Source organism: Butyrivibrio sp. X503, from assembly GCF_003625475.1.
In the GTDB taxonomy this organism is placed as follows: domain Bacteria; phylum Bacillota; class Clostridia; order Lachnospirales; family Lachnospiraceae; genus Butyrivibrio.
The window spans coordinates 115,343-173,013 of the sequence record NZ_RAIQ01000006.1; the positions used below are offsets into that span (position 1 = coordinate 115,343).

49 protein-coding genes, 2 tRNA genes and 1 riboswitch (2 of these 52 running past the window's edge) are annotated in these 57,671 nt (G+C 43.4%); of the genes, 39 read left to right on the forward strand and 12 right to left on the reverse strand.

Annotated features, from left to right (window positions below; all coding sequences use genetic code 11):
- A protein-coding gene (locus D6853_RS11945; protein ID WP_120658237.1) for an alpha/beta hydrolase crosses the window boundary here: on the reverse strand, window positions 1-496 show its 5' portion. Its footprint begins 431 nt before the window's first position; the window shows 496 of its 927 coding nt (coding positions 1-496); it begins with the start codon at window positions 494-496; the stop codon falls past the left edge of the window.
- 170 nt (window positions 497-666) lie between these two features.
- On the opposite strand from D6853_RS11945, the gene arfA reads away from it, so the two are divergent.
- From arfA to D6853_RS11970, 5 genes are all read left to right on the forward strand, one after another.
- Window positions 667-2,184, forward strand: coding sequence for an arabinosylfuranosidase ArfA (gene arfA, locus D6853_RS11950; protein ID WP_120658238.1), 1,518 nt, complete (start codon window positions 667-669; stop codon window positions 2,182-2,184).
- Window positions 2,185-2,292: 108 nt separating this feature from the next.
- Window positions 2,293-3,747, forward strand: a complete 1,455-nt coding sequence (locus D6853_RS11955) for an MBOAT family O-acyltransferase (protein ID WP_243108348.1) — start codon at window positions 2,293-2,295, stop codon at window positions 3,745-3,747.
- 32 nt (window positions 3,748-3,779) lie between these two features.
- On the forward strand, window positions 3,780-4,874 hold the full coding sequence (locus D6853_RS11960; protein ID WP_120658240.1) for an SGNH/GDSL hydrolase family protein: 1,095 nt from the start codon (window positions 3,780-3,782) through the stop codon (window positions 4,872-4,874).
- 68 nt (window positions 4,875-4,942) lie between these two features.
- Window positions 4,943-6,034, forward strand: coding sequence for an undecaprenyldiphospho-muramoylpentapeptide beta-N-acetylglucosaminyltransferase (locus D6853_RS11965; protein WP_120658241.1), 1,092 nt, complete (start codon window positions 4,943-4,945; stop codon window positions 6,032-6,034).
- 114 nt (window positions 6,035-6,148) lie between these two features.
- A complete protein-coding gene (locus tag D6853_RS11970; protein WP_120658242.1) occupies window positions 6,149-8,080 on the forward strand; it encodes an EAL domain-containing protein in 1,932 nt (643 codons plus the stop codon).
- 54 nt (window positions 8,081-8,134) lie between these two features.
- On the opposite strand, the gene D6853_RS11975 is transcribed toward D6853_RS11970, so the two are convergent.
- Window positions 8,135-8,674 carry an NADH peroxidase gene (locus D6853_RS11975; protein WP_120658243.1) on the reverse strand — a complete coding sequence of 180 codons (540 nt, stop codon included), beginning with the start codon at window positions 8,672-8,674 and terminating at the stop codon, window positions 8,135-8,137.
- A gap of 204 nt (window positions 8,675-8,878) precedes the next feature.
- On the opposite strand from D6853_RS11975, the gene D6853_RS11980 reads away from it, so the two are divergent.
- Genes D6853_RS11980 through D6853_RS11990 form a run of 3 tightly spaced genes read left to right on the forward strand, consistent with a single transcriptional unit; the run spans window position 8,879 to window position 10,980 of the window.
- Entirely contained in the window at window positions 8,879-9,748 is an 870-nt protein-coding gene (locus tag D6853_RS11980) for a MurR/RpiR family transcriptional regulator (RefSeq protein ID WP_120658244.1), read from the forward strand.
- A 7-nt stretch (window positions 9,749-9,755) separates the two neighbouring features.
- Window positions 9,756-10,235, forward strand: coding sequence for an S-ribosylhomocysteine lyase (locus D6853_RS11985; protein ID WP_120658245.1), 480 nt, complete (start codon window positions 9,756-9,758; stop codon window positions 10,233-10,235).
- A gap of 49 nt (window positions 10,236-10,284) precedes the next feature.
- Entirely contained in the window at window positions 10,285-10,980 is a 696-nt protein-coding gene (locus D6853_RS11990; protein ID WP_199713032.1) for a 5'-methylthioadenosine/adenosylhomocysteine nucleosidase, read from the forward strand.
- Between the two features lie 97 nt (window positions 10,981-11,077).
- On the opposite strand, the gene ribH is transcribed toward D6853_RS11990, so the two are convergent.
- The 5 genes from ribH to D6853_RS12015 form a co-directional block, all read right to left on the reverse strand.
- Window positions 11,078-11,542, reverse strand: a complete 465-nt coding sequence (gene ribH, locus D6853_RS11995) for a 6,7-dimethyl-8-ribityllumazine synthase (RefSeq protein ID WP_120658247.1) — start codon at window positions 11,540-11,542, stop codon at window positions 11,078-11,080.
- 54 nt (window positions 11,543-11,596) lie between these two features.
- Window positions 11,597-12,793, reverse strand: a complete 1,197-nt coding sequence (locus D6853_RS12000; protein WP_120658248.1) for a bifunctional 3,4-dihydroxy-2-butanone-4-phosphate synthase/GTP cyclohydrolase II — start codon at window positions 12,791-12,793, stop codon at window positions 11,597-11,599.
- 15 nt (window positions 12,794-12,808) lie between these two features.
- Window positions 12,809-13,456, reverse strand: coding sequence for a riboflavin synthase (ribE, locus tag D6853_RS12005; RefSeq protein ID WP_120658249.1), 648 nt, complete (start codon window positions 13,454-13,456; stop codon window positions 12,809-12,811).
- Window positions 13,441-14,541 carry a bifunctional diaminohydroxyphosphoribosylaminopyrimidine deaminase/5-amino-6-(5-phosphoribosylamino)uracil reductase RibD gene (gene ribD, locus D6853_RS12010; RefSeq protein ID WP_120658250.1) on the reverse strand — a complete coding sequence of 367 codons (1,101 nt, stop codon included), beginning with the start codon at window positions 14,539-14,541 and terminating at the stop codon, window positions 13,441-13,443. The genes ribE and ribD overlap by 16 nt, the downstream gene beginning before the upstream one ends.
- 153 nt (window positions 14,542-14,694) lie before the next feature.
- Window positions 14,695-14,809: riboswitch (FMN riboswitch) on the reverse strand.
- Window positions 14,810-14,856: 47 nt separating this feature from the next.
- Window positions 14,857-16,437: a glucose-6-phosphate isomerase gene (locus tag D6853_RS12015; protein ID WP_120658251.1), complete on the reverse strand. Its 1,581-nt coding sequence runs from the start codon at window positions 16,435-16,437 to the stop codon at window positions 14,857-14,859.
- Between the two features lie 136 nt (window positions 16,438-16,573).
- Here D6853_RS12015 and D6853_RS12020 point away from each other — a divergent pair, with 136 nt between their 5' ends.
- The 3 genes from D6853_RS12020 to D6853_RS12030 are packed head-to-tail and all read left to right on the forward strand — an operon-like array spanning window position 16,574 to window position 20,271.
- Window positions 16,574-18,085 carry a sensor histidine kinase gene (locus D6853_RS12020; RefSeq protein WP_120658252.1) on the forward strand — a complete coding sequence of 504 codons (1,512 nt, stop codon included), beginning with the start codon at window positions 16,574-16,576 and terminating at the stop codon, window positions 18,083-18,085.
- 23 nt (window positions 18,086-18,108) lie between these two features.
- The gene (locus D6853_RS12025) at window positions 18,109-18,798 is read left to right on the forward strand and encodes a response regulator transcription factor (RefSeq protein ID WP_120658253.1); all 690 of its coding nucleotides are present in this window, start codon (window positions 18,109-18,111) and stop codon (window positions 18,796-18,798) included.
- Window positions 18,799-18,813: 15 nt separating this feature from the next.
- Window positions 18,814-20,271, forward strand: a complete 1,458-nt coding sequence (locus D6853_RS12030; protein WP_120658254.1) for an O-antigen ligase family protein — start codon at window positions 18,814-18,816, stop codon at window positions 20,269-20,271.
- Here the strand turns inward: D6853_RS12030 and D6853_RS12035 are convergent.
- Complete coding sequence (locus tag D6853_RS12035; RefSeq protein ID WP_120658255.1) at window positions 20,246-20,731, reverse strand: hypothetical protein; 486 nt, start codon at window positions 20,729-20,731, stop codon at window positions 20,246-20,248. The two genes, D6853_RS12030 and D6853_RS12035, sit on opposite strands and share 26 nt — an antisense overlap.
- A gap of 54 nt (window positions 20,732-20,785) precedes the next feature.
- Window positions 20,786-21,547 (reverse strand): RluA family pseudouridine synthase, encoded by a 762-nt coding sequence (locus D6853_RS12040; protein ID WP_147367759.1) that lies wholly within the window; start codon window positions 21,545-21,547, stop codon window positions 20,786-20,788.
- A gap of 173 nt (window positions 21,548-21,720) precedes the next feature.
- Between D6853_RS12040 and D6853_RS12045 the strand changes: the two genes are divergently transcribed.
- The 3 genes from D6853_RS12045 (at window position 21,721) to D6853_RS12055 (ending at window position 24,037) form a co-directional block, all read left to right on the forward strand.
- Window positions 21,721-22,914 (forward strand): DUF3810 domain-containing protein, encoded by a 1,194-nt coding sequence (locus tag D6853_RS12045; protein WP_158588747.1) that lies wholly within the window; start codon window positions 21,721-21,723, stop codon window positions 22,912-22,914.
- Window positions 22,911-23,603 (forward strand): hypothetical protein, encoded by a 693-nt coding sequence (locus D6853_RS12050; RefSeq protein ID WP_120658258.1) that lies wholly within the window; start codon window positions 22,911-22,913, stop codon window positions 23,601-23,603. Before D6853_RS12045 ends, D6853_RS12050 begins: the two co-directional genes overlap by 4 nt.
- Before the next feature lie 158 nt (window positions 23,604-23,761).
- A complete protein-coding gene (locus tag D6853_RS12055) occupies window positions 23,762-24,037 on the forward strand; it encodes a hypothetical protein (protein ID WP_120658259.1) in 276 nt (91 codons plus the stop codon).
- Between the two features lie 164 nt (window positions 24,038-24,201).
- Here D6853_RS12055 and D6853_RS12060 read toward each other — a convergent pair.
- Window positions 24,202-24,272: transfer RNA gene (locus D6853_RS12060), tRNA-Gly, on the reverse strand.
- Window positions 24,273-24,427: 155 nt separating this feature from the next.
- On the opposite strand from D6853_RS12060, the gene sufC reads away from it, so the two are divergent.
- From sufC to D6853_RS12090, 6 genes are all read left to right on the forward strand, one after another.
- The gene (gene sufC / locus D6853_RS12065; protein ID WP_120658260.1) at window positions 24,428-25,186 is read left to right on the forward strand and encodes a Fe-S cluster assembly ATPase SufC; all 759 of its coding nucleotides are present in this window, start codon (window positions 24,428-24,430) and stop codon (window positions 25,184-25,186) included.
- A gap of 13 nt (window positions 25,187-25,199) precedes the next feature.
- Window positions 25,200-26,609, forward strand: a complete 1,410-nt coding sequence (gene sufB, locus D6853_RS12070; protein WP_120658261.1) for a Fe-S cluster assembly protein SufB — start codon at window positions 25,200-25,202, stop codon at window positions 26,607-26,609.
- 13 nt (window positions 26,610-26,622) lie between these two features.
- Window positions 26,623-27,792, forward strand: coding sequence for a SufB/SufD family protein (locus tag D6853_RS12075; RefSeq protein WP_120658262.1), 1,170 nt, complete (start codon window positions 26,623-26,625; stop codon window positions 27,790-27,792).
- Between the two features lie 16 nt (window positions 27,793-27,808).
- On the forward strand, window positions 27,809-29,029 hold the full coding sequence (locus D6853_RS12080) for an aminotransferase class V-fold PLP-dependent enzyme (protein WP_120658263.1): 1,221 nt from the start codon (window positions 27,809-27,811) through the stop codon (window positions 29,027-29,029).
- Window positions 29,019-29,468 (forward strand): Fe-S cluster assembly sulfur transfer protein SufU, encoded by a 450-nt coding sequence (sufU, locus tag D6853_RS12085; protein WP_120658264.1) that lies wholly within the window; start codon window positions 29,019-29,021, stop codon window positions 29,466-29,468. Before D6853_RS12080 ends, sufU begins: the two co-directional genes overlap by 11 nt.
- 89 nt (window positions 29,469-29,557) lie before the next feature.
- Complete coding sequence (locus D6853_RS12090) at window positions 29,558-30,103, forward strand: M48 family metallopeptidase (protein WP_199713035.1); 546 nt, start codon at window positions 29,558-29,560, stop codon at window positions 30,101-30,103.
- 118 nt (window positions 30,104-30,221) lie between these two features.
- Here the strand turns inward: D6853_RS12090 and D6853_RS12095 are convergent.
- Window positions 30,222-30,294 (reverse strand) — tRNA-Lys (locus D6853_RS12095).
- A gap of 199 nt (window positions 30,295-30,493) precedes the next feature.
- Here D6853_RS12095 and D6853_RS12100 point away from each other — a divergent pair.
- From D6853_RS12100 to D6853_RS12145, 10 genes are all read left to right on the forward strand, one after another.
- Window positions 30,494-31,264, forward strand: coding sequence for a TatD family hydrolase (locus D6853_RS12100; protein WP_120658266.1), 771 nt, complete (start codon window positions 30,494-30,496; stop codon window positions 31,262-31,264).
- 44 nt (window positions 31,265-31,308) lie between these two features.
- Window positions 31,309-32,169: a 16S rRNA (adenine(1518)-N(6)/adenine(1519)-N(6))-dimethyltransferase RsmA gene (gene rsmA, locus D6853_RS12105; RefSeq protein ID WP_120658267.1), complete on the forward strand. Its 861-nt coding sequence runs from the start codon at window positions 31,309-31,311 to the stop codon at window positions 32,167-32,169.
- Between the two features lie 59 nt (window positions 32,170-32,228).
- A complete protein-coding gene (locus D6853_RS12110; protein ID WP_120658268.1) occupies window positions 32,229-35,270 on the forward strand; it encodes a tetratricopeptide repeat protein in 3,042 nt (1,013 codons plus the stop codon).
- Between the two features lie 31 nt (window positions 35,271-35,301).
- Window positions 35,302-37,299 carry a 1,4-alpha-glucan branching protein GlgB gene (glgB, locus tag D6853_RS12115; RefSeq protein WP_120658269.1) on the forward strand — a complete coding sequence of 666 codons (1,998 nt, stop codon included), beginning with the start codon at window positions 35,302-35,304 and terminating at the stop codon, window positions 37,297-37,299.
- A gap of 76 nt (window positions 37,300-37,375) precedes the next feature.
- A complete protein-coding gene (locus tag D6853_RS12120; RefSeq protein WP_120658270.1) occupies window positions 37,376-40,519 on the forward strand; it encodes a DUF6240 domain-containing protein in 3,144 nt (1,047 codons plus the stop codon).
- Window positions 40,520-40,547: 28 nt separating this feature from the next.
- Entirely contained in the window at window positions 40,548-41,723 is a 1,176-nt protein-coding gene (locus D6853_RS12125) for a flagellin N-terminal helical domain-containing protein (RefSeq protein WP_120658271.1), read from the forward strand.
- 45 nt (window positions 41,724-41,768) lie between these two features.
- Entirely contained in the window at window positions 41,769-42,245 is a 477-nt protein-coding gene (locus D6853_RS12130) for a flagellar protein FliS (RefSeq protein WP_120658272.1), read from the forward strand.
- Between the two features lie 110 nt (window positions 42,246-42,355).
- Window positions 42,356-43,846, forward strand: coding sequence for a sensor histidine kinase (locus tag D6853_RS12135; RefSeq protein WP_120658273.1), 1,491 nt, complete (start codon window positions 42,356-42,358; stop codon window positions 43,844-43,846).
- Window positions 43,833-44,891, forward strand: a complete 1,059-nt coding sequence (locus D6853_RS12140) for an ABC transporter substrate-binding protein (protein WP_120658274.1) — start codon at window positions 43,833-43,835, stop codon at window positions 44,889-44,891. The genes D6853_RS12135 and D6853_RS12140 overlap by 14 nt, the downstream gene beginning before the upstream one ends.
- Window positions 44,892-44,910: 19 nt before the next feature.
- Window positions 44,911-46,530 (forward strand): response regulator transcription factor, encoded by a 1,620-nt coding sequence (locus tag D6853_RS12145; protein WP_120658275.1) that lies wholly within the window; start codon window positions 44,911-44,913, stop codon window positions 46,528-46,530.
- On the opposite strand, the gene D6853_RS12150 is transcribed toward D6853_RS12145, so the two are convergent.
- The gene (locus D6853_RS12150; protein WP_120658276.1) at window positions 46,527-47,540 is read right to left on the reverse strand and encodes a GntR family transcriptional regulator; all 1,014 of its coding nucleotides are present in this window, start codon (window positions 47,538-47,540) and stop codon (window positions 46,527-46,529) included. The two genes, D6853_RS12145 and D6853_RS12150, sit on opposite strands and share 4 nt — an antisense overlap.
- Before the next feature lie 352 nt (window positions 47,541-47,892).
- On the opposite strand from D6853_RS12150, the gene D6853_RS12155 reads away from it, so the two are divergent.
- From D6853_RS12155 to D6853_RS12195, 9 genes are all read left to right on the forward strand, one after another.
- On the forward strand, window positions 47,893-49,029 hold the full coding sequence (locus D6853_RS12155) for an ABC transporter substrate-binding protein (protein ID WP_120658277.1): 1,137 nt from the start codon (window positions 47,893-47,895) through the stop codon (window positions 49,027-49,029).
- A 93-nt stretch (window positions 49,030-49,122) separates the two neighbouring features.
- On the forward strand, window positions 49,123-50,634 hold the full coding sequence (locus tag D6853_RS12160; protein WP_120658278.1) for a sugar ABC transporter ATP-binding protein: 1,512 nt from the start codon (window positions 49,123-49,125) through the stop codon (window positions 50,632-50,634).
- Window positions 50,634-51,692, forward strand: coding sequence for an ABC transporter permease (locus D6853_RS12165; protein WP_120658279.1), 1,059 nt, complete (start codon window positions 50,634-50,636; stop codon window positions 51,690-51,692). Before D6853_RS12160 ends, D6853_RS12165 begins: the two co-directional genes overlap by 1 nt.
- On the forward strand, window positions 51,689-52,720 hold the full coding sequence (locus tag D6853_RS12170) for an ABC transporter permease subunit (protein WP_120658280.1): 1,032 nt from the start codon (window positions 51,689-51,691) through the stop codon (window positions 52,718-52,720). Before D6853_RS12165 ends, D6853_RS12170 begins: the two co-directional genes overlap by 4 nt.
- A 299-nt stretch (window positions 52,721-53,019) precedes the next feature.
- Window positions 53,020-53,430 (forward strand): prepilin peptidase, encoded by a 411-nt coding sequence (locus D6853_RS15650; RefSeq protein WP_120658281.1) that lies wholly within the window; start codon window positions 53,020-53,022, stop codon window positions 53,428-53,430.
- A complete protein-coding gene (locus D6853_RS12180) occupies window positions 53,427-54,470 on the forward strand; it encodes a hypothetical protein (RefSeq protein WP_120658282.1) in 1,044 nt (347 codons plus the stop codon). Before D6853_RS15650 ends, D6853_RS12180 begins: the two co-directional genes overlap by 4 nt.
- Before the next feature lie 40 nt (window positions 54,471-54,510).
- A complete protein-coding gene (locus D6853_RS12185; protein ID WP_243108350.1) occupies window positions 54,511-55,698 on the forward strand; it encodes a CpaF family protein in 1,188 nt (395 codons plus the stop codon).
- Entirely contained in the window at window positions 55,637-56,401 is a 765-nt protein-coding gene (locus D6853_RS12190; protein ID WP_120658283.1) for a type II secretion system F family protein, read from the forward strand. Before D6853_RS12185 ends, D6853_RS12190 begins: the two co-directional genes overlap by 62 nt.
- Window positions 56,402-56,419: 18 nt before the next feature.
- Window positions 56,420-57,671: the 5' portion of a type II secretion system F family protein gene (locus tag D6853_RS12195; RefSeq protein ID WP_120658284.1), read on the forward strand. It continues 206 nt past the right edge of the window; 1,252 of the gene's 1,458 nt are visible here — the first part of the coding sequence; it begins with the start codon at window positions 56,420-56,422; the stop codon falls past the right edge of the window.

Here is a 57,671-nt window from a genome sequence, read left to right on the forward strand (position 1 = left end):
CCATGGACATTCCGTGTATGAGAATATGTGCATCGGGATCTCTTTTTACTATCCAATAGATCCACTCCAAAATATCAAATCTGTCATCGTAGCCGTAACCTACGTACTTACCTTCGCTCTTGCCAAAGCCTCTAAGATCAGGGAGAAGACAATTGATGCCGTTTTCAAGATAGTGCTTGGCGTAGATTCCGCAGTATTCAGAATTGTTCCAGATACCGTGGATAAGGATCACGTATTTGTGACTGTCGATATCCGAAGGAATATAAGAAGCATGAAGGCGAAGACCGTCAATACTGTCAATATACATATCCCTTTTATTGGTGTGATTTCTGATAAACAACCTTCCATCCGTTATGTCGGGAGAAAAGTCCGGATCGCTATCCTTGTGTTGGTGCGGAAAAGACGAAATTTTATAAATATAATTACTGAATGCATAGATGCCGCTGAATAGCGCAGATGCAATTCCAAGCTTCAAAAAAAAGTTCTTCTTTGCCATTGTGGTTCCTTCCTGTTTGCGTTTTTCTTAAGTAAGTTCAAGTGATTCAAAATAAAGATACATATATATTATCATCTTTTTTGAAAATAATCGCATTTTTCCATTTTCTTTTTCTAAAGAATAAGGTATATTGATTTATATAATATTGAATTATTTTAGAGGTATTTAAAATGAAAAAGCAAAAAACAGAAAACAAAGTACAGATCTGCATTGATCGTGACTTTACCATCAGTAAAGTCGACAAGCGTATCTACGGTTCCTTTATAGAACATTTGGGAAGGGCGGTTTACGAAGGCATCTATCAGCCCGGCAACAAGTTCGCGGACAAGGACGGATACAGAAAAGACGTAATCAAGCTCATTAAAGAGATCGGAGTGCCCATCGTAAGATATCCCGGCGGTAACTTCGTTTCTGCTTTTAATTGGGAGGACAGCGTAGGACCTAAGAAGAACAGACCCAGAAGAATAGAGCTTGCGTGGGGAGTTGTCGAGACCAACGAATTCGGACTTGATGAGTTCATGAACTGGTGTAAAAAGGTTAAGACTGAGCCCATGTATGCGATCAACCTCGGTACAAGAGGTCTTGAAGATGCCAAGAATGTAGTAGAATACTGCAATATCAAGAGCGGAACTCTTTACAGTGACATGAGAATCAAGAATGGTGTTAAGGATCCTTACAACATCAAGCTTTGGTGCCTTGGAAACGAGATGGACGGATCATGGCAGATGGGACACATGACTGCGGAAGAGTATGGACGCAAGGCGGGAAGAGCAGGCCATATCATGAAGCTTGTCGATCCAACTATCGAATGCGTAGCATGCGGATCTTCAGGACTTGGCATGGAGACCTTCGGAAATTGGGAGAGAACCGTACTTGAGAACAGCTACGACGTTACGGATTATCTTTCACTTCATACATATTACGGAAATCAGAAGGATGACACACCGAACTTCCTTGCAAGCAGCGTAGCTATGGATAAGTTCATCAGCCAGGTTGTAAGCATCTGCGACTATGTTAAGGCGATAAAGAGATCAGACAAGACAATCAATCTCTCTTTTGACGAGTGGAACGTTTGGTATCATTCAAACGAACAGGATAAAAAGCTTGAGAAATGGGTTGAGCATCCTCATCAGCTTGAGGATATCTACAACTTCGAGGACGCACTCCTTGTAGGTTCAATGCTTATCACACTCCTTAGACATGCCGACAGAGTAAAGATCGCATGCCTTGCACAGCTCGTTAACGTAATCGCGCCCATCATGACATCAGATACAGGTGCTTGGAAGCAGACAATCTTCTATCCTTACATGCAGGCAAGCGTATACGGAAGAGGCGAAGTCCTCAACACGGTAGTTAAGGTACCCACATACGAGTCAGAGCACGGCGACGCTCCTTTTGTAGACAGCGTTGTTGTAGCTGATGATGAGAACGAGACACTTACAATCTTTGCTGTTAACAAGAGTCTTGAAGATGACTTTGATCTTACATGCGACCTTCGTCAGTACGCAGGATACAAGGTTGTAGAGCACAGCGTTCTTACACACAAGGATCTTAAGGCGGTAAATACCGAAAAGAATCCCGATAACGTTAAGCCTGTGGACAACACCAAGGCAACAAAGATAACAAAGGGAATCCTTACAAGCAAACTTCCCGCAAGAAGCTGGAATGTTATTAGACTTGCCAAATAAAACTATGATATACTCTTCATGAATCAGATATCATGGAGATAGTAAATGGGCTTTAATTCCTTTAGATTTATATTGCTTTTCCTGCCAATCCTTTTGGCAGGATGGCATATGCTTAACAGAATTCACAAATATACAGTGGCAGACGGGTTTCTGACTCTTATGTCACTGTATTTCTATTACACTTTCGGCGCATCTTTCCTAGTTGTGCTGCTTATCAGTATCTGTGTAAACTATCTCCTAAGCTTCATAATAACAAAAGCAAAAGACAAAACGATAAAAGTCCTCAAGGTAATAGGCGTTTTGTTTAATTTAGGACTCCTCTTTTACTTTAAATACCTTGGATTCTTTGTCGAAAACATAAATTCCGTGACGGGAGCGAATCTTTCCGTAAAAGAGATTCTTATGCCGATAGGAATCAGCTTTTTTACCTTTGGACAGATCTCATTTATCGTAGACAGGGCAAACGGCGAAGCAGAACACTATCCGTTCCTTCAGTATGCCATGTATACCGTCTATTTCCCCAAGCTCATACAGGGACCTATAGCATTCCACAAGGAAATGATCGATCAGTTCAGGGATACCAAATTAAGAAGCTTCGATCCGGACAACTTCGCTAAGGGCTTAAAATCTTTTATCATAGGTCTTTCCAAGAAAGTAATCCTGGCGGATACGCTAGCTAGGGTTGCCAACTATGGATTTGAGCAGACATTTTATCTTGATACGCTGACCGTCATTGTGGTCATGCTGGCATATACCTTCCAGATCTACCTTGATTTCTCGGGATACTGTGATATGGCAAACGGCGTGAGCTTGCTTCTGGGCATAAAGCTTCCCGTCAATTTCAACTCCCCGTACAAGGCGTCTTCTGCAAAAGAGCTGTGGCAGCGCTGGCACATGACACTGTCAAGATTCTTCATAAAATACGTATATATCCCGCTTGGCGGCAGCAGAAAAGGAAAGCGCCGCACGGTGATCAATGTCCTTATAGTATTTGTTCTTAGCGGACTTTGGCACGGAGCGGGTTGGACATATATCTGCTGGGGACTCATGCAGGGACTTCTTGTAGTATGGGATGACCTTGGAATAGTCGGAGTAAGGGATGACAATCCGGATAAAAAGAAAAAGTATTTATTGCGGGAAAAACCTTTTATCACCGTGCCCGGAGCAGTCGGAAACGCAGCTACTTTCTTTATGTTTGTGGTTTCCCTTGTGTTCTTTAGATCCAAGAATCTGGGTTATGCGCTTGGAATGTTCAAAAGAGCTTTCTTCTGGACATACCCCGGTTTCCTTACAAGATGCGCCGGACAGCTTGAGATGGCCGAAAACTATGTGCTTCGGCAGATAGTAACAAGGCTTGGCATAGGAAGTGCCGGCATGGTTCTTATGATCACGATGATTGTATATATTGCGATAAGTGCGTTTGTGATGACTAGGAAAAACACGCAGGAGATAATAGCAGAAAACAGATACGACTTAAAGAGTGTCATATGCTATACCATTCTTGCAATCCTGTCGCTTATATCACTTTCAAATGTGAGCACCTTTATTTACTTTAAATTCTGAGCATAAGATAAAGAAATATAATAGAAAACAATATGAAAAAAGAAAATAATCCTTCAAATTTCATAAAACGACTGACCGTTGCAGTACTTGTGGTTGCTGTGCTGATAGCGTCTACAGTGTTCGTATTCGACCCTTTTTATCATTATCATAAACCATGGCTGGGCATGAAGGCTGTTCTTAACGACAAAGAATATCAGTGCGTGGGAAGTCTTCGAAACTTCGATTACGATGCGCTTATTGTGGGTTCTTCCGTTATGGAGAACAATAATAATGCCTGGTACGACGAAGCTTATAACGTAAAGAGCATCAAAGCCATCCGTTCATACGGCGCGACCGCAGATCTTTGCTATCTTTTGGATGAAGCCTTTGAGAAACACGACGTCAAATACGTCTTTTACAATATTGACCCGTCGTCCCTGTCCGCAGATGCCGAAACAACCTATAAATCAACGGGTTGTCCCATGTATCTGTACGACCGCAACCCGTTTAATGATGTGCAGTATCTTTTTAATAAGGACGTATTGTTTGAAAAGATTCCGTATCAGCTCGCAAATGCGATGTCGACAGACTATGACGAGGGCCTTTCCTACAACTGGGCCAAATGGAAAGAGTTTGGGCCCCATATGGCGCTTGGCCTTTACTACAGACCAAGAGAAGTCGTGGAAATGATGGAAGAAACCGCTTATAAAGAGAACCTGGAGAAAAACATAGCTCTTTTGACAAGTGAAGTTGCAGCTCATCCCGATACGCAGTTCATTTTCTTCTATCCCGTGTATTCAATGCTTTGGTGGGACGGAATCGTAAGAACAGGCGAAAGAGATGCCTATATTTACAACGAAAAAGAGATGACAAAGGCGCTGCTTCAATACGACAATGTGCGTGTTTTCTGTTTCCAGAACGACAGAGATATTGCCACGAACCTTGAATACTATATGGATTCGCTTCATTTTTCTCCCGAGATTAATAAGCTCATGCTTGATAAGATGGTGGCAGGCGAAGGAGAGATGACCTTGGATAATTACGAAGAAGTGATCGATGGGGTAAAAGACTTTTCCGAAACTATCGTAAACGAGCTTATAATCCCGTACGAAGAAAAAGACATGCTAACATATGAAATTACTGAATAAAATGGTATACTATAAGGCACAAAGACTGATTTTGTGCCTTAAATTTATGATGGAAGAAGGATCGGAAGTTGAGCGACAATGAGACCAAAAGAATCGTGCTTACAGGAGGCGGAAGCGCAGGACACGTAACACCTAATATAGCGCTTATACCCGCACTTAAAAAGGCAGGATATGATATTTATTACATCGGATCATATAACGGAATCGAGAAGAAACTTATCGAAGATTACAGCATTCCTTATTTCGGAATAGCAACAGGTAAGCTCAGAAGATACTTCGACCCCAAGAATTTCACAGATCCGTTCAGAGTTCTTAAGGGATTTGGAGAGGCCAAAAAGCTTCTCAGAACAATAAAACCCGATATAGTATTTTCAAAAGGCGGATTTGTAAGTGTCCCTGTTGTAAGAGCAGCGGGCGCACTTAAGATACCTTATATTGTGCACGAATCGGACATGACACCGGGACTTGCCAACAGACTTAGCATGACGGGAGCCAAGAGAATATGCTGTAATTTCCCCGAGACAATGAGACTTCTCCCCGCAGAGAAGGCGGTTCTCACAGGAACACCCATAAGAGAAGAGCTTGGAATGGGCTCACCCGAGGCAGGAAGAAAGCTTTGCGAGTTCACGGACGATAAGCCCGTTCTTATGGTAATCGGAGGAAGCCTTGGTGCGCAGTCGGTGAATGAGACCGTAAGATACGCACTTCCCAGACTTCTTCCCAATTTCAACGTGGTTCATATCTGCGGAAAAGAGAAGATGGATAACCTCAAGCTTACCGTTCCCGGATACAAGCAGTTCGAGTACGTAAAGAACGAGTTAAAAGACATCTTTGCTATGGCAGATATAGTGGTATCAAGAGCCGGAGCCAACTCAATCTGTGAGCTCCTTGCACTTAAAAAGCCCAATATCCTTATTCCTTTGTCCACCAAATCAAGCAGGGGAGATCAGATGCTCAATGCCAAGTCCTTTGAGCAGCAGGGATTTTCTCTTGTTATAGATAACGATGACCTTGATGAAGACATTCTTGTTGAGACAATAGAGGATCTCTATGAGAGAAGAGAGGACTTTATTGAGAATATGAGCAAGAGCAATCTTCACAGCGCCACAAACACCATAGTTGAGCTTATTAACACCGAAGTTGGTGCGTCAGATCAATAAAAATTATCCATAAAATTTTGTAAATATTTATAGGCATTTTATACGCTTTTATATTAAATGAGTTATCATATAATTAGAAAAGTTTTTTCTCCGTAAAAGCAGAGGGAAATATAAATGACTATGAATGTGGAAAGCTATCTGAGTTCATACAGCCCGGTAGGCGACATCCTGGTAATGGCGATACTTATGGTTATCACCGTTCTTATTCGTGTTGCATATATCAAGCAGAGCAGAGAGTTTACCATATTCAGATACATCATGATAAGCTTGGTAGCTGCGGCAATTTGTAATATACTTTTCCATCAGTTACTGACACATGTATCGGTCATTTCTCTTCCCATGGTCTATCTGCTTAGATTTCTGTACCATTTCCTTCTTTATACCAACCTGGGATTATACGTTGTATATATGAAAAATCCATTTCAGCTAGTCCAAAAGGGTGAGCAGAGGTATGAGTTGCTGGCATCCTTTGCGGTAATCGGAATTACTGCTACAGAAGTGATCCAGACAATGACTAAAACAGGGTTTTATGTTGATACAAACGGTAATCTTCAAACCGGACATAAAATGTTTGCCGCAGGATACCTCTTTATGGTATCGCTGCTATTGTATCTGCTCATCAGATACAGAAACAGAACCTACAGACCTATTGTCACTGCTTTTATCGGGGTTATAGCAGTCGCTGCTCTTGTTATGATCATTCAGGCAAATAATAGGCAGCAATCTTTTACCACAGCGACATTCTTATTCCCGATAGTAGCTGTTCTTTATCTGCTCCATGCAAATCCGTACGACCTTGAGTGGGGTTCTCTTCACATAGATTCCTTTGAAGAGAGGATTGATACCGCTTCCAGGAAAAAGATGGGAATCCTGGTATTCAGTCTTTTCATGCATGAATTTGAAAAGAATAACCGTAAGTACCCCAAAGAGATCAGAGAAAAACTAAGAGAAGTCACAATGGATTTCTTTAGAGGAGGCACGCTTTTCCAAATATCTCCGGGAAGAATGATATTTATCGTTGATAAAGAGAGCAATCCCGACCATGAAGCCAGGACTGTTAAGATGATGGAGCTGTTCCATGAGCAGCATAATATATATAAGAATGACTACAAGATAGTAATTACCGAGTCAAGCAACAGTATAAAAGAACCGGCTGATTACCTAAGACTTATTGAATATGTTGAAGGAAGAATGCCGGAACAAGAGATCAAGATGGTCCAGGCTGAGGATATAGAGAAATTCTACGAACATAAATACATCGTGGATCAGCTTGCGGATATAAGTGAAAAAGGCGATATGGATGATCCGAGAGTCCTTGTATATTGCCAGCCCGTCTACAATATAACTTCCGGATGCTATGACACTGCTGAAGCACTTATGAGACTTAAGCTCGCAGATCTCGGAATGGTATTTCCGGACAGATTCATACCGATAGCGGAAAATCACAATTATATAAACGCACTTACAATGATAATTCTTTCCAAGACCTGTAAACAGATAAGAAAACTGATCCGAGACGGCTTCTACATATCAAGGATTTCAGTTAACTTCTCGATACTTGATGTAAAAGACAAAGATTTCTGCAGGAAAGTAAGAAATGTGGTGAGCGGATGCGAGATACCGTTTGATAAGCTTGCTATTGAGATAACGGAAAGCCAGAACGAGAAAGACTTTATAGAGTTAAAAGATAAGATCTATGAACTTAAGATGAGCGGAATAACGTTCTATCTTGATGATTTCGGAACGGGATATTCCAATTTCGAAAGAATCTTAGAGATACCGTTTGACATCATAAAGTTTGACAGATCGCTCGTAGTGGCAAGTAGGAACGACTCCAAATCAGAGACCCTCGTATCCCACCTTGCGCATATGTTCAGCGACCTTGAATACGACGTCTTGTATGAGGGCGTAGAGGACAGCGAAGACGAAGAGCGCTGCAAAGAAATGCATGCAAGATACCTACAGGGTTATATGTACTCAAAGCCCATACCAATTGAGCAGCTTACTGATTTCTTAAAGCGAGTACCGGAATATGTAAACGTATAAAATAAAGGCTGAGTGATTTTTATAAATCGCTCAGCCTTATCTATTAACTATCTATCAGCCAAAATATCTCTTTAAGAGACCTTCAAAGCCTTTGCCGTGTCTAGCCTCATCTCTTCCAATCTCATGAACTGCATCATGGATCGCATCAAGATTAAGCTCTTTTGCTTTCTTAGCAAGATCTGCACGACCCTGTGTTGCGCCGTACTCGGCATCTGCACGAAGCTCAAGATTCTTCTTGGTTGAGTTTGTAAGAACTTCTCCGAGCATCTCTGCAAACTGAGCAGCGTGCTCAGCCTCTTCCCAAGCTGCCTTCTCGTAGAAAGCGCCGATCTCGGGGTAACCCTCTCTGATAGCTACGCGAGCCATTGCAAGATACATTCCGACTTCGGAACACTCGCCGTTGAACATTTCGCGAAGACCATTCTTTATCTCTTCAGGTGCTTCACTAGCTACACCAAGAACATGCTCGCATGCCCAAACTTTATCACCTTCCTGCTTGCTGAATTTAGAAGCGGGAGCCTTACATACTGGACAAGCTTCCGGAGGCTGATCGCCTTCATGAACATAGCCACAAACCTGACATATCCATTTCATAGAAATAATCTCCTTTCGTAATACGTGAAATAATAATTCTGCCTATTTGACTATAACATAAAGTGTGTACCAAAAGAGCGCTTTTATAAAAGTTTAATAGCGTATAATAAAAACTTTGAAAATTTATTTCATTCTCTATAGAAAAGTGCGATATACTATTGGTATATCGGTTATAGTGTTCAATAATACATAGCGGAGGCGCCTATGAATATTGTCAGTGAGAAAATCAAAAGTTGCTATAATTCTTTGCCTTCATCGGAAAAGGCAGTTGCCGATTTTGTTCTTGAAAGAAAAGGAGATCTTTTTCAATATCCCATAAAAGAACTTGCAAGATTATCAGGTACAACGCAGGCTTCGTGGACTCGCTTTGCGCAGGCCATAGGATATAACGGATTAAAAGACCTTAAGAATGCTTATTATGCAGAGATCAATACATCTCTTATTCAAGCGGAAAAAGGCAATCCCAGAGTTTCTTTTAAGGACGTCAATGAATATACGTCGCTTCAGTCTATTGCAGACAATATCTGTGCCACAAGCGTCCAGGCAATTCAGACCACATACAGACTGTTTGATGCCGGATCCTTCAATGAAGTTATCGATAAGCTTGTACTGGCTAAGCAGATACAGATCTTCGGAGTGGGAGCAGCCGGAATTGCTGCCTACGACCTTTATTGTAAGCTTCAAAGAATCCACTACAACGTGGTCTTTAACCAGGATCATCATATGAATATGATGACCATCTCGCAGGCACAGGAAAATGATGTTATACTGTTCTTTAGCGACAATGCCAAGAACAAAGAGATAATGGAGCTGTTTAACATAGCAAAAGGTACAGCGGCTACGACGGTTGCCATAACCAAGCTCGGAAACAATCAACTTACTACGGGATGCGATTTTGTGCTCTTTGCCACATCTCCCGAGATAGACAAAAAGAGCGGAATATCAAGCTCTCGTTTCGCGCAGCTGTTTCTTGTAGATACCATCTATACTTCTGTGGCAAATCGCGATTATGATAACATAAAAGAGTATCTCAGAGATTCATATGAGGTATTTAACGAACCAATCAAGGAGTAGAGACATAATGGAGAAAATCGCAAGCTTTACGGTTAACCACATCGACCTCGAGCCGGGAATATATGTATCCCGTAAGGACAAGGTCGGACAGGAAACAATAACAACATTTGATCTTCGTATGACGGCTCCCAACAGAGAACCCGTAATGAATACAGCAGAGGTTCATACCATGGAGCATCTCGGAGCAACATTCCTTAGAAACGACGAAGAGTACAAAGACAAGACTATTTATTTCGGACCAATGGGATGCAGAACAGGTTTTTATATTGTTCTTGCAGGAGATCTGGATTCCAAGACAATAGTTCCTCTTGTGACAAGAATGTATGAGTTTATGAGAGATTTTAAGGGAGAGGTTCCCGGAGCAAGCCCAAGAGACTGCGGAAATTATCTCGACATGAACCTTGGAATGGCTAATTTCCTTGCAAAAAGATATCTCGATAACACGCTTTACAACATTGATGAAAAGCATCTTGTATATCCCGAGTGATCACGATATCTTCTAAGAAAAATTCTCAAAAGAAAAACGGAGACAAATAATGAAAATAGGTATTATCGGTGCCATGGAAGTTGAAGTTCAGGCACTTAAGAGCAACATGACGGTAAATCGCATCGTAAAAAAGGCATCTATGGAATTCTATGAAGGAATCATAGGCGGAAAAGACGTAGTTGTTGTAAGAAGCGGTATTGCCAAAGTAAACGCAGGAATTTGCGTACAGATACTTGTAGATCTTTTCGATGTTACACATGTAATCAACACCGGTGTTGCCGGATCACTTGATTCCAAGCTCAACATCGGAGACATCGTTCTTTCCGTTGATGCATGCTATCACGACGTAGACATTACAATCTTCGGATATGCCAAAGGCGAAGTTCCTCAGATCGGAGCAGTAAATTTTGAAGCTGACAAAGAGATGAGAGAAAAGGCAAAGGCTTCAATCAAGAAGGTTGCTCCTGACATTGGAGTTTACGAAGGAAGAGTTTGCAGCGGAGATCAGTTCATCAGCAGCAAAGAAGTTAAGGATGACATTATCAAGAATCACGGCGGAATGTGTGCCGAGATGGAAGGCGCAGCAATCGCTCAGGCAAGCTACCTTAACAACGTTCCTTTCCTTATCATCAGAGCAATCTCGGATAAGGCAGACGGAAGCGCTGAAGTAGACTATCCTACATTCGAAGCTAAGGCAGCAAAAGACTGCGCAGCACTTGTAATGGAGCTTATAGCAGAGCTTTGATACTAAAATTATTAAATAAAAAGGCGCTTGATGCTTTTTCATCAAGCGCCTTTTTTATTTCTAATATGCCCATAAGATAAATTATCGCAGGCCTTTATCAGCCGATATTTCTGATAAGATTTACCATCTCGATAGCGCCCTGAGCACATTCAAAACCTTTGTTTCCGGCTTTTGTTCCGGCTCTTTCGATGGCCTGTTCAATGCTGTCGGTTGTAAGAACACCGAACATTACGGGAATACCGCTGTTTAGGCTAACCTGTGCAACGCCCTTTGAAACTTCCGCGCATACATAATCATAGTGAGATGTTGATCCTCTTATTACTGCACCGAGGCAGATAACGGCATCGTATTTGCCGCTCTTTGCCATCTTATCTGCGATAAGAGGAATCTCAAATGCGCCGGGAACCCAGGCAACTTCTATATCATCGTCTGCAACGTTTTCTCTTTTAAGAGCATCAACAGCGCCGCCGAGGAGCTTTGATGTGATAAACTCATTGAATCTTGCGACGACGATTCCAACCTTTATTTTTTCCGATACCAGATTTCCTTCATAAATTTTCATAACCTTCTCCTTATTTTATTGTGATTTATATTTTATGTTTTGATGTCTATGACATCAGACTTTCAAAATATGTCCCATCCTTATCTTCTTGGTCTGAAGATAGAATTTGTCGAATTGATTGGCTTCTATTTCAATCGGAACCCTCTTATTTATCTTGATTCCGTAGTCTTTAAGCTGATAAACCTTATCGGGATTGTTGGTGAGCAGATCAAGCGAACGAACGCCAAGTTCCCTAAGTATCTGAGCTCCGATGTAGTACTCACGCATATCTCCCGGGAAACCGAGCGCGATGTTGGCATCAAGAGTATCCATTCCCTGATCCTGAAGTTTGTAAGCTTTAAGCTTATTTACAAGACCGATGCCTCTGCCTTCCTGACGCATATAAAGAAGAATTCCTCTTCCTTCTTCCGCGATCATCTGCATTGCCTTATCAAGCTGCTGGCCACAGTCGCAGCGCATTGAACCAAACACATCACCGGTAAGACATTCGGAATGAACTCTGCAAAGAACGTCTTTGCCGTCCGAGATATCGCCCATGACAAGAGCAACGTGATGCTCGCCGCTAAGCTTGTTGATATAACAGTGAGCCATGAAATTGCCGTACTTGGTCGGCATCTTGGCAACGGAAGCACATTCAACCAGATTGTCGTAAACCTTTCTGAATTCTTTTATATCTTCTACGGAGATCATTGTAAGATCATGCTCTTTGGCAAGATCTTCAAGAGCTTTTCCTGTCAGCATCTTGCCGTCATCGCCCATGATCTCGCAGCAAAGACCGATCTCTTTTAGCCCTGCAAGACGCATAAGATCTACCGTGGCTTCTGTGTGACCTTCTCTTACAAGAACGCCGCCCTCTTTGGCAACAAGCGGAAACATGTGACCGGGACGTCTGAAATCTTCGGGCTTTGCGTCATCTTCCGAAGCCTTCACCGCAGTGAGAGCTCTTTCTAAAGCGGAGATTCCCGTTGTAGTGTCGACGTGATCGATAGATACGGTAAATGCAGTCTCGTGGTTGTCCGTATTGTGGCTTACCATGGGAGCAAGTGCGAGTTTAACCGCAAATTCTTCGCTCATGGGCATGCAGATAAGGCCTTTGCCGTGCGTTGCCATGAAGTTGATGCTCTCTGTTGTCGCAAGCTCTGCGGAACAGATAAAGTCACCTTCGTTCTCTCTTTTTTCATCGTCGGTTACAAGTATGAGTTTGCCTTCCTTAAGGTCATTAAGTGCTTTTATGATTTTGTCTTTATCCATTTCTATCCCTCTTGATTAAAAGCCGTTAGATAAAAGAAATTCTCTTGTTATCTTCGGTTTGATTGTGATTTCCGATTCCCTGTTTAGGAAACTCATGACGTATTTTCCGATCATATCGGTCTCGAGATTAACGGCGTCGGAGACCTTTTTTTCTCCGAGAGTTGTCTCTGTCAGAGTATGCGGTATTACCGATACCCAGAAGGAATTAATGCCCATCTTGGCGACGGTAAGACTTATTCCGTCTATAGCCACGGAGCCCTTTTGAGTTATTCCCTCCATGATGTTAGAGGGGGCCGATATCTCAAGCCATACGGCGTTCCCGTCTCTTTTTATTGATTCGATCTTACCTGTTCCGTCAATGTGTCCCGATACCAGATGTCCGCCGAAGCGTCCGTCTGCTTTCATTGCTCTTTCAAGATTTACTCTGGAACCCTTTTTTAAAAGAGATAGTATCGAGCGGTTAAAGGTTTCGTTCATAACGTCGGCAAAAAAATTGTCTTTGGAAAATTGCGTGACTGTAAGGCAGACGCCGCAAACGCTGATGCTGTCGCCGATATGAACATCTTCAAGAATCTTTTTGCAGGAGATGTTTATCGTGCCTGTTTCCGATTGCTTTATTATGTTTTTTACAAATCCGATTTCTTCTACTATTCCGGTGAACATAGGTATTCAACCTCGCTTTGTATAAGTATGTCCGGGCCGATGCCGGTGACTTTTTTGGTGTTTAATTTAATGGCGTCGCCCGGGTTTTCTATTCCGATTCCCTCAACCGGGGATTTGGCGTTTCCTCCGAATATCTTCGGTGCCATATAAACATAAACCTCATCTACAAGATGTTCCGAAAGAGCACTGAAATTAAGTGTTCCTCCTCCCTCCAACAAGATGCTGTTTATGCCGAGCGATCCGAGCTTTTTAAAAAGCTCGATTAGATCAAGATGCTCGCCCTTCTTGGGAACCTGCAGGATCTTACAGCCTTGCTTTTCATATTCGGATGCCTTGGAAGGATCAGCAGCCGTTGCTATGATAGTGGGTATTTCGTTTGCTGTTCTTACAACCTGAGATGTCAGCGGCGTTCTAAGGTTTGTATCGCAGATTATCCTTGTGGGATCAATGTGAGGCTCGGAGAGTCTGCAGTTAAGCATGGGATCGTCTGCGATCACTGTTGAAACGCCGACCATGATTCCGCTAAGAGTCTTACGAAGCTTATGTACGGACTCTCTTGCACCTGAGCTTGTGATCCATTTTGATTCACCCGTTTTGGTTGCGATCTTGCCGTCGGCCGTCATTGCGTATTTCATTACAACGTAGGGAAGGCCAGTGGTGATGTGTTTATTGAAGATCTTATTCATTTCCCTGCATTCTTTTTCAAGAACGCCGACCTTGACTTCGATTCCGTGTTTTTGCAGGATCTCGATACCCTTGCCTGCGACAATGGGATTGACATCCGTTGTTCCGACAACGACTCTTGCGATCTCTTTTTCTATGATTATGTCTGTGCATGGAGGTGTCTTGCCGTGATGGCAGCAGGGCTCCAAAGTAACGTAGAGAGTTGCGCCTTTTGGATCTTCGCTGCAGTTTTTAAGAGCGTTTCTTTCTGCGTGGAGATCTCCGTATTTTTGGTGGTAGCCTTTTCCTATAACAACGCCGTGTTTAACAACGACGGCGCCCACCATAGGATTGGGGCTTACAAAGCCTTCACCTTTTTTGGCAAGTCGTATCGCTTTATTCATGTAATATTCGTCAGTCATGCGATGCTCCTTTCATTACATTGGGCAATATAAAAGCCCTGAACATTTTGTTCAGGGCTAAGAATAAACATATATAAACAATGAACTTACGCTCTCGCTTACGCTCGACGTAAGACGTTCGAACTAGCTTCGATAAAACCTCAGCAAGTTCTCACAGCTCTTCTTTCATCCAGACTATACTGTCGGCATCGGAGTTTCACCGATTCATGCCTTTCGGCTCGTGGGCTATACCACCGGTAGGGACTTGCACCCTGCCCTGAAGATTATTGTATTAATTTATAGCTATTTTATGTTAGCACGCTAAATGTGTCAACATCAGATGTTCAAGAGCTTGGAGTACTCTGCAAGAGCACCGTCTGTTTCGTGAGCAAGAACCTTCTTTGCAAGGACCTTACCGAGCTGAACACCTTCCTGATCGAAGCTGTTGATGTTCCAAACAAATCCCTGGAACATAACCTTGTTCTCGAAGTGAGCAAGGAGAGCGCCGAGCGCCTTGGGATCAAGCTCCTCACCGATGATGATGCTTGAAGGACGGCCACCTTTAAAGTTCTTGTTGAGGTTATCATCCTTCTTACCACATGCAAATGCAACGATCTGAGCGGCAACGTTAGCGCAAAGCTTCTGCTGGCTTGTGCTGTCCTGGATGTTTACATCATTTCTGAGCTGGCTGTTCTTAAAGCCGATGAACTGAAGAGGAATGATGTCTGTTCCCTGATGGAGAAGCTGATAGAATGAATGCTGTCCGTTTGTACCGGGCTCACCGAAGATGATGGGGCCTGTTACGTAATCGATAGGCTCGCCGAAGCGGTTAACACTCTTACCGTTTGACTCCATGTCAAGCTGCTGTAAGTGAGCAGGGAAACGTGAAAGTGCCTGTGAGTAAGGAAGCACTGCTGTGCTGTCATAGCCAAGAACGTTACGCTCGTAAACGCCGATCATGGCATCGAGCATTGCAGGGTTCTTAAGCATATCGGGATTAGCTGAAAGCTTGTCCTCTTCTGCTGCACCGTCAAGGAAAGCAGCGAATACTTCGGGACCGAAAGCAAGTGAAAGAACTGCTCCGCCAACGCCTGAAGTAGACGAGTAACGTCCGCCGATGAAGTCATCCATGAAGAATGCCTCAAGGTAGTTATCGCTCTTTGCAAGAGGAGATGTCTCGGATGTAACAGCGATCATGTGCTTGGAAGCATCAAGACCTGCCTTCTTAAGAGCGTCTGTAACGAATGATTCGTTTGTAAGCGTTTCAAGTGTTGTACCTGACTTAGATACAAGAATAAAGATAGAGTGAGCAACATCAATTCCGTTAAGAACTGCGGAAGCGTCATCGGGATCTACGTTAGAGATGAACTTAGCTTCCATCTTGAAGTTGCCTGTTCTGTGTGCCCAGTTTTCAAGAGCAAGGTACATAGCGCGGGGACCGAGGTCACTTCCGCCGATACCGATCTGAACAACTGTTGTGAATTTTTCACCCTTTGCGTTAGCGATCTCGCCTGAGTGAACTTTATTTGCAAAATCAGCAATTCTCTTCTGCTCTTTTACGTAGAAATCTCTTTTGTCAACGCCGTCGGCAACAACATTTCCGCCGAGCTGACCTCTTGTGAGCTGGTGAAGAACCATTCTCTTTTCACCTGTGTTGATCACTTCGCCGTTGTAGAGAGCCTCGAACTTCTCAGAAAGCTGTGCCTCTTTGGCAAGAGCATTAAGAGCGTTTAAAACATTGTCATCAACTTCTTTTGCAGCGTAGTTAAAGTTAAGGCCCGCAGCCATAGGTACGGAATAATTTTTAACTCTGCTTGTACCGTTATCGCCTGACATCACCTCAGCCAGGTTTACACGGGAAACCTTCTTGAGCTCGCCATAGGATGCGAGTGTATCCAGATTTTTCCAATTAACCATTATAAATCCTCCTGTCGGCTGGAAAACGTATTCCGCCATTCGCTTAAAAGTGTATCAAAGATATTTTGTCATATCAAGAAGATAAGGGTAAAAGTTACGAAAAATATGGTATACTTGTAGTATGTAGGGGGCTGTTATGCGATTCCGTACGAAACTGATCATCACATCACTTGCAATAGTATTAGTGCCGGTCATACTTGCTGTAGGTACATTTCTTGTAGCCGGCAGGTTTGTATTGTATGACCAAAAGATCCAGGAATACTCAAGTGTTGTGGATTACGAAACGGTATCCGATCCTGTCGGATCATTTTCAAGGATGACCGACACTCTTATTGCTGAGCTCAATCTGACCAGAAGCATATACCCCAACATATTGGAAGATGGAAATTATTTACAGGAATTGGATAAAAGACTTTCATCCAAATATTCCTATATTGTAGTAAGAAAAGATAAAGAGATCTATTATGTTGCAAGCAGATCCAGGGCAAAAGATGTATTGACGGAACTCCCCACGTACGCGCAGGGAACAGAAGGCGTTTATATTACACGTTCCAATTACCTTTTAAGACAATACGATTTTGTTTTCTCCACGGGAGAGCCCGGAAGCTTGTTCATAATATTCGGAATCAGACCGGCATTTACATCATCACTTATGATCTACATGCTGATCGCGATTCTTTTGATACTTCTTTTGACAAGCATTCTTCTGACGACGTGGATAGGACGAAGCTTCTTCAGACCTATAGATGAACTTAACATCGCGATGCAGAAGATCAAGGACGGTAATTTTGATTACATGCTCCCGACGGATGTTAAAGAAAAAAGTGAGATCGGAGCTATTTACCGTAACTACGAGGACATGAGACTAAGGCTCAAGGAATCAGCCGAGGAAAAGATAGAACGAGAGCGGCAGAACAGAGAGCTTATCAGTAATATCTCTCACGACCTCAAGACTCCCATCACGGCGATCAAGGGATATTCGCAGGGACTTTTGGAAGGCGTCGCAGCCAATCCGGAGAAGCAAAAGAAATACGTCAAGATCATTTATAACAAGGCTAATGACATGAACAACCTTATAAATGAGCTGACGCTGTATTCAAGCATAGACAACAACAGAATTCCGTATAACTTTGTCAAACTGAACGTATCGGAATATTTCGGAGATTGCATTGAAGAGATCGGAGCGGATCTTGAGAGTAAGTCGATCAAGCTCAATTACTCCAATCTCACAGGTCCAGATACTTTGATAGTTGCAGACCCCGAGCAGATCAAGAGGGTAGTCAACAACATTGTAAGTAACAGCGTTAAGTACCTTGACAGAGATGACGGAACGGGACAGATAGATATCCGCATCCTGGATGAAGTTGATTCCATTCGCGTAGAGCTTGAGGATAACGGTAAAGGAATTGCTCAAAAAGATATACCAAATATTTTTGACAGATTCTACCGGACGGATACTTCCAGAAACTCAAGGCAGGGCGGAAGCGGAATTGGATTATCAATAGTTAAAAAGATAATAGAAGATCATGGCGGCTATATTTGGGCGACCAGCCATGAGGGAGAAGGGACGTGTATGCATTTCGTTTTGAGGAAATACATCGAATATGCAGGCGGCTCTGAAACAGTCACAGTAGACCACGAATCATAAACGCAAAGAAAGGCAGAAAAAGTATGAGCAGAATACTTATTGTTGAAGACGAAGAGGCCATCGCTGATCTTGAGAAGGATTATCTTGAGCTTAGTGACTTTGAAGTCTCCATCGAGAACACAGGTGATGCCGGACTTAAGACGGCGCTTTCCGAGGAATTCGATCTTGTTATCCTCGATCTTATGCTTCCCGGAATGGATGGATTTGAGGTATGTAAGAGAATAAGAGAAAAGAAAGATGTTCCGATCCTTATGGTTTCCGCCAAGAAGGATGACATCGACAAGATAAGAGGATTGGGCCTTGGAGCAGACGATTATATCACCAAGCCTTTCAGCCCTTCGGAGCTTGTTGCCCGTGTTAAGGCGCACATGGCAAGATACTCAAGACTTGTGGGATCAGGTCATGAAGAAAATGATTTTGTCGAGATAAGAGGCCTTAAGATCGACAAGACAGCAAGAAGAGTATACGTCGATGACGAGGAGAAGAGCTTCACAACCAAGGAGTTTGATCTTCTTACTTTCCTTGCGGAGAATCCCAATCACGTATTTACAAAGGAAGAGCTCTTTAGAAAGATCTGGAACATGGATTCAATCGGTGATATCGCAACCGTTACGGTTCATATCAAGAAGATCCGTGAGAAAATCGAATACGATACCTCCAATCCTCAGTATATCGAGACAATCTGGGGCGTAGGCTATCGTTTTAAAGTATGATCTTATTGACCTGATATGGAAAAAACAAAGAAACTTACTTTACTATATTTATTATTGTTAACTACCGTCCTTCCGCTTTATATGAAGGACGGTTTTTATAAACTCGGCGAAGCAAAAGGCGTATTGTTCATGGCGCTTGGTGGAGTCTTCTTTGTAGTGTCGGCAGTTCTTATGCTGATATCGAAAACGCCCTTTAAACTCGGGCTTATGGGCGTTCTTTTGTTTTCCAATATAATCACATTTCTTCTTTCAATAGATAAAAAGACGGCACTCCTTGGCCTTGATGGTTGGAGAATGGGTCTTTTGTCGCTTCTTTTTAGTATATTTTCGGCATGCATAATTTCAAACGGAATCGAATTTAAAAAGATATTTGTCATAGCAATATTGATAGTCCCTTTTGCGGTATGTATCTTGGGGATTCTCGGAAGATTCGGAATATATCCTCTCGGAGTTTCCGCAGATGACGGCAGCTTTCTTTCTACTATCGGAAACATAAATTGGTTTACGGCTTTTCTTTCAGTATTTGTACCGCTTGGGGGTTCTATCGCGGCGACAAGAAAGAGATTTTCCCTTGAATTCTTTTTATCTGAAATAATTGTGATCGTAGGTTTGTTATCGCTTTTGCTTCAGGGAAGCGAGAGTGGACTTCTTATAATCGCGGGAACATATCTGCTTCTTTTATTCTTGGGATTAAGTGACAGAGAGACTTTCAAGGCATTTCTGATCCAGCTCTTTACTCTAGGAATCGCAATGGCGATTGTGTATCTTTTGATGTTTTTCTTTGGAAAAAGATATACTTACGACGACAATCTTCTTATCTTGATATGTCAAAACCATTCCGGAATAATACTAATGGCAGCAGTCTTTTTTATCTACAGGCTTTCTAGATTTGCAGAAGAAGTAAATCTTGAATGGAAAGAAAAGCTGTATAAAAAGATCTTCTATGTAATGATATTGATCGGTGTTGCTGTAGTATCAGTGCTTTTATATAAAACCTATTCGGATGATTTCGGAAACGGAAGAGGAATCATTTGGAGAATGTCTTTTGACATGTACAAAAGTCTGTCGCCGATCAGAAAGATCGTGGGAGTCGGTCAGGACTGCTTCTACAAATATGCTTACAGCGATCCTTCCTGGAGTGAGTCTTTTATAAATGTATTTGGAGGAAACAGGCTTACAAACGCGCACAACATGTATCTGACTCTTTTGATAGAAGGCGGAGTGATGGGGCTTATAAGCTTTATCTTTACATTCGGGTATGTGCTTAAGAATCTGATAATGATAAAAGATACAGATAAAAAGAAGCACGCAGGCTTATGCTGCGCGCTTCCGATATTTGTTTATTTAATTAACGGTCTGGTTTCTTTTTCTACCGTCGTCTCCACTCCTTACGTGTTTATGATCTTGGGATACGGTCTCTATGTAATAAAAGACGATTCCGAAGAGATCACACAAGATCGGGAACGGGAATAGTTTCGTCAAGCTCATGTAAGAAAGATCTTGTCTTTACGATTCCATAAAGAGCGTCTTTATATTCAAAGAGAAAATGATCGTTGATATTCTCTTTTCCGTACATCATAACTCTTCCGGTGTAGGCATTTAGGATGGACACATATTTTTTGTCCTGCTCAAACATCTGAAGAATCTCATCTTTTCTGCGACGAGGATGTTTGGAAGCAAACTTTCTGATATCAAGCTGCAGATCGACGGGGAGTTCTTTATCCCTTTCTTTTACAGCGTGCAGTATCTTCGCATATTTTTCTTCATCGATTTTTTTGAGACGATCTGTGAACTCAAGACAGCAGCCGTTGTCGGGCATAAGGAGCCTAACGCGATCTTCTTTGATCACGTCTTCAACAACTGCAACAACATTAGGAACGATGGGCTTCTGATTGTAATCCAGAATGATGACTTTATCGCCTTTCTTGTACATAGCAGATACCTCCCGGAAAAGACAAAGACGGCGGGTTCCATTTAGATGTTTATATTATACCATAGGAAGCACTGTCGGAGATATCTCAAAATACACTTTTTTGCGGGTTTTCGGATGGTTAAATCCAAATTTGTAGCAAACAAGATTGACGTTTTTAATTCCTTTTTCTTTTGAGTATGCTTTTGAGTTTTCAGATCCGTATCTTTCATCTCCCAGAAGTGGGAATCCAAGTGCGGCAAACTGAACTCTTATCTGATGAAAACGTCCCGTCAGAAGCTTTATTCTGACAAGCGTTGTCTCGTTATCTTCATCTCTTTTTACAACTTCATAATCAAGGACGGCTCTTTTTACATCGCCTCCTATTATGCCGAGCTTTTCTTTGGAAGAAAGAGTGATCGAGTTGCCATTAACGGAGTTTGCTTCCTCTTTGGTGATGACCATGGCAGATCCGTTATCTTCTCTTCTTACAAGAAGGTTTTCGAGGCGATTCTTATCTTCGGGAACGGAGCCGTAGCAAAGAGCATAATAATATTTTTCCGTTGAATGATTCTTGATCTGCGCAGCAATATCGGAGGCAGCGGCTTTGTTTTTGGCGATCACGACAACGCCTTCAACAGGCTTATCGAGTCTGTAAACCGTTCCTACGTAAGGGGGCTTTGCACCTTTTTGTCCGCGGTTTTTTCTTGCAAGATAATTTCTTACATGACTTACAAGATCGGTCTCCCTTACACCGGCGCCCTCGGTCGCTATTCCGGCAGGCTTGTGGCACACCAATATATCATCATCTTCGTAAATGTATTCGATATCTCTTTTCATAGAAAAAGCATCTTCTTTCTGTTTGTGATCTATGTTTATTATAGCGGCGGCAAAGGCAGCGTACAACGAGCAAAATTATGTCCAAAATATGAACGAAGAAGCGCCGTTTTAGTCATTTTGCGTCCATATTTGTATAGTAGAATTTCTATACAATAATGATGAGGGCGGACAATATGAATAAGGGAAAAAGAGCTTATTACACGACGATAGCTTCACTTATTTTGTTCTCGGTTTTTTTAAACATGGCTGCATGGCGAAGTGCGGCTTTTTCTGACTTCTATGTAAGCAATATCTTTCCCGTAATAACGGGATTATACGGAAGGATCACCAGTCTGTTCGGCTTTTCGGTCGGCGAAGTGATGCTGGTGATACTTGTGGCTTTTATTGCTTTCGTGGTTGTATTTATTGCAGTGCACACTGCGATACTTGCATATGAAAAGAGTGCAGGGAAACTGGGACCGAATTTCTTTAAGACAAAAAGAGTCTTTGATTTTATTTCAGGAAAGCTATACAGGATCACACCTCTTGTGATGGCTGTAGTAGTTACCGTGATGTCGCTTAATTGCTTTGTTCTTTATCACACGACCAAGCTTAGCGTTTATGACAGTCAGTTCACACGAAGATATGATCTTCAGCAGCTTGCGGATCTGCGCGATTTCATCGTGACACAGTGCAACGACCTGTCCAAAAAGGTTCCGCATGATGAGTTCGGCAATATCATTTACGAAGGTAACATGGAAGAGACTGCGATAAGAGCAATGCAGAATCTGTCGCGTGAGTACCCAAGGCTCGGCGGATACTATGTTACGCCCAAGCCGCTTTACTACTCGGACTTTATGTGTCAGCAGTATATGCAAGGGTATTATTTCCCATTCTCAATGGAAGCGAATTATAACGATTCCATGTCCATCATGAATAAGCCATTTACGATGTGCCATGAGCTTGCGCACACACACGGTTACATTTATGAAGATGAGGCCAATTTCTTTGGTTTCCTTGCATGCATAAGATCGGACGACGTGGTATTTAAATACAGCGGATACCTCGGAGTTCTGAATTATATAAATAACGATTTTTACAGAGCTGTCAGCAAAGAAGAATACAACTCTCACGTCAAGATCTCCGACAGAGTCAAGTACGACAATCAATTCGTTACAAAAGAAGCGTGGAAAAGAGTTGAATCACACGCCGTTATCAAGACAGAGACAGTAAAAAAGGCGGCGGATATGTTCATCGACACGAATCTGAAGGTGAACGGAGTGCTTACTGGAAAGGTAAGCTACACACATGTTGTTGCACTAATTCTTGATTACTATTACAATGAACCCGAATACGCAATAATCATTTCGGGGGATAATACATTATGAGAAAAAGAATTGTGACAGGAGCTTTGCTTATTCTTTTGACAGGAACGATGCTTGTTGCCTGCAAGCCTTCAGAGGAAAAATTAAACGAGGCCGAGACGACAAGACAGGTTCTGATCGAAGCAAAAAAAGCAGCAGAGGAAACCTATCTTGATATAACCGATTCATCCAAGAAAGGTGAGCTTGAGGAACTTGCGAAGAGAGAAGCGGAGTTTGAGAGCATCGACTTTACCAAGATGAGCGACAGAAAAATAGATGGGATACTTCCGGATATAATCGCTCTTACGCAGGAATACCAGAGCCTTCAGAATACTCTTGATGCTACGCTTTCTTCGGAGAAAAACGAAAAAGACGAAGCTGCCAAGCACATGGATCTTGGATCTTACATTATCAACAAGACCGGACTTAGCATCATAGAAGTTAAGATTCACGATGTAACTACGGATACATATTCAGATAATCTTTTGGGAGAAGGAGTTGTTCTTGAACCCGGCTTTACACTTATGGGTGCTGTTATAGATGTAAATGTTACGAGCTCTGAGTGGGAAGTGATAATAAAAGACCAAAACAATACTTCACATAATTTAAAGTGCGGAGATCTCAAATCTGTAGACAAAGAAGGAATAGCCCTTGTAATCACCCTGGATTCCGCTACCGGAGAGGGTTTGGCGGAGATTGGGAGCTATAACTGATTGTGAAAATTACACAAAATCTTAAGAAAATCTTAAGATTTTATGCACATATATGTCAGTGACATTACAGTTAATACAGTTTATAATCTCTATTTGTACTGAAGCAATTGTTTTGCAATCAGAATTGCAAAGTATATTGAAAAGAGGAGATTATAATTATGAAGAAGAATATCGTAACTTTACTTACAATCGCAACACTTTCAGCAGCTATCCTTGCAGGATGTGGTGAGGCAGCAGCTGACACATCTGTAGAGGAGACATCTGTTGAGGCTACAGTAGAGGCTACTGTTGAGGAGGCAGCTACAGAGGCTACTTCTGAGGACGCAGCAGCAGAGGCTTCATCTGAGGATGCAGCTACAGACGCTTCATCAGAGGACGCAGCTTCAGACGCTTCATCTGAGGATGCTGCAGCAGACGCTTCATCTGCAAAATAATAACTAATTCAATTAGATTTAATTAACACCAAGTAGTACTAGTTTAATCAATTGCTTTTAGTCAGTACATAAAACCCCGATGCATATGCATCGGGGTTTTTCGTTGTCCGGATTATTTTTTTTATCATATTTGTCATAACACAAATATTTTTATGCATGACAAAAGCGGGTGATGGGAATCGAACCCACGTATCTAGCTTGGAAGGCTAGTGTTCTACCATTGAACTACACCCGCTTGGTACTGACAAGATTGTATTTTAAAGACTTTTCGGTAGTATGTCAATAGCTTTTGTGATAAACTTTACATTGTTTGTCAATTGACAACGAAATGGCAAGGTGTTATCATGATTCCTACCAAGTTAGTAGGAAAAGGGAGAAAGGACTATATTTATGGCAGAGCAGTCGTTATTACAGGTTAAAGATTTATCGGTGGCAATTGATAATGAATTGCCTATTCTTCATAAGATCAATTTAGATATTAAACCGGGAGAGACACATGTGCTCATGGGACCAAACGGAGCAGGTAAGTCTACTCTCGGTTATACATTAATGGGAAATCCTCACTACTGTGTTACAGAAGGCAAAATTCTTTTTGAAGGACAGGATATCACAGAGCTTTCTGCCGATAAGAGAGCGAAAGCCGGAATGTTCTTATCTTTCCAGAATCCTTACGAAGTTCCCGGAATTTCACTTTCAAGCTTCATAAGAAATGCAAGCCATGCGCAGACAGGTCAGCCGATCAAGCTTCTTGCATATAAGAAAGCACTCAAGTCTGCAATGGAAGTTCTTTCTATGAATGAAGAATATGCGGACAGAGATCTTAATGTAGGCTTCTCAGGAGGAGAAAAGAAGAAGGCTGAGATCCTTCAGCTTCTTATGCTCAATCCTAAGCTTGCTATCCTTGACGAGACCGATTCAGGACTTGATGTAGATGCAGTTAGAACAGTTTCCAAGGGAATCATGGAATATCAGAAAAAGAAGGACGGAGCTCTTCTTATAATCACACACAGCACTAAGATATTGGAATCTCTTCATGTTGATTACACACATGTCCTTGTGAAGGGTAAGCTTATACATACAGGAGACGCATCGCTTGTTGAAGAGATCAATAAGAACGGTTTCGAGCGTTTCGTTTCAGATGCAGAGTGAATAGGGGTTGACTATGAGTGAAGATAAAAAGGCTGTGGTTGATATAGACCGCAGTGCGTATGACTATAAAGATATAGAAAATGAAAAAGACTTCTATAGATTAAAAGAGGGACTTACCGAAGAAACTGTATTAAAGGTTTCTGAGGAAAAGAACGATCCCGAATGGATGAGAGAGTTCAGATTAAAGTGCCTCAAATTATATAACGAGATGGAAATGCCTGATTGGGGCCCGAGCGTAGAAGGCCTTGATATGGATAAGATATCTTCTTATGTAAGACATAAAGAAGATATGAAGGGCAGCTGGGAAGACGTTCCCGAGGATATCAAGAATACATTTGAAAGACTGGGAATCCCTCAGGCAGAGAGAGAATCTCTTGCAGGCGTAGGAGCACAGTACGATTCAGAGCTTGTTTATCATAACATCAAAGACGAAGTAGCTGCGCAGGGCGTTATCTACACAGATATTGAGAGCGCACTCAGAACAGAGTATGCGGATATGATAAAGAGCCACTTTATGAAGCTCCTTACTCCCACAGACCACAAGATGATGGCACTTCACGGAGCTGTTTGGTCAGGCGGATCTTTTGTATATGTTCCCAAGGGAGTAAAAGTTGATATTCCGTTGCAGTCATATTTTAGATTAAATGCTGCAGGAGCGGGACAGTTTGAGCATACACTTATCATCGTTGATGAGGGTGCGGACCTTCACTTTATAGAAGGCTGTTCGGCGCCCAAATACAATGTGGCTAACCTTCATTCAGGAGCCGTAGAGCTTTTTGTCGGCAAAAATGCAAGGCTTAGATATTCAACTATCGAGAACTGGTCCAAGAACATGTACAACCTCAATTCCAAGAGAGCTATCGTTGAAGAGAACGGTGTAATGGAATGGGTTTCAGGTTCTTTTGGTTCACATACTTCATATCTTTATCCTATGACCATCTTAAAGGGTGATCATTCCAAGATGGAATTTACGGGAATAACATTTGCAGGTAAGGGACAGAATCTCGATACCGGAGCAAAGGTTGTTCACCAGGGAGTCGGAACGACTTCGGTTATCAACAGTAAGTCAATTTCCAAGGACGGCGGAATCGGAACATACAGAAGCAGCGTAGTGATCCAGAGCACAGCCAAGAAAGCCAAAGCTTCCGTTTCATGTGATTCCCTTATGCTTGACAGTATATCAAGAGCGGATACTATTCCCGGAATGGATATCAGAACCGACGATGCCGATGTGGGACACGAAGCTAAGATCGGTAGGATCAGCGACGAGGCTGTATTCTATCTTATGTCCAGAGGTCTTAGCGAAGAGGATGCCAAGGCGATGATCGTCAGCGGATTCGCCAATCCCGTTTCCAAGGAGCTTCCTTTGGAGTATGCCGTAGAAATGAATAACCTCATCAAGCTTGAGATGAGCGGACATTAAGGGAGGGGATTCGATGAACAAGAATTTGGATATGCGGGTCAATGTACTTCCCGCTTTGACTTATAATTTTTTACACGTTAACGACAGTAAGATCAAGGAAGACGGTATCGGGATCGAGCTTTTAAACACTCCCGACGCTGAGAATGTTCCGGACGGAGTTACCGTAACTCGCAGAGTTTCTTACAAAGAAGCAGGAAAGCTTTTTGAAGATAATAAAAAGAGAATACTTGTAGATGCAGGTGTTCCCGGAGTTCCCAACGGTGATACATCCAGAAGAGACGATGCACAGGCTGTAAGAACGGGAATGGGAATCGATATTGAGAATCTCATGCTCGAGAACGGCATCACAACAGATGTGTTTACCGCAGAGGAAGGCGTTAAGACCAAGGAGCCGATCATTATCAGATACAATCTTAATGACGGCGAGGGCAGCCTTACAAGCCAGGTGATCCATGCCAAGAAAGATTCCGAGATCACGATTATCATGGATTATACTTCCGAGAGAAACGCATCCGGTTTTCACGGAATAAGCACAAGACTTCTTGCAGAAGAAGGTGCCAAGATCAATCTTATAAAGACACAGACCTTGGGAGACGGCTTCATTCATTTTGATGATATCGGCGGAGCTTGTTTTAAGAAGGGCGCGATAAATGTAGTGTCTCTTGAGCTTGGAGCCAAGAAATCCTGGACAGGCTGTTACATTAATCTCTGTGAAGATGAGACAGAGTTTATCAGCAATCAGGGGTATCTTGTAAAGGATACGCATTCCCTTGATATCAACTATGTTGCTGATCAGCGCGGCAAGAAGACCAACGTTCTTATGAATGTTAAGGGCGTACTTATGGATAAGGCGCAAAAGACCTACAGAGGAACGCTTGATTTTAAGAGCGGAAGCTCTGCATCAGTAGGTGACGAGCAGGAAGATACACTTCTTCTCAGCCCGGACGTTATAAACAGAAGCATGCCTGTTATCCTTTGTCAGGAAGAAGACGTTGAAGGAAGACACGGAGCTACAATAGGACAGTTGGGTGAAGACCTTTTGTTCTATATCAATTCAAGAGGTATCGATGAACAGGAAGCCAAGCGCCTTATGGTAAGGGCTAAGCTTGACAGTGTTGCCAGACTTATTCCCGATCCGGAGATTGCGGAGAAGGTTCAGTATTACATCAGTACCATTGTCTAATAAGTGAGGATATATAATGAGCACCCTGGGAGATTTTCGCAAGGATTTTGATATCCTTGTAAACGGCGACTATGTATATTTTGATAATGCGGCTACATCTCAGAGACCCAGGCAGGTCTTGGACGCAGTATCAAACTTTTATAAAGAGAGAAACGCCAATCCTTTGAGAGGATTGTATGATTGGAGTATGCAGGCAACAGAGAGCTATGAGGATGCGAGAGCTCTTGTGGCTGATTTTGTCGGAGGCGTAAGCACTGAAGAGATCATCTTTACAAGAAATACCACAGAGTCTCTTAATCTTGTGGCTTACACATACGGACTTGATACCGTAAAAGAGGGTGATGAGATCGTTATCTCTGTAATGGAGCATCACAGTAACATTCTTCCCTGGCAGATGGTTGCCAAGAAGCGCGGAGCCAAGCTCGTATATATGGAGCCCGACGAAGAGGGAACCATTACCAAAGAAGAGTACGAGAGCAAGATCACAGACAAGACCAAGATCGTTGCGATCGGTCATGTTTCCAACGTTATGGGTGTGACCAATCCGGTAAAAGAGATCGCGGCTTATGCACACTCTAAGGGAGCTACGGTCGTTGTGGACGGAGCGCAGTCAGCCCCTCATATGAAGATTGACGTTAAGGATCTCGGTGCAGACTTTTTTGCCTTCTCGGGACATAAGATGATGGCACCTATGGGTATCGGTGTTCTTTACGGAAGAAAAGAGCTACTTCTTAACATGAGTCCTTTCCTCACAGGCGGTGAGATGATCGAGTACGTTACAAGAGAAGATGCAACCTATGCAGAGCTTCCTCACAAGTTTGAGGCAGGTACGGTCAACGCGGGAGATGCGGTAGGTCTTGCGGAAGCAATTAAGTATCTTAGAAACGTCGGATATGATAATATAGAAGAACAGGAAGAGAAGCTTACAAGAAGACTTATGGAAGGTCTTTCCAAGCTTCCTTACGTCAAGATATACGGATCAAAGGATCCCAAGAAGCACTGCGGAATCGTTACTTTTACTATCGATGGAGTTCATCCTCACGATATCTCATCGGTACTTAATGACGATCACGTGTGCATCAGAGCGGGACATCACTGTGCACAGCCTTTGATGCAGTTTATCGGCGCCGGTTCAACGGCAAGAGCCAGCCTGTATTTCTACAACACAGAAGAGGAAGTGGATATCTTCCTTGATAAGATTGCAAAGGTAAGAGAGGTTATGGGCTATGGAGCTTAAGCAGTTATATCGCGAAATAGTTAATGAGCACAATCTTCACCCTATGTACAAGGGAAAGCTTGAGAATCCGGATCTCGTGCTCAGAGGCGTTAATCCAAGCTGCGGCGATGATATCACATTGCAGCTTAAGATAAAGGACGGCATCATTACAGAAGGTATGTACGAAGGCAGCGGATGTGCCATTTCACAGGCTTCTGTTGATATGATGGTCGATCAGATCATCGGAAAGAGCAAGGAAGATGCACTTAAACTTGCTGCAACATTCATGGGAATGGTAAAGGGAGAGATCACAGATGAAGAGACTCTCGAGATCCTTGATGAAGCAGCAGCGCTTCAAGATGTGAGCCATATGCCCGCAAGAGTTAAATGTGCGGTTCTTGGCTGGCACACAATGCAGGAGATGCTTGAGCACCCCGAAAAGGCGAATGACAGCATCTGACAATGATATTACAAGAGGTATACTTTCGGTTAATTGAGAGTATATCTCTTTTACTATTTAGTAGAAAGATCATAGAAATAGGACAGACAATGGAAATTGAGCTTATAAGAAGCAAAAGAAGGACAATAGCGATAGAGATAACTACAGACTGCCGCGTCGTTGTAAAGGCGCCGTATGGGGCTTCTAAGACTGTTATCGACCGTTTCATCGGTGAAAAGGCGGATTGGATAAGCAGACACCTTAAAAAGATGGAAGAAAGGCAGCAGGAAGAGTCTGAGTCAAAACCCATCAGCGAGCAGGAGATGAGACTTCTTGTAACGAGAGCCAAGAGGGTCATACCTGTAAAGGTAAGGAAGTTTGCGGAGCTTATCGGGGTGAAATACGGAAGGATCACGATAAGGAATCAAAAGACGAGATGGGGAAGCTGCAGCGCGGAAGGGAATCTTAACTTTAACTGCGTTCTCATGAGAGCGCCGGAAGAAATAGTGGATTATGTGGTGGTGCATGAGCTGTGCCATAGGATACATATGAATCATTCGAAGGCGTTTTGGGGAGAAGTGGAAAAAATAATCCCTGATTACAAGAGAAGAAGATTGTGGTTAAAGGAAAATGAAAGCAAGATAATGAGAGGGTAGGGAGTGGTAGAAAGAATAAAGCCATGACGACAGACTCGGAACAGCTTCGCTTGGAGTTTTATTCCAAAAGAAAAAGTACCATCCCCATAGGATATACCTACGAAAACAGTACTCGGCGTGCGCTGCCAGGGTCTCGAACCCTGGACAACCTGATTAAGAGTCAGGTGCTCTACCAACTGAGCTAGCAGCGCATTCTGTATTCGGCTCTGTTGCCGTGTCTCAACGACAAGTGATATCTTACTACGCCTAAAAGAGAAATGCAAGTACTTTTTTCAATTTTTTTTGAAAAACTTCCAAAAATTTGATTTTCTCTGTGTTTGCGCGGTTTTCAGACCTGTTCATTTGTGGTAAATTATTAGATATATTCGGTATTTTTACAGAGGATAAGTTATGATTTTTGATACACATGCTCATTATGACGATCCCGCTTTTGATGAAGACAGAGACAGTCTAATCGCTTCGCTTGAAAAAGCGGGCATCGGAAATGTGGTTGATATAGGCGCGAGCATAGATACGACAAGGAAAGCGCTTGAGCTTGCGCACAAATATGATTTTATTTACGCTGCTGTCGGGGTGCATCCAAGTGAAGTAGAGGAGCTGACAGAGGATAATTTTGAACTTCTGACGGAATGGAGCGAGGACGGAAGGTGCGTAGCTATCGGCGAGATAGGTCTTGACTATCATTGGCCTGAGCCCGGAAGAGAGCTTCAGAAGAAGTGGTTTAAGAGACAGCTGAATCTTGCAAGGCAGAAGCAGCTTCCCGTTGTTATTCATTCCCGCGATGCGGCGAAGGATACGATCGATATCATGAAGGAAGAACACGCCGAGGAAATAGGCGGCGTTGTGCACTGCTTTTCATATAGCAAGGAGATAGCAAAAGAGTGCCTTGATATGGGCTTTTACATAGGAGTCGGAGGCGTCATTACTTTTAAGAACGGCAAGAAACTAAGAGAGGTCGTTGAAGAAGCGCCTATTGAGAATATTCTTTTGGAAACCGATTGTCCTTATCTTGCGCCCGAGCCTTACAGGGGCAAAAGAAATTCTTCCTTGTATTTACCTTATGTTGTAGAAGAGATTGCAAGGATCAAGGGTATCAGCTCGGAAGAGGTGATCCGTATAACACAGGAAAACGCAAGGACTATGTACAATCTTCATCTGTAAGAAGGCAGAGTCTGATTATTTTTTCTTATATAAAGGAGTATTAAATGGCATATCTTGGAAATCCCGCACGTACCAAGGAAGTGCTCAGTAAATATAATATGAGCGCCAAGAAGAAGTTCGGACAGAACTTCCTTATAGATGCAAATGTTCTTGGCGGAATCGTAGATGCATCGGGCGTTACGAAGGACGATTGCGTTCTGGAGATCGGACCAGGAATCGGAAGTCTTACGCAGTATCTTGCGGAGTCAGCCAAAAGAGTTGTTGCTGTCGAGATAGACAAGAGCCTTATTCCGGTGCTCGATGACACACTTTCCGAGTACGACAATGTCACGGTAATAAATGAAGACATATTAAAAGTAGATATAGATAAGATCATTAAAGAGTACAACGACAACAAGAAGATCAAGGTTGTTGCGAACCTTCCGTACTATATAACGACACCCATTATAATGAAACTGTTCGAGAGCGGAGCTCCGATTGAGAGTGTCACCGTCATGGTTCAGAAGGAAGTAGCGGACAGGATGTCCATGGGACCGGGCAATAAAGATTACGGATCGCTTTCTTTGGCGGTTGGATTTTATGCTTCGGCGGAGCTGGTCATGGATGTTCCTCCAAGCAGCTTTATTCCGCAGCCCGGAGTCGGATCGGCAGTTGTACATCTAAAGAGATTTGATAAGCCCGCGGTAGAAGTTAAAGATGAAAAATATATGTTTGAGATCATAAGGACTTCTTTTAATCAGAGAAGAAAAACTTTAAGCAATTCTTTAGCTAACAATCCGGCACTTAAGGTATCAAGGGAGAAAGTGCAGGAAGCACTTGTAAGCATGGGGCTTAACGAGAAAATAAGAGGCGAAGTCCTTACACTTTCTCAGTTTGCAGCCCTTTCAGATATTTTACAAAGCTAGTGCGCTATGTTAAACTAAACACTAGATATAGTATTTTTGGCACCAATGAGGTAGATATTTTGGATAAGGTCGAGTATAAGATCAGAGCCGATGAAATAAAAGCTTTGATTGACGAAAACAGATTCGCTGAAGCTGTTAAGATTGCTGACACAATTGACTGGAAAAGAGTGAAGAGTGTTCAGATGCTTTGCATGATCAGCGACTTATATAAGATTAATCGCCGTTTTGAGGAGAGTAGAGACGTTCTTCTCATGGCATATGACAGATACCCTACGGGAAGAGCTATCGTATATTCACTGTGCGAGCTTGCCATCAAGATGGGAGAGTTTGTTCAGGCGGTAGAGTACTACAAGGAGTTTGTTAGAATTGCGCCCAGAGATACGGGCAGATATATTTTGCAGTACAAGCTCTATGAGGCACAGGAAGTCAGCCTTGAAGAGCGAATAGCTGTTCTTGAGGAGTTTAAGAAACACGATTACAGAGAGAAGTGGGTTTACGAGCTTGCTTATCTTTATCACCGCGTGGGTCTCACAACAGAGTGCATCGAGACATGTGATGAGATGTTCTTGTGGCTTGGTGACGGAAGATACGTTATGAAAGCGCTTGAGCTCAAGGCACTTCACGAGCCCCTTTCTCCCGAGCAGCAGGACAGATATGTAAGATACAAGGAAAAGCACGGCGGATATGTAGACAGATCCATCGTAAATGATAAGGACGAGATCGGAAAAGACGAGCCGGGAACGGTTGAGATCAAGCAGCCCACCAAGGAGATGCAGCCTGTAACCGATGAGGTTATTAATGCATACAACAACGGCGAAGCCGTAGGGGAAGAGCCGGCGCAGTACGCCGCGCCCACAGAGGGCGTTGATCCGGTTGTCGCAGCACCAACGCAGGAGCTCGCCGACAGCGATAAGATTGTATATCCTCATATCAATGAGATAAAAGAGCCTTCGGTTGATGTAAGTCAGTACAACACAATGAATCTTCAAAAGGCGCTTGCAGAAGAGCTTAAGGGCTTTATCGACAGCGACGATGATGAAACCGATAAGGCAGAAGAGCCTGCTCCTTCGGAAGGATTCGAGGGAGAAGTTATCAAGCCCGATACCGCTGAGATCTACGATGAAGAAGAGAATAAGAGCGGAGTCTTTTCACCGATGGCGGCAGTTGCGGCCGAAGAATCCGAAGGCACAATGCAGGAAGTGTTCTTTGATGCTTCCGAGAACGAAGCGGAGCAGACATCCGATGCTGAGTTCAAGCCTTATAAGGAGGAAGCTTCTTCAGACGATGAAGAGGAAGATGAGTCTCTTTCTGAAGAAAACGAACTCAAAGAAGAGGCAAAAGAAGCTTCTTTTAACGAAGAAGATATTGATTCCGACGATGAATTTGAGGATAAGGAAGAGCATAAGCTCAATATTGATATAAAATACGGCGGCAACGGACCGATACTTGGGGAAGAGAAGCGCCTTGACTATGCGTCGATTCCTGTTTATGAGGACAAGCCGCTAGAAGAGGAGGTTCCGGGAGCAGTCATTCATCCCAATTCCAATTTCCAAATGCACAGCCACTTTGACAACATCCTTTCACAGGAGTATGACGGACAGATTTCTATGGCAGTTGAGCCTGAGCCTCAGGTTGAGAAGCAGATCACGGGCCAGATAAGTATTGCAGAATATATGGAGAACTGGGAACAGTTCAAGAAGCAGCAACAGCAGAAGCAGTTCGAGCAGGTTAAGAAGCTGGTTGCTGACGAGACAGGTGATATGTTTGCCGATTACGACGAAAAGACCAAGGAAGGACTTCAGGAAAAGATCGAGCAGGCTATTTCCGATGCGCTCAAAAAAGAGCGTCATGACAAGGCTTCGGGAAGAGGCGACTGGTCAAGAAATAACAGTGATGTTATAGACGACGCCGTTGCGGAAGTTATTAGCAGCGAGGGCGTTGAAAATACTGAGACTGAAGAACCTACAGAGGACACCGAGGTAAAGACCGAAGAAGTTGCTGTAGAGGAAGCAAAGACTGAAGAAGGCGCAGTAGAAGAAGCAGAAGCAAAGAGCGAAGATGCTGCCGAAGATAAGAAGACTGAAGAAAAGGAAGCTACCGAAGATAAAGAGAAGTCTTCCGAAGACGGCAAGGAATCCGGCGAGAAATCGGAAGAGTCAGCAGAAGATTCCGGCAAGAAGGACGGTGCCGATTCCAAGAAGCCTTCAAATGAAGGAAGAAGAAATAAGAACAGAAACAAGAAATCTTCAAACCAGAATCGGAATCAAAATCAGAATCAGAATCAAAACCAGGCACAGAATCAGGATCAGAAGAAAAAGCACCATATCGGTAACAGAGAACTTGATGAGCGCGTAAGAACAATGACTCCCGAGGAGAAGGAGCTCTTTGGACCTTACATTCACCATAAGAAATCAAGAAGACAGATCATAAACGCTATCGATAACCTCAGCATGGACGCGTACAGCGGAAATGCCATTGTCACGGGCGAAGAGGGCGCCGGAACGGTTAACCTTGCAAAGGGACTTATCCGTGCGGTTCAGGCATCAGATTCCAACTTCAGCGGAAAGGTTGCCAAGATCACAGCCAACACTCTCAACAAGAAGAGCCCCAAAGCTATATTTGAGAAGCTTGCAAACGGAGCACTTATCATCCAGAGAGCGGCCGATCTTGAAGCTGAGACGGTAGCTGATTTCATTAAAGTTCTTCAGCAGGAGAATAAAGGAATCATTGTCATCATGGAAGACACCAAGGAAGACATTAACAGATTCCTGGATAAGAACCCTGCTCTTAAGCAGAGCTTCAATGTAAGAGTCGATATAGAGGCGCTTGATGACGATTCACTTGTAGCATACGCCAAGCAGTATGCTCTTGAAAAAGAGTTTGCTATCGACAACCTCGGAATACTTGCGCTTCACACCAAGATTTCCGAGAGACAGACTCTTGACCATGAGGTTACGGTTTCCGAAGTAAGAGACATCATTGATGATGCCATCTACTACGCGGAGAAGCATTCCGTATCGCATCTTATGGATATAATCGTAAATAAGCGTTACGACGAAAACGATATGATCATTCTTAGAGAAAAAGATTTTATGCACTAATGCTTGTACAGTCATCGAGGGGGGATTTTGTATGGGTAAGAAAGTATTCATATCTGAAGCGGATGAGTATCTGTTTGGTCAGGGAACACATTACGATATTTATGATAAACTCGGTGCGCACCCTTCTGAAGAAGGAGGCAAAAAGGGCTACTTTTTTGCGGTCTGGGCACCGAATGCAGCTGACGTTCATGTCATAGGTTCTTTTAACAACTGGAACGAAACATCGCATCCACTTAAAAGAACCAAGGTTGGAAATATATGGACAGCATTTATTCCCGGAGTCGGAATAGGAGAAATGTACAAGTATCTTATTACGACACCGGACGGACGTAAGCTCTACAAGGCCGATCCATATGCCAATTTTGCGGAGCTTCGCCCCGGAAATGCTTCAAAAACAACAGATCTTGACGGCTTTAAGTGGTCTGATTCCAAGTGGTATGACCATATCAAGGGAAAAGAGATCACGAGACAGCCGCTCGCAATATATGAGTGCCACATCGGATCGTGGATGAAACATCCCGACGGCACGGAAGACGGATTCTATACATACAGGCAATTCGCGGATAGGATTGTCGAGTATCTTAAAGACATGCAATATACCCACATCGAGCTCATAGGAATCGCAGAGCATCCTTTTGACGGCTCATGGGGTTATCAGGTCACGGGCTACTATGCTCCGACATCGAGATACGGAGAGCCCAAGGACTTTATGTATCTTATCAACAAACTCCACAAGAACAACATAGGAGTAATATTGGACTGGGTTCCTGCGCATTTTGCGACTGACGAGTTCGGCCTTGCCTGCTTTGACGGACAGTGCATCTATGAAGATCCGGATCCGCGAAAAGGAGAGCATCCCGACTGGGGAACCAAGATATTTAACCTTGCTAAGCCCGAAGTTAAAAACTTCCTTATAGCAAATGCTCTTTTCTGGATAAGGAAATTCCATGTAGATGGCCTTAGAGTAGATGCGGTCGCATCAATGTTATATCTTGATTACGGCAAGAAAGACGGCCAGTGGGTACCGAATAAATACGGTGGCAAGGAGAATCTCGACGCTATCGAGTTCTTCAAGCATCTTAACAGCGTTGTGAGGGGAACTTATCCCGAATTTCTTACGATCGCGGAAGAATCCACGGCGTGGCCAAAAGTCACAGCGCCTCCGGAAGAGGACGGACTTGGCTTTGCGTTTAAATGGAACATGGGCTGGATGCATGATTTCTGTGAATACATGAAGCTCGACCCGTATTTCAGACAGGGCGCGCACAACATGATGACCTTTGCGATGAGCTACAACAGTTCGGAAAACTATATCCTTCCGTTGTCGCATGACGAGGTTGTGCACCTTAAATGCTCGATGGTTGAGAAGATGCCGGGATACAAGGTTGATAAATACGCCAATCTGCGTGCAGGCTATACCTATATGTTCGGTCACTCCGGCAAAAAACTCCTCTTCATGGGTCAGGATTTCGGTCAGGAGAGGGAATGGAGCGAAAAGAGAGAGCTTGACTGGTTTATATTGGAGAATGAATTAAACAAAGGTTTAAAGGCCTATGTTTCCAATCTTCTTAAGATATACAGAAAATATCCCGCAATGTTTGAGGTTGATAACGATTGGGGCGGATTTGAGTGGATAAATGCGGACGACAAGGAGCGAAGTACCTATAGCTTTTACAGAAGAGCCATAAACGGAAAAGATAATCTCCTATTTGTCATCAATATGACTCCCGTAGAGAGAAAAGATTTCAAGGTCGGAGTTCCTTTTTCGGGAAGCTATACGCATATCCTAGATAGCGCAGAGGAGCGTTTTGGCGGAGCGGGAAGCAGTATCCCCGGTAAGATAAAGGCTGAAAAGGGGCTTTGCGATTACAAAGACTACAGCATAACCTTTGATCTACCGGCGTACGGAGCCGAAGTTTTTCTTTTCCAGGATCCGAAATCGGCAAAAGAACCTGACAAAAAGCCGGTTTCAAAAGCTGCCAAGACCAAATCGGATAATAAGAAGAATAAAAAGTCATCAAAAACTTAAGAATTTTTTTATAAGAGCCGAAATAGAAGGTGATGGATAGTCCATCACCTTTTTTCAATTAATATATGAGGCGCGTATGAACATTAATTTTCAAACCATCGCCGGCAACAAGAACGCCGAAGACTCATTTCGCACCGGAATGGATTCCGATGAGAGGATCGGTATGAATGCCGGAAAGGTTACTACGGCACACGGCAGTGCATTTGCTGTAGACCTGGACACAAGCATTTTCAGTAATGATGCTTATGCGCAGCGTGCCAGAAGCTTAGATGAAATAAGCAAAATGGCAGAAAACACGGATGTTTTGACGCAGCATAATTATATGGCTCTTTTATCAAATACCATGTCTGAAAAGGACTATTCCAAGGCCTTAAAGGACGGTTTTGATATTAAAAATCTAAATAGTTCGGAGACAGTGACCATTCTTGATAAGATCAAGAGTGTTCTTTTGGAGTCCGGAGAAGAGATCGTAGGTTACAACGACGACCTCAGCACTCAAAAACTCGCTAAGATAACAGGCAGCGAGTCTTTTGCCATGGCTATCAAAAAGAGCTTTTCCGAAAACGACATTCCACTTACACAAGAGAATATCAGGGCGGTTGCAGGCGCCTACGAACAGGTTTCGAATACACCGGAGCCTTCTGATGATGCGGTTAAATACATGGTGCTCAACAATTTAAGACCTACGATCGGAAATATGTATTTTGCTAATCACAGCACAAACGGACAGAGCGCCACCGGAAAAGGTTTCTATGCCCAAGAGACGGGCGGATATTATGCGCAGAAATCCGAGGATTACAACTGGCAGCAGCTTGATCCTCAGATAGATAAGGTTATAGAAGAGGCAGGCCTTGATACATCGGACGAGTCATCAAAGGCAAACGCAAGATGGATGGTGATACAGGGAATCCCGCTCACCGCAGAGAATCTTATTTCTCTTTCCGAGATAAGAGACATAGAGTTTCCCATAAGTGATGCTGCGGCTGCACAAGCTATGACAGCTGCTATCTCAGATGGCAAAAAAGCATACGAAGGAAATCTTTTTGATCCAACAAGCAACCTCGAAAAAGCAATGAAGCTTGTGGAAAACACAAACAAGATTACGGATGAAGCGGTAAAAAAGACCCTGACAGAGGGAAAAGAGCTTAATCTTAAAAATCTCATTGATGTTACTCAGGGAAAAGAAAATTCTCAAAACCTTTTCGTTGTAAATGAGATAAAAGAAAACGATCCCAAGCTTATTCAGGCCAGGTTACAGCTTGAAGAAGTTCGCCTTAAGATGACTGTTGAAGCCAACAAGAATCTGCTCGACAGCGGATTTTCCGTTGACACGGCTCCTATGCAGCAGCTTATAGATAAGTTAAAAGAGATGCTCGGAAACATTGCTTCCGTATCAGATGATAAACAGACAGCAGGCGCACCTGTGGCCAACAGCGGAAATGCGTTAAGAATGCTTTCGCTTACGGTTTCAAGAGTAAACATTATCAGCAGAGGACCCGCAGATGTGTCCGGAGCACTTGCAGGTGAATTCGAGACCGCGACACTCAGTAAGATAAGCAGCGTATCCGAGAACCTTGCCATGAAGTTCAAGGCAGCAGGCCAGGGCTATGAGACAATGATGACAAAGCCCAGGTCAGATCTTGGCGACAGCATGAGAAAGGCATTCGGAAACGTAGACAATATCCTAAATGATATGGGATATGAAACCGACGAAGTAAACAGAAGAGCCGTAAGAATCCTTGGCTATAACAGCATGGAGATCAATGAAGAGAACTTTGAAAATGTTCGTGCATGGGATCAAAAGCTCAAGGCAACCATAGAAAGACTTAAGCCCGGAGCAGTGCTTGATCTTATAAGAGAAGGCAAGAATCCTCTCAACATGACAATAGAAGAACTCTCAGAGAGCCTCGATAATCTTATGAAGGATGGGGAAAACCGTGATAAGAATAATTCCAAGAAGGGAGAAGAAAAATACTCCAAGTTCCTCTATAAGCTTGAGAAAAAGGGGGATATAACAAGCGATGAGAGAGCATCTTTTATTGGAATATACAGACTTTTCCATACGCTGAAGGTCACAGATCATCAGGCTATCGGCTCTGTTTTAAAGACGGGTCGCGACATGACCATAGGAAATCTTCTTGACGCTACAAGAACTCAAAAGACATCGAGAAGAGGCCTTGATTATACCGTTGATGACAGCTTTGGTGGACTTGAAGCCGGAGAGAGCACTCAGGTAAAAATTGATGAGCAGATTAATTCGGCATTCAGATTTTACAGTGCACAAGCCGATATAGTATATGAGAACCTCGAACCCGAGAAACTCATGGCAGCAAAACCAGATAATGACACACTGCTGCCCGATCTTGCAAGTGCTCTTTTAAATGCGGAAACAGATGAGCAGCTTGAAAAAGAGTACTGCGATGAGCAGGTTAGACAGATAAGACAGATGGCGGGATCAAAGGCTGCAGAGGGTGCGCTTAATGAGATGAACCTCTATGATGTAGAGATTACATACAACAATCTCGAAGCCATGATCTCAAACAGAAGAGATCGAAGAACGGGAACGATCTGGGAGAAGGCAGACGAGCTCGATGATGAAGATATCAAAGATGAGCTTAAGGACGTAACGGATCTTCTCGGAGAAGAAAACTACGAAGAAATCTATAAAGAAAAACTTGCTAATGTATCCGACAAGATGTCCGATATATTAATGAACCCTGAAGATACTTATATCGATTTCAGAGCGATCACGCTCATGCAAAAGCAGCTTTCGGTAATGGCCAAAAGCTCAGACAGAGGAAGCTTTGAGGTTCCCGTTGAGATAGACGGAAGCAAAGTAACAATGCACATCACACTAAAAAGTGATAACAGCAATATTTCAAGGATGGAAGCAAGTATTCAGACTTTTGAATACGGACGCATAACGGCAAGCCTCTACAAGCAGGACGGAATAATAAACGGAATGCTTACTACATCAAACAGCCAGAGCGCCGACGAAGTCGAATATCTTGAGAGCTTAAAGAAGAGAATGTGCGAAAAATTAGCGGAAACGGTAGAGAATGCGGGTGTAGACCAAACTAAGATAGCAATACTCTACAACGCACAACTTCAGCCTACAGGAGTAGGTACGAGTGCTAATGCCATGGAAGGCAAAACAGAAAACAATACAGATACAGGAACACTTCTAAAAATGGCAAAAGCATTTGTGGAGGCAATCTAAGCCCCACACGTGCGGAAACGAGGTAAGGATGAAGGTTAACTACAACATATCCGCAATGATAGCAAACAACGCATTACAGAAAAATGATAAACTTCTTTCAGAATCTCTTCAGAGATTATCAAGCGGTCTGAAGATTGCAAACGCCAAGGACAACCCGTCCGGACTAGCAATGTCAAGAAGAATGAATTCACAGATAGAAGGTCTCGGAGTGGCTAATGACAGCTCCAATGATGCGATCTCGATCGTTCAGGTTGCGGACGGAACATTGTCAGAGATTCACGATATTCTTCAGAGAATGAACCAGCTTGCTATTCAGGCGAGCAACGGAACTCTTACAGAGAACGACAGAAAGACCATCCAGGAAGAGGTTAGCCAGCTTAAGGAAGAGATAGACAGAATGGCCGAGACAACTCAGTTCAACGGACAGAGCATTCTCGACGGCTCTTTTGACCTTAAAGGCTATGTGACCGATGCGACCGGAAAGACCAATCCCAATTTCAGAGTAAGTTCATATTCCGATAATTTCGAAGCCGGAAAGTATGAGATAAGAGGAATCGACGTAGATTTCATACATCTTACAGGAAAGACAGGCGTTGATAAAAAGGCGCTTCTTTGCTCGGAAACCGTAAAGAAGAACATCGAGATATACAAGATCGATGAAAACGGAAATGCCGAGAAGTACATGACAAGCAATATGATCGCAGACGTAAACGAGGATGTACTTACTCTTTCTGACAACACAGGTAAAAAGATCCAGATTCAGATGGACGAGAGATATACCGGAACACTTAACGTTGAGATAGCGGCAGCAGGCGCAATGACCATGCAGGTTGGCGCCAATGAAGGCCAGACTCTTGATATCAGGATTCCCGAAGTATCACTTACAACTCTCGGACTTTACAACCTTGATATGGCAACCGAGAGAGGAGCAAAAGATGCTATCGAAAGCGTCAAGGGTGCGATTGAAGCTATAAATTCGATCAGAAGCAGACTCGGTGCTTATCAGAACAGACTTGAGCACACCGTAAGCAGTCTTGATATAACAGTAGAGAATATGACGGCAGCTTATTCAAGAATAATGGATGTGGACATGGCAGAAGAGATGACCGTTTACTCAACACAGCAGGTTCTCTCACAGGCGGGAACATCCATGATGGCACAGGCAAACGAAAGACCGGCGCAGATCCTGCAGCTTTTGCAGTAATGTTTGTAGCGGTAACCATTGTCTGAGCAAAAGAGAGGCGCGAATATGACACAGGAAAAAAAGCAGGAATTTACCCTTAAGATATCACAGGCCAACAAGACACAGATGATCACCATTTTGTACGAGATGGTCATTGAATATCTTGAAGAAGCAATAGATGCCCTTGGCATCAGTAAAAGAGAAGAAGCGAACAAGAATCTTAAATATGCGCAGTGCTGCATAGATGAGCTTATCCACTCAGTAGATCTTAAATACGAGCTTGGAAAAATGCTCCATGCGATCTATATCTTTTCCAAAAAAGAGCTTATGGCGGCCGGAGTAAGCGGAAGCATCCACCGCGTATGGAAGGTTGAGCAGAATTTCAGAATGCTCTGCGCATCCTATAAAGAGCTTGAGAAAAAAGACTTGAGTGAACCCATTATGGGAAATACACAGACCGTGTACGCCGGACTTACATACGGAAAGTACAGCTTAAACGAAGATGTATCCGCGGTTTCCATGAACAGAGGATACATGGCATAAAACAAACTATACAACCATTGTGAAATATATGGTTTACCCAAAAAAAGCGGGAAGGACGAATGACTAAAAAAGTCACGTCTTTCTCGCTTTTGTAGTATACTAAACTCAGTATGAAAACTAAGTTGGCGGATAACAAAACAAAGGTAAAGAAGCCTCTTCGAAGAAGGCTGATCATATTGGCGGCGGGCACCACGGTGCCTTTTGTGCTGATCATTCTGTACATGGTCTATTCGCTTATTAACTACGGAAATGCCTATAATTCCATAGTTAGTAATCTTACGGTCGCAAACAGCTACAATCTGACCTTTAAGGAACAGATGGATGAGAGTGTTTATCGTATAATTGTCGGAAGAGATGAGTTTGGAAGCGGTGAAGAGGACGATCCGTACGTGCTTGTCGATAATATCCGAAATGACTTTACGCGCCTTAAAGCCATTACGACCGAGGTCAACAGCAGAACGTGGCTCGAAACACTTCTTAGAAATGTTGATACCCTAAACGACAGGCTTGACGATATCAGGGTAAGCGTCGAAGCGGGCGGTCATTACGATGAAGACGTCGAGATGTTGGATTCCAATATTTATTCGCTGACGGGACTTATACAGGACAACATCCAGTACTACATTTATTACCAGACCAAGACCATCGAAGTCATCAACAGAGGCTTGTCTAAAGAAATGGAGGAGCTCCTTGTCGTATTGGTGCTTCTTCTCGTACTCGGAATTCTCTGTACGATAATAACGACAGACAAAGTCGCAAGAAGCATCGTGCAGCCGATAGAGACGCTCGGAACCGCGACCAAAGAGATCGCGGAAGGAAATTTCTCCGTCAGGACCTCTTTTGAACTTGAAGATGAGATCTCGGTATTGTCAGAAAGTGTCGACGACATGGCGGCACATCTTGAGATACAGATGGAACAGATAAGAGAGGATGAAAAGAAAATGCGAATGGCGGAGGCCAAACTCCTTCAAGAACAGATAAATCCTCATTTCTTATACAACACACTGGATACGATCGTGTGGCTTATCGAAGACGGAAAGAGCCAGGAAGCAGAGGATATGGTAGTATCCTTATCCAAGTTCTTCAGGATATCTCTCAGCCACGGAAAAGACTTCATAACCATCCGCGAAGAAGAGCAGCATATAAGAAGTTATCTGGAGATCCAGCGCGTAAGATATTCGGATATACTTAGCTATTATATTGATATTGATGATAAACTCTATAACTACAAGATCCTTAAGATGACTTTGCAGCCGCTTGTTGAAAATGCGCTATATCATGGCATTAAGAATAAGCGAGGAGCGGGACTTATAAGGATCACGGGAAGAGAAGTCGACGGTCTTGTCAGATTCGAAGTCAGCGATGACGGAGTCGGAATGGACGAAGAGATGCTCCTTCATTTGAGAAAAGAGATAAACAAACCTGCCAAGGATACGGATACCGGATTTGGTATGGCAAACGTCAACGAGAGGATCAAGATGAATTTCGGCGACAGATACGGCATTTCGATTGAGTCGGAGCCTGACATGGGAACCAAGGTATCGGTTGTCTTACCGGCACTTCCTTACTATAACGAAGAGGAAAAGAATGGGGATAAATAAAGCAAAAAAACTAACAACAATAGGATATAAGGCAGCAGCTCTTTTGACAGGGGTTACAATTCTTTTGACGGGCTGCGGATCGTTTAAAGGCTTTGCCGTGTCTGAAGTCAAGACAGAGGACGGAGACATAGAGACGGTGTCGGATGATGCGCTTATAAGCGTGGGCTTTTCTCAGCTCGGAAGCGAGTCGACTTGGAGAAGCGCCAATACGGAGTCGGTTAAGGAGGCTCTTTCTACCAATGACGGATTCTTCCTTATCTTTGACAACGCTAGGCAAAAGCAGGAAAAGCAGTTCAAGGCGGTTCGTAGTTTCATATCACAGCGAGTTGATTATATTGTTATCTGTCCGGTTATTCAGGAAGGCTGGGAGATGGTCCTTACGGAAGCAAGGGACGCCGGAATTCCCGTAATCTTGCTGGACAGAAGCATATCTGTCAATGACGATACTCTCTACACGACTTTTGTTGGGGAAGACATGTACGCAGAGGGCGCATCGGCAGGAAAATGGCTCGAAGAATATCTGGAAGATAAGGGTATGGACGGAAAGGACATAAACATCGTGGTCCTTGAAGGTACATCGGGCTCGTCCGCACAGGTTGGAAGAACCAGAGGCTTTGGAGCAATAGCCGCAAGGCACATGAACTGGAATATGCTGGCATCAGCCAACGGCGAGTTCACTCAGGCCAAAGGAAAAGAGACTATGGAAAGGCTCTTACATGAGTTTGATGACATAGACGTCATTGTATGTCAGAATGACGACATGGCGTTCGGCGCACTTGAGGCGCTTGATGAGGCGGGAATCAAGACCGGCGAAAAGGGAGATAAGATCCTAATTTCCTTTGACGGAACCAAGAAGGCTCTGGAGCTGGTAAAAGAGGGTGTTATAAATGTAGATGTCGAGTGCAATCCCAATTCGGGAGAGCTCCTTGCGCAGCTTATCAATGATCTTGAGGCAGGCAAAAAAGTGGACAAGACAAACTACATGGAAGAGAAGGTTTTTACCAAAGAAAACGTCGATGAATACATTGACGAGAGAAATTATTAAGTAATGGGAAGGTTTTTTTATGCTGAAGGTATTTCTTGTGGAGGACGAAAGTGTTGTGAGGGAGAGTATCAGGGACAATATTCCCTGGGAAGAGTACGGCTTTAGCTTTGTCGGCGAAGCAAGCGATGGCGAGATGGCGCTCCCCCTTATCAGAAAGACAGCGCCCGACGTTCTTATCACAGACATCAAGATGCCGTTCATGGATGGGTTGTCACTGTGTCATATTGTGGGAAAAGAGTTTCCGTCTATGCGAATGATCATCATGAGTGGCTATGATGATTTTGAATATGCAAGACGAGCCATCAAGGAAGGCGTAGATCATTATATATCCAAGCCCATAACCAAGCTTGGAATGAAAGAAGCGCTCGACAGCGTTAAGGTCAAGATAGAGAGCGAGCGCACACAGCAAGGCTACATGATGCAATATCAGATGGAGACGCAGGAATACGAGCAGCTCCAGAGACGAGAATTTCTTGAAAAGGTTCTCACGGGAACTATGCCGGTAAAAGATATCTATGTAGAAGCCGGCAAACTTTCGCTCGATATCACGGCTTCGGCATTCAGCCTTATTCTTTTTTCCATAAAAGATAAGGAGAAGCCCTTTGAAGAGATAGGCTCGGATGAATATTGCAAAGCGCTTGAGGAGCTGATGAGTTATTTCCTGAGGTTCCCCGCGTACATTCTTTCCAGATGGTCGCTAAACACATACATTGTCGTTGTAAAAGGCGAGAAAGACATCGTTTCCGAATATGTGGACAGGGGCGTTTCCAAGATTTCCGAAATCTGCGAGGGAAAAGACGACAAGATAGAGTGGTACGTTTCCGCGGGTAAGCCGGTCGAGAGATTCAGCGCACTTGAGGAATGCTTTAATACCGTCAACCACGCCTTTGCGTGCAGATTCTTTGTACAAGATACGCATATATTGACCGAAGAGACTTCTTCCAAATACGCTACAGCGCAAAATGACGGATCTATAGAGAATATCGACAGCGCGGCGGTAGACAGAAGTGTTCTTAAGGGCTTTCTTGCAACGGGAAGCGTGGGAGAGACCTCGGAATTTGTTTCGGAATATCTGGCAAGTCTCGGAGATGCGCTTAAGGGACATGTATTCAGAAACTTCTTTGTGCTTAATTCGTTATTTGCCGCAAGCAGTTTCCTTGAAAGCTGCGGTGTATCTAAAAAAGAGATCACCGACAAACTCTTTTCACCAGAAGGCGGGTACGATATTAAAAGCGAAATGGTGGGAGAGTTCCTCACAGCGCTGCTTAAGAGCGCTCTGGAACTTAGAGACGGAGCCTCGAATACAAGAGGAAACAAGTTGATAAGCGATGCTATCGCATATATCGATGAGAACTACATGAACGAAACCTGTTCACTTGTCGATGTTGCCGAGGCACTTTCTGTAAACAGCAGTTACCTTAGTACCATCTTTAGTAAAGAGATGGATACTACCTTTGTAAAGTTCCTTACATCCAAGCGACTTGAAAAGGCAAGAGAGCTTCTTGCAAAAGAGCGCATGCATACAGCGGATGTCGCAGCGGCTGTCGGATACAAGGATGCACATTATTTCAGCTTCGTCTTCAGAAAGATGTACGGTCTTTCTCCGAAAGAGTACAGAAATCAGACAAGCGGATCTTAATATGGAAGGACGATCGATATTTTCGGTTGTCCTTTTATTATTGAAAGAATCCTCTCTGAGACGGCATGCGAAAGAGGTTCTTTTTTATGATGGAAACTCGGGATGCGTAGGGAACCGATCTGTGACAGATAGCTGTTGTCGAAGCTGTAAACGGCCTTGTCGTTGAGGTTAATAACGCCCTGTTCTCTCAACCATCTGACGCTTGGATAAGCAAGCTCGTCGCTGCAGTAGATAATGGCGTCGTTCTTTTGGCAAAGTACGGAAAGAGCAAGGTTGTCGATGACGGGATCTGCAATAATGTAGCTGTCTTTGCCAAAATTCAGATTATTGTCGCGAAGAGCCGATAAAAAGCCATACAACTTGGACATTTCCTGCGGATTGTTGACTTTGAAAACTCCGCAGATTTTTTTATGTCCTGTGAGGATAAGCTTTTTAATGAGGTTGTAGACCGCATCGTAAGTGCCTTCCGAGATTGCCGGGTAAGAATCCATATTCTTGTAGGTTCCGTAGAGAAAGATCGGTGTGCAGCCCTTCTTTTCAAGGGCTTTATACAGATCGGCGTTGGGATTTGGCATCATGGAAAAGCATTCCGCTAAGATCGCAAGCGGTGGATTTTTAAGAAGCTCTTTTAACACGGTTCTTTCTTTATAGAAGTCGGAACCTGTTTCAAATACGGATACGGTCATCGGAGCATCGTATCCTGATGAAAGCTCTTTTTCAATATCATAGATCAAAGCGGGATAAATATATTCGTCGGGTCTTGCGAATAAAAGACACACGTGATTACGCCTGGAATCGGGGCTTATGCCCGTAAGCTTGTAGCCGCTGCCCTGGCGCGAGGTGATGAGCTTATCATCTTTTAGGTTTGAAAGAACCTTTCTGATGGTCTGACGAGAGCATGAATACTGCTCGCACAGCTCTTTTTCCGTCGGGAAATTCATATCGCCAATGACAAGGCGTTTCGATATCTCTTCATGAAGTTTGCCGGTAATATTTTCCAGTTTGGTCATTTTTTTCCTCGTTTATATAAATAATTAAGGGTAAAAAATTTATCTTTTTCCGATCATAAAAAAATAATCATCGAAAATTTACATGGTCTTATTCAAATTATCAAAGTCATGTCATGGTCTTAAAGAAAGAATGCCTAAAAAATTTTCTTGTTTTTATAAAGAAATTTACCAAAATCGGTTTAGGAAAACGCTTTATTAAAAATTTGTACTTTTTTATCTCAGTATAACATGCAAATTTGTATTGTCAAAATATAGAAACTTGTGCATTGTGACTTTCTAATCTATGAATACCTATTCCAAATAAGTAAAATGTGCTTAATAAAACCATTATAAAGTAAATGGAGGGTACAACATGAAAAAGAAAGTATTGGCAACTATTGTTGCTGCAGCAATGTCATTCTCATTGCTTGCAGGATGTGGTTCACAGGGCGCAGCACCTGCTGAGACAGAGCCCGCAGCTACAGAGGAAGCAGCTCCCGCAGAAGAAGCAGCAGAAGCTGAAGCACCTGCAGCAGAAGAGGCAGCTCCCGCAGCAGACGGTGAGACAATCTCAGTTGGTTTCGCACAGGTTGGACATGAGTCAGATTGGCGTACAGCATCAACTAACTCCGTTCAGGCAGCTCTTTCAAAAGAGAACGGTATTGACCTTCAGTTCGTAGATTGTGACAACGATTCAGCAGCACAGCTTGAAGCAGTTCGTAACTTCATCGAGCAGGACGTTGATTATATCGTAATCGATCCTATCGTTTCAACAGGTTGGGATACAGTTCTTACAGAGGCTGATGATGCAGGAATTCCTGTTATCGTAATCGACCGTACAATCGACGATTCCGATAAGTATGTATCATGGGTAGGTTCAGAGTTCACAAACGAAGGACTTGCAGCAGGTGCATGGCTTAAGGCTTACGCAGAAGCTAAGGGCATCAAGGAACTCAACATCCTTGAGATCACAGGAACAACAGGTTCTTCAGCTGAGATCGGACGTACAAAGGGCTTCCACAAGTATGTAGACGCTGAGGGATGGAACCTTCTTGATTCACAGACAGGTGACTTCACACAGGACGGCGGACAGAAAGTTATGGAGTCATATTGCAAGTCTTATGCAGGCAAGTTCAACGTAGTTATCTGCCAGAACGATAACGAAGCATTCGGTGCTATCGATGCTATGAAGGCAGCAGGCGTTTCTTACGGTGTTGACGGCGATGTAATCGTAATCTCATTTGACGCTTGTACAGCAGGTCTTCAGATGGTTCTTGACAAGCAGATCAATGCAGACTTCCAGTGCAACCCTCTTCAGGGACCTGATTGCTTAAAGATCATACAGGATCTTCAGGCAGGAAGAGAAATCGAGAAGCAGACATTCATGGCTGAGCCTTGGTATGTATCAGAAGATATCCTTAAGGACATCTCTTACACAAACAACTCAGGCAAAGATGTAACAGAACCCCTTGTAGTAGTTGACGCAGCAACAGTTGAGGCAGCTTACTAATTTAGGATTTTGACAAAACAAATAGGGTAGTTCGCAAGAACTACCCTATTTAATTAACAAAAGGCAATAAAAGGAGAAGCGAAGGTATTTTTTATGGAGCAGAATGAACTTATCGTTATGCGTGACATAGTAAAAGTCTTTCCCGGTGTAGTTGCACTGGATCACGCACAGCTTACACTTCATAAAGGCGAGATCCATGCACTTATGGGCGAAAATGGAGCGGGAAAGTCTACCATTATCAAGTGCCTCACAGGTGTATATGAGCGTGATGCCGGAGAAGTATTTGTGCAGGGAGTAGAGGGAAATGTATTCAACCACTCTACTGAGGATGCGCAGAAAATAGGAATTGCAACGGTTTATCAGGAGGTCAATCTTTGTCCCAACCTCTCGGTTGCAGAGAATCTTTTTATTGGGCGCGAACCTCTCACAAGGCTGGGAACGATAGACTGGCGCTCTATGAATAAAAGGGCAAAAGAAATAATGAAAGGCCTCGGAATATCGATCGATGTTACCGTGGCACTTGAAAACTATTCACTTGCTATTCAGCAGATGATAGCGATCGCAAGAGCGGTGGATATGGATTGTAAGGTACTTATTCTCGATGAGCCCACATCTTCTCTTGATGATCACGAAGTAGAGAAGCTCTTTGACGTAATGAGAGATCTTAAGAAAAAGGGCGTAGGAATCATATTCGTTACTCACTTCCTTGAGCAGGTTTATGCAGTATGCGACAGGATCACGGTTATGAGAAACGGTGGATTCGTAGGAGATTATTCAATAAGTGAGCTCCCCAGAGTTAAACTCGTAGCAGCCATGCTCGGTAAAGATTTTGACGATCTTGCTGCTATCAAACCCGAGGGAGAAGCAAATATCAGTCCGGAAGTTATGCTCAAGGCAGAAGGCCTTAGCCACAAGGGAACCGTTAAACCCTTCGATTTCGAGATACATAAAGGCGAAGTTGTCGGAGTTACGGGACTTCTTGGAAGCGGACGAAGTGAAATGGTACGTTGTATCTACGGTGCGGACAAAGCCCAGACAGGTAAAGAGTACATGAAGGGCAAAGAGATCAATATCAAGGCACCTATAGATGCGATCAAACAAGGTATGGCATACCTTCCCGATGACAGAAAAGCCGACGGATGTATCGGTGAGTTGTCGGTAAGAGACAATATTATTCTTGCACTTCAGGCAAGAAACGGAATGTTTAAGAGAGTTCCCAGAGCTAAGCAGATAGAGATCGCGGACAAGTTTATCGACATGCTCCAGATCAAGACTGCGAGCAGGGAGACACCTCTTTCTCAGCTGTCCGGCGGAAATCAGCAGAAGGTTATTCTTGCGAGATGGCTTTGCACACATCCTGATTTCCTTATCCTGGATGAGCCCACAAGAGGTATTGATATCGGAACCAAGACAGAGTTCCAGAAACTGATATTACAGTTTGCTAAAGAGGGTATGAGCGTTGTATTCATATCTTCGGAAATAGAAGAAATGCTTCGTACTTGTACAAGAATGTGTGTCATGAGAGACGGCGAAAAAGTCGGCGAGATAGAAGGAGACATGACACAGGAAAGCGTAATGAGTGCGATCGCGGGAGGTGAGAAGTAATGGATCCAATTAAGAGAATAACGAAGCAGCAGCTATTTTTGCCTTTCTTCTGCCTTCTTATAGTTCTACTTATTAACTTGATCAAGAGTCCTACATTTTTTAATATCGGTATTCAACATGGAGTGTTGTATGGAAGATTAATAGATATTTTAAACAGAGGAAGTGAGATAGCAATCCTTGCGGTGGGTCAGACGCTTGTAGTTGCCGTATCAGCCGGAACAGATATATCCGTAGGTTCCGTAATGAGCCTCTCAGCCTGCGGAACATGCATGATGCTCGCAGGATACGGAGTCAACTCTACAACGCAGCTGGCGGTTCCAATGGGGATTGGAATACTCTTCGGTATCTTCCTTGGCGGACTTTGCGGCGCAATGAACGGCGCACTTGTAGCTAAGCTTAAGATACAGCCCATGGTTGCAACTCTTATTCTTTTTACAGCGGCAAGGGCTATCGGACTTCTTTTGTGCAACAACCAGATTACATACATTAGATACGAGCCTTACAAATATCTGGGTAACTTTATACCGGGATGTCCCATTCCGACAGCTATATTCGTAACCATCGCGGTTATCGCGATCGTATCGATACTCTTAAGGAAAACGGCACTCGGTCTCTATATTCAGTCAGCAGGTATCAACAGCAGAGCGGCAAGAATTTCAGGTATCAACTCTGCAATGATCTGCTTTGTATGCTACGTAATATGCGGTCTCTGTGCAGGTATCGCAGGTATGGTTGCCAGCAGCCGTATCTACTCCGCAGATTCCAATAACATCGGACTTAACTACGAGCTTGATGCCATCCTTGCGGTTGCGCTCGGCGGTAACTCACTCGGTGGTGGTAAGTTCAATCTTGCAGGTGCTGTTGTAGGTGCCTATACAATTCAGGCTATCACAACAACCCTCCTTGCCATGGGTGTTTCAACAGACCAGGCACCGGTTATTAAGGCGATCATCGTTATTATCATCGTAGTTGTTCAGGCTCCTACATTTAAAGAGTGGATTGCCAATACCGAAGCAAAGAGAAAAGCCCTTGCGGCAGAGGGAGGTCAGAAGGCATGAAGAAATTAAACAAATTCAGCGGAAACACAGTGCTTCTTTTGATCACCATAGTTCTTTTCATCGGAATGTATGCTGCAGGCTGCGTTATTTATTCGGCAAAAGGCTTTACTCATGTGCAGACTTTCCTTAATCTACTGATCACCAACGCCGGACTTATCTGCGTTGCGTGCGGTATGACTTGTGTAATGCTTACAGGCGGAATCGATATTTCCGTAGGATCGCTCATCGCTATGGATTGTATGATCCTTGCTTACGGAATGGGCGTTAAGGGATGGCCTTGTATCCCGCTTATCATCCTGATCCTCGTAATCGGACTTATCTTCGGAGCGGTTCAGGGATACCTTATCGGCTACCTCAAGATTCAGCCCTTTATCATAACGATGGCGGGAATGTTCTTTGCAAGAGGTATGACAGCGGTTATCTGTACAGACCAGATCTCGATTACACAGGACATGAACCCCATGTTCTACAAATGGGCCAATGCCAAGATCAATCTTCCGGGATTCCTTGGCTATGTGAACAAGAAGGGTAAGACGGTAGTTCCTTTCATAAGACCTACAGTTGTAATCGCACTTCTTGTTGTAGCGATCATCTTCTTTGTACTTAAGTACACCAAGTTCGGAAGAAATCTTTACGCAGTAGGTGGTAACCAGCAGTCGGCAACAATGATGGGACTTAACGTAAAGGCTACCAAGATGAAGGCATATATCCTTTCATCATTCCTTTGCTCCATCGGCGGAATCTGCTACTGCCTCAACACAATGTCAGGTTCTGTTCAGCAGGCGCTCGGATTCGAAATGAACGCCATCGCTTCATCGGTTATCGGTGGAACGCTTCTTACGGGTGGTGTAGGTAACGTAATAGGATCGCTCTTTGGTGTTCTCATTAACGGAACGATCTCAACGCTCGTTACCACGAACGGTAAGCTGTTATCCAGCTGGAGTAACATCATGACAGCGGCACTTCTGTGCTTCTTCATCATCCTCCAGAGCCTGTTTGCTTACTTTAAGAACAGAAACAACAGATAAAAAATTGCCATCTTAAGAAAATCTTAAGACTATTAATTTTCAGACGCATTTTACGATATACAAGTACATAAATATTTGCCAATTCGTCATGCGGGGCGGGAACTTAGAGTTTGTCATTGTTTCCTTCCCCGCATTTTTGCTGGGGTTTTTAGGGAAAAGAAATATAGGAAAAGGATCATTTAAATTATTAATTGTGCAACCTGTCAAAACGAAAAAGAGGGGTTTACAAGATTTTTTGATAGTGATAGATTTCTAAATCGTGAGCTCGCAATAAACATTACGAGAGAGGAGTCGATCTTATACAAGTCTTATTATTACTACTCTTATCCGGCGCAGCTTTTACCGATCTGTACAAGGATAAGATCTACAATTTCTGGGTTGTCCCCGGACTTCTTACGGGCATTATCGGTTCCGCGATCTGCGGCAAAGGCTCGTTAATAGCATCGCTGACTGCGGTCGGCACAGCATTCTTATTACTGATTCCTGTTTACTTCTTTAAAGGTATTGCTGCGGGAGATGTGAAATTATTCATGTCAGCGGCATCTTTTCTGTCCGTCTCGGACACGGTTTCAAGTATAATTACAGCATTTGTCGTTGCAGGCGTTATCTCGCTTGCGGTTCTCATCACTAAAAGAAACAAAGAAGCAAGAATCCATTTCGCGATACCTGCACTTGTGGGCGTCCTCTTTACGGTAGGAGGTACGCTATGAACAGACCGGTACTGGCCATCTGTGATACAGAAAGCAGGTATTGCGGAAGGTTGGATGAATATTTAAGAAAAAACCTAAATCTTTCCTTCGACATACATTCTTTTACCAAGGTGAAAAGTTTGGAGGAATTTGCCGGGAAAAATCTCATATCTCTTCTTGTTATCGCTGAAAGTGCGGTGGCGGAGCTTAAGAAAAAAGCATGTGAGTCCGGTGTGAAAAATATCCTTATCCTCGATGAAGAGCTTTCGATTGTAAGAGAGGATGAGGAAGCATTTGAAGAAGATGCGGCGTTGGGGGTTAATTCGGAACATATAAGTAAGTTCAGCCCTGCAAGCGAGATTGTCTATCATATTTTGGATCTTTGCGCCAAGAGTCCCGAAGATTTTGAAAGTGTCGGAGTAAGGCGAAGCGACGGGAAAGGAACGGTCATAGGGCTTTACTCGCCTATAGCAAGATGCGGACAGACGGCGCTTTCCGTAAAACTCTGTGAAGAACTCTCAAAACACGGAAAGACAATGCTTTTAAACTTTGATAATTTTTCGCCTCTTCCGATGATATTCGGAACTGAAACCGAAGGCGATATTACAGATCTTTTGTATTATTCCGAGTGCGAGAAAAGCAGATTCTGTATTTATCTTGAAAAGATCAAGCAGAGTATCGGAGGATTCGATTATATTCCGCCGGCAGCGACAGCCATGCAGATAAAAGAGATAGATTATGAAAGGTTAAAAAACCTCATAGAGCTTATCTTTAAGGAATGCGGATATGAATATATGGTTCTTGATCTAAGCGATCTTCCGGGCGGCTTATACGATATTCTAAGGTACTGCAATAAGGTAATCACCATAATGGGAAAGACCAAGGCAGACGGATATAAGCTAAGAAAATACGAAGAGGTCTTAAGCCAGAACGGCTATGAAGATGTCTGCGCAGCGGGAGTTAAGATTACAATTCCGGAAGGAGCGGGCGATAGGGAGCTTGCGGCATGTGCGAGGGATCTTCTTTACACGGAGGGAATCACAGGTGGAGAGAAGATTTGAAGATCTAAGGAGCAAGATAAAAGAAAAGATCATAAGCCAGATGGATTTTTCCAAGGATATTTCCGATGAGGAGATGCTTGCGATTATCGATGAGCTTATGGCGAGAGAACTCAGAAATCTTGCGGTTTCCGTTGAAGAGAGAAAGCGCCTTAGAACCGGCATTTTTCATTCGATAAGAAAGCTTGATATTTTGCAGCAGCTCGTAGATGATCCGTCCGTTACGGAAATAATGATCAACGGAGCTGACAGCATTTTTATCGAAAGAGACGGTAAGCTGACTAAGCACGAGACCATTTTTGAATCAAAAGAAAAACTTGAAGATGTAGTTCAGCAGATAGTCGCGTCTTGCAACAGAGTTGTCAATGAAGCGTCACCGATAGTTGATGCAAGGCTGGAGAACGGATCTCGTGTAAACATAGTTCTTCCACCGATAGCGCTTAACGGTCCCGTGATAACAATAAGAAGATTTCCGGAAAACCCAATGACAATGGATAGGCTGATCAGGTTCGGTGCGCTTACGGATTATCTTAGAGATTATCTGGCGGTTCTTGTAAAAGCGGGATACAACATTTTTATCTCAGGAGGAACAGGCTCGGGTAAGACAACATTCTTAAATGCGCTTTCAAATTATATCCCCAAGGACAGCCGCGTTCTTACTATTGAGGACAACGCAGAACTTCAGATAAGGGAGGTGCCGAACCTCGTACGACTGGAAGCGAGAAATGCCAATGTTGAAGGTTGTAAGGAGATAACTATAAGAGATCTTATCAAGTCATCTCTTCGAATGAGGCCCGACAGGATCATTGTCGGAGAGGTTAGAGGAAGCGAGTGCGTTGATATGCTACAGGCAATGAACACCGGCCATATAGCAATGTCTACAGGACATTCAAACAGCGCCGAGGATATGCTCGCCAGGATCGAGACCATGGTTCTCATGGGAATGGATATTCCGCTCCCGGCCATACGAGGCCAGATTGCATCGGGAATAGACATCATAGTACATCTGGGCAGGCTGCGAGACAGATCCAGAAAACTTCTTGAGATATGCGAGATAAAGAAAGAACTCGACTCTGTTTCAGGGAAGATACTTACAAATCCGCTTTTTAGATTTGAGGAAACTCATGAGAGTGATAAGGGAATAATAAAAGGAGAATGGAGGAAAGTCGGTGAAATTAAAAATACTGAAAAGCTACTGTCATCAGGTTATAAATTACCGCCCTTGCCTTAGCGATGTACCGGTTCTGATACAGGGAATCGGAATTGCGGCTCTTTTCGGAAAGCTTTTTTATAATTCCGTCATTGCTGTTGTGATTCTTTTGCCGCTTGTTATTCCCTGGTTTATCTATAGAAAGAAGACTGAAAAGATACGCATTAGCAGAGTCGTCGGCATTCAGTTCAGAGATGCCATCAGTTCGGTTCTTACCAGTCTTAAAGCCGGATATTCCGTGGAAAACGCGTTCAGAGAGGCGGGCAGGGATATAGATCTTTTGTATGGAAAAAAGAGTCATATAAGCCGCTACATGGACAAGGTGTATAAGGGTCTGAGGAACAATGTTCCGCTTGAAAAGCTTCTTTTGGATTTTGGAAAGAAGAGCGGAAATGCCGATATTGAAGAGTTTGCGGGAGTTTTTGCGATCGCAAAACGAAGCGGCGGAAACATGACAGAGACCATAGACCGAACGATATCCGTTATTTCAAGAAAGATGGATGTTGAGAAGGAAATAGAGGTTTTGATAAGCGCCAAAAGACTGGAAGCGAGGATCATGAACTTTGTTCCGTTCTTTATTATCTTTTACATAAGCATAACGAGCCCCGGATTTTTCGCACCGCTCTATCACAACATTCCCGGAGTTATTCTTATGACAATCTGTATGTTCGTTTATTTTGCGGCATATCTTTTATCTGAAAAAATCGTAAACATCACAATTTGATCAAAGGATTATTTGAAAATGATATTTCTATATTTGGCCATTCCGGTAAGCGTGTTGATCATTTGGTTTATATCAAAAGAGTATGAGCTTCCGGAGGGTATGGAAGAGACGGGCATTACGCGGGAAATATTGAAGGTGTCTCTTTTTATATTCAACAAGCTGTTTAAAAACAAGATGTCTTTTGCCGGAGAAAAAGTGCGCGGATATCTTAAGACGCTTAACGACAAGAGAGATATAGAGAGAGTAGAAACCGAGTATTACATAAGAAAAATAAGCATAGTGATTCTTATGGCACTTGCGGGAAGCTTTTTATCCATTCTCATGTATGTGAGTCAGGGCTCATCGATAAAGCTTATCGAGGGGAAAGAGCTCCAAAGAAACGAAGGAGGAGACGGGGATTATACCGCGCATCTTATCGCAAACGACGAATCCGGAAAGGAAATCGGAAGATATGACGTTTCCGTAAAAGAGAGGGTTTATACAAAAGAAGAAACGGACGCGTTGTTTGAAAGTGCTTCAAAAGAGCTGGAAAGAGAGATCCTGTTGGAGAACGAATCTCTTGAGAGAGTGGAATCCGATCTTAATCTTCCCGAAAAGCTTGAAGGGTATCCCTTCATCATTTCATGGAGTATGGATAACTATGAGCTTATACACTACGACGGAAGGCTTGAAAAGGATCTGATCCCAAAAGAAGGAGCGGTAGTTACACTCACGGCGAAGTACAAGTATGACGATTACGGATACTCGCAAGTTTTATGCGCAAATCTCGTGCCGAGGGAATTATCTCCAAGCGAACAGATTTATGAAAACATACGTCTGTTGATAAAACAAAAGGATGAGGAATCCGTAAATGATGAGAGCTTTGAACTCCCGGAAAATGCAGGCGGAGAGACTGTGAACTGGAGCGAGCATGTTGAAGACAACAGCCTGATGATACTTGTGATAACGCTGATAGGAGGCGCTGCGTCGTATGTGCTTAGAGACAAAGAGCTAAAAAGAGGGATCGAAAACCGCGCGTCGCAGATGCTCAGCGATTATCCACAACTTGTCTCGAGGCTTGCGCTGTACCTTGGAGCGGGAATGACAATGAGAAATATTTTTGAGAGGCTTGCGTCCGTTTATGCAAATAAGCGTGCGCAAGGTGCACCGCAGAGGTATGTGTATGAAGAAATGCTTAGGACTGTAAGAGAGATGGCAGCAGGTGTTCCCGAAGCCGTGGCATATGAGAATTTCGGACTTCGCTGTCAGAACAGGGAATACACAAGGTTAA

Coding starts and splice junctions, on each gene's coding strand:
- arfA (WP_120658238.1), top strand. CDS start 667: ATGAAAAAGCAAAAAACAGAAAACAAAGTACAGATCTGCATTGATCGT.
- D6853_RS11955 (WP_243108348.1), top strand. CDS start 2,293: ATGCTTAACAGAATTCACAAATATACAGTGGCAGACGGGTTTCTGACT.
- D6853_RS11960 (WP_120658240.1), top strand. CDS start 3,780: ATGAAAAAAGAAAATAATCCTTCAAATTTCATAAAACGACTGACCGTT.
- D6853_RS11970 (WP_120658242.1), top strand. CDS start 6,149: ATGACTATGAATGTGGAAAGCTATCTGAGTTCATACAGCCCGGTAGGC.
- D6853_RS11975 (WP_120658243.1), bottom strand. CDS start 8,674: ATGAAATGGATATGTCAGGTTTGTGGCTATGTTCATGAAGGCGATCAG.
- D6853_RS11980 (WP_120658244.1), top strand. CDS start 8,879: ATGAATATTGTCAGTGAGAAAATCAAAAGTTGCTATAATTCTTTGCCT.
- D6853_RS11985 (WP_120658245.1), top strand. CDS start 9,756: ATGGAGAAAATCGCAAGCTTTACGGTTAACCACATCGACCTCGAGCCG.
- D6853_RS11990 (WP_199713032.1), top strand. CDS start 10,285: ATGAAAATAGGTATTATCGGTGCCATGGAAGTTGAAGTTCAGGCACTT.
- ribH (WP_120658247.1), bottom strand. CDS start 11,542: ATGAAAATTTATGAAGGAAATCTGGTATCGGAAAAAATAAAGGTTGGA.
- D6853_RS12000 (WP_120658248.1), bottom strand. CDS start 12,793: ATGGATAAAGACAAAATCATAAAAGCACTTAATGACCTTAAGGAAGGC.
- ribE (WP_120658249.1), bottom strand. CDS start 13,456: ATGTTCACCGGAATAGTAGAAGAAATCGGATTTGTAAAAAACATAATA.
- ribD (WP_120658250.1), bottom strand. CDS start 14,541: ATGACTGACGAATATTACATGAATAAAGCGATACGACTTGCCAAAAAA.
- D6853_RS12015 (WP_120658251.1), bottom strand. CDS start 16,437: ATGGTTAATTGGAAAAATCTGGATACACTCGCATCCTATGGCGAGCTC.
- D6853_RS12020 (WP_120658252.1), top strand. CDS start 16,574: ATGCGATTCCGTACGAAACTGATCATCACATCACTTGCAATAGTATTA.
- D6853_RS12025 (WP_120658253.1), top strand. CDS start 18,109: ATGAGCAGAATACTTATTGTTGAAGACGAAGAGGCCATCGCTGATCTT.
- D6853_RS12030 (WP_120658254.1), top strand. CDS start 18,814: ATGGAAAAAACAAAGAAACTTACTTTACTATATTTATTATTGTTAACT.
- D6853_RS12035 (WP_120658255.1), bottom strand. CDS start 20,731: ATGTACAAGAAAGGCGATAAAGTCATCATTCTGGATTACAATCAGAAG.
- D6853_RS12040 (WP_147367759.1), bottom strand. CDS start 21,547: ATGAAAAGAGATATCGAATACATTTACGAAGATGATGATATATTGGTG.
- D6853_RS12045 (WP_158588747.1), top strand. CDS start 21,721: ATGAATAAGGGAAAAAGAGCTTATTACACGACGATAGCTTCACTTATT.
- D6853_RS12050 (WP_120658258.1), top strand. CDS start 22,911: ATGAGAAAAAGAATTGTGACAGGAGCTTTGCTTATTCTTTTGACAGGA.
- D6853_RS12055 (WP_120658259.1), top strand. CDS start 23,762: ATGAAGAAGAATATCGTAACTTTACTTACAATCGCAACACTTTCAGCA.
- sufC (WP_120658260.1), top strand. CDS start 24,428: ATGGCAGAGCAGTCGTTATTACAGGTTAAAGATTTATCGGTGGCAATT.
- sufB (WP_120658261.1), top strand. CDS start 25,200: ATGAGTGAAGATAAAAAGGCTGTGGTTGATATAGACCGCAGTGCGTAT.
- D6853_RS12075 (WP_120658262.1), top strand. CDS start 26,623: ATGAACAAGAATTTGGATATGCGGGTCAATGTACTTCCCGCTTTGACT.
- D6853_RS12080 (WP_120658263.1), top strand. CDS start 27,809: ATGAGCACCCTGGGAGATTTTCGCAAGGATTTTGATATCCTTGTAAAC.
- sufU (WP_120658264.1), top strand. CDS start 29,019: ATGGAGCTTAAGCAGTTATATCGCGAAATAGTTAATGAGCACAATCTT.
- D6853_RS12090 (WP_199713035.1), top strand. CDS start 29,558: ATGGAAATTGAGCTTATAAGAAGCAAAAGAAGGACAATAGCGATAGAG.
- D6853_RS12100 (WP_120658266.1), top strand. CDS start 30,494: ATGATTTTTGATACACATGCTCATTATGACGATCCCGCTTTTGATGAA.
- rsmA (WP_120658267.1), top strand. CDS start 31,309: ATGGCATATCTTGGAAATCCCGCACGTACCAAGGAAGTGCTCAGTAAA.
- glgB (WP_120658269.1), top strand. CDS start 35,302: ATGGGTAAGAAAGTATTCATATCTGAAGCGGATGAGTATCTGTTTGGT.
- D6853_RS12120 (WP_120658270.1), top strand. CDS start 37,376: ATGAACATTAATTTTCAAACCATCGCCGGCAACAAGAACGCCGAAGAC.
- D6853_RS12125 (WP_120658271.1), top strand. CDS start 40,548: ATGAAGGTTAACTACAACATATCCGCAATGATAGCAAACAACGCATTA.
- D6853_RS12130 (WP_120658272.1), top strand. CDS start 41,769: ATGACACAGGAAAAAAAGCAGGAATTTACCCTTAAGATATCACAGGCC.
- D6853_RS12135 (WP_120658273.1), top strand. CDS start 42,356: ATGAAAACTAAGTTGGCGGATAACAAAACAAAGGTAAAGAAGCCTCTT.
- D6853_RS12140 (WP_120658274.1), top strand. CDS start 43,833: ATGGGGATAAATAAAGCAAAAAAACTAACAACAATAGGATATAAGGCA.
- D6853_RS12145 (WP_120658275.1), top strand. CDS start 44,911: ATGCTGAAGGTATTTCTTGTGGAGGACGAAAGTGTTGTGAGGGAGAGT.
- D6853_RS12150 (WP_120658276.1), bottom strand. CDS start 47,540: ATGACCAAACTGGAAAATATTACCGGCAAACTTCATGAAGAGATATCG.
- D6853_RS12155 (WP_120658277.1), top strand. CDS start 47,893: ATGAAAAAGAAAGTATTGGCAACTATTGTTGCTGCAGCAATGTCATTC.
- D6853_RS12160 (WP_120658278.1), top strand. CDS start 49,123: ATGGAGCAGAATGAACTTATCGTTATGCGTGACATAGTAAAAGTCTTT.
- D6853_RS12165 (WP_120658279.1), top strand. CDS start 50,634: ATGGATCCAATTAAGAGAATAACGAAGCAGCAGCTATTTTTGCCTTTC.
- D6853_RS12170 (WP_120658280.1), top strand. CDS start 51,689: ATGAAGAAATTAAACAAATTCAGCGGAAACACAGTGCTTCTTTTGATC.
- D6853_RS12180 (WP_120658282.1), top strand. CDS start 53,427: ATGAACAGACCGGTACTGGCCATCTGTGATACAGAAAGCAGGTATTGC.
- D6853_RS12185 (WP_243108350.1), top strand. CDS start 54,511: ATGGATTTTTCCAAGGATATTTCCGATGAGGAGATGCTTGCGATTATC.